The sequence below is a fragment of the Paracoccus sp. L-17 genome, assembly GCF_056857655.1.
Genome location: NZ_JBSXNM010000027.1, coordinates 1 through 51,721 on the forward strand (window position 1 = coordinate 1; position 51,721 = coordinate 51,721).

A 51,721-nucleotide genomic window follows, 5' to 3' on the forward strand; every position below is an offset into this window, starting at 1 on the left:
GCCACCGGTCGGCGTGAAGCCGATGCTGCCATCGGCCGGGGTATCGGCGGGATAGGACACGATCACCGAATCCGCGCCGTCATAGCTGAAGGCGATGGCCTCGAAGGTGACGGCCAGCGTCCAGGCCTCGTTGTCCGCGCCCTCGGCCCGGCCGGTCAGGGTCAGCGCGCCCGGCTGGATCGCGTCGCTGTTGAACGAGAGAACGCCGTCCGCGATGGTGATGGCGTTGGAACCATTGACCGTCCATCCGGTTGCCTTGGCCGCTCCGGGGATCTGCGCCGAAATGTCATAGGTCAGCGTCCCGAATCCGGTCGGATAGGCGCGCGATGTCAGGACGGCCGGCGGGGCGGCCGCGGCCTGGGTCGTGGACAGGGGCCAGCGGCGTATCGTGCCGTCGCTGGCGGTGACGCGCAGCGTGACGACATCGCCCGGGCTCAGCGCGAAGGCGTCGTCGCGCGCGGTTCCGTTCACCTCGACCGCGACACTGCCGATCGTGGCGCCGTTGCTGGCGGCATAATTCGCGATGTCGCGGTAGATCGCGATCTCCGCGATGCCGCCGATCCTGTCGCCGCCGGCGGTCCGCGTTTCGGCAGGCGCGGCCAGGGCCGAAATGACGGTTTCGGCTTGCGGCGGCAGCCCGGGCGGGACCGCAAGGCCCGGCGAGACGGCGATGGCCGTCCTGCCCGGCTGATCGGCCGTCTCGCTGTAGCTTATGGTCCGGCCGGCATGATCCGGGCCCGGTTCCAGGCGCGCGCCGCCCTGATTGGCAATCTCCTGGCCGTCCAGCAGCCAGCGGGCGGTGATCGCCGCCTCGCCAAGTGCTGCATTGCAGGCCCAGAGCCCGCCTTCCGCCAGCAGGAGGGTGGCCGATCCGTCAGCATCGCGCAGGATCGGGGGGACCAGGCAAAGCGGGCCGCGGCTCAGCGCCGCCACCGCGACCGGGTAATCGCCGGCAAGGCGCGCCGGCGCCGTGACGTTCAGGATCAGGCTGTCGCCGTTCCTGCCCAGCCCCGAGGCCACCAGCCCCTCCTCGGCGGTCAGCAGGCGGATCTCGCAATCCTGCGGCAGGATTTTCCCGTGCCGGGGCCTTGCGCCGCTGCCCATCGAAAAATGGATCATCAGGCCAGCGCCACGATATCGGTTGCGGTGGTGCCGCTGGCCCAGATCCGGGTCGCGCGGATCGGGAAGGGGGCCCCGGCGATGACGAAGACCCGGCCGATCGTGCCCGACTTCGTCGTGACCTGCACGAAGCCATCCGCCCCGGCCGCGATGGCGCGGCTGGTAAAGTCCAGATCGGCCTCGTCGCTTGGCGTGACCGTCTGAAGATGGCTGGCGGGGCTTTCGAGGCTGGCGGCGTGGTAGTGGAAAAGATCGGTCATGTCGGGCTCCTCGGCCGTGCGCGCCGGTTGCTGGGGCCGGATCGGGACGGCATGTGAAAATCGGAACGACACATTCCGCTAAGGATGGTGGAGAATGCGTTACCGGGGCGTGCGCTGCTTGGCCCGATCAGGCAACGGGGCCCCGGCCGCGGCCCCTTGGGGCCGGTCGGATTTTTCGCGATGGCGCTGAAAAGGAACGGAAACGGCCATCGGCTTTTGAAATACGCGCATGGCCGCCTTGGCGGCTGCCTGGCCGGACATGCGCGCCGCGCAGGCGCGCGCCGGGACGCGAAGGGCAGAAGGGCCGCTATCGGCCAAAGGCCGATTCTGCCCGATCGCCCCTGCCGCAACCCTGCAATCCCGTCTTGACGGGGGCCGATGTCGCGACCAGACCCGTGCCGAGCCGCCCCGATCGCGCCTTCAGACGGATCCTGTCATGCCCCATCCCGCCCGCATCGCCTATCTGACCGGGGAATATCCGGCCATTTCGCATACCTTCATTTTGCGCGAGGTGCTGGCCCTGCGGGCAAGGGGCCTCGAGGTGCGGACCTGTTCGATCCGCCGCACCGCCGCCGCGCAGCACCGCGGCCCCGACGAGAAACAGGCCGCCGCCAGCACGTTCCATGTTCTCGACGCGGCGAAACGGCCCGGCACGCTGCTGGCCGCCCTGGGCTGGGCGCTGGCGCGGCCGGGACGGTTCGGACGCATGATCCGGCTGGCGCTGAAGACCCGGCCCGCCGGGATCAAGGCCACGATCTGGCAGATCTTCTACCTGATCGAGGCGATGGTGCTGGCCCGGCATCTGGACCGCGCGGGCATCACCCGGCTGCACAACCATTTTGCCATGGCCTCGTCGACCGTGGCCATGCTGGCCTCGGAATTGTCGGGCATTCCCTACAGTTTCACGCTGCACGGGCCGGCCGATTTCTGGGAAACCGGCCGCTGGCATCTGGGCGAAAAGATCGCCCGCGCCCGGTTCGTCGCCTGTATCAGCCATTTCTGCCGCAGCCAGGGGATGCTGTTTTCCGATCCCGCCCACTGGGAGCGGCTGCATATCGTTCATTGCGGCGTCGATCCGGACCGCTACGACCCGGCCCATATCCGGGATCCGGGGCGCGAGGCGGGCAGGAACGTGCTGTTCATCGGCCGCCTGGCCGCCGCCAAGGGCGTGCCGATCCTGCTGGACGCCTTTGCCCGGCTTCATGCCGCCCATCCCGATGCGCGCCTGACCCTGGTCGGCGACGGCCCGGCCCGGCCCGTTCTGGAGGCGCGGGCGCGCGATCTGGGCCTGGGCGGGGCGGTGCGCCTGACCGGCGCGCTGAGCCAGGACGAGGTCACGGCCGAACTGGCCCGCGCCGATCTGTTCGCGCTGCCCTCCTTCGCCGAGGGCGTGCCGGTCGTGCTGATGGAGGCGATGGCGGCGGGCCTGCCGGTCCTGGCCACGGCCATCGCCGGCATCCCCGAACTGGTCGAGGACGGCGTTTCCGGCCGCCTGGTGGCGCCGGGCGACACCTCCGGCTTCGCCGCGGCGATGGCGGATTTGCTGGCCGATCCGGCGCGGGCCCGGGCGATGGGCCGGGCCGGCCGGCAGAAGGTGGCGGCGGAATTCTCGATCGCCGGTGAGGCCGCGAAGCTCGACGGGCTGTTCGGGAACTGACCGGCTGCGCCTTGCGCGGGCGGCTAGCGGCCGGAATCCGGCGGCGGGGCCGCCACCGCGATCGCCGGGCGCCCGAACCGCAACAGCCGCAGCAGCAGATAGATCACCGCCGCGCTGCCGAAGATGGTGAGGATCTGCGCGATCTCGGCCGGAAGCCAGCGGATCAGGCTCCACATCAGGGCGATCGACACGATCAGGCCCAGCCCGTAGGCGGTGACGAATTTCGGCAGGTCGTGGCCATGCAGGGCCTCGCTGCGGAAGGTCCAGAGGCGATTGACCAGATAGCTGATGATCACGCCGGTCACATAGCAGATGCCGGTGGCCCACAGGGCCGGCAGGCCCAGATGGTAAAGCAGCAGGAACAGCCCGTAGGTCAGCGCGTTGCTGCTGATGCCGACCAGCCCGTAGCGCCCCAGCTGCCGGATCTCGGGGTGCAGGATCAGCGGCTTCATCATGGCCCCGACGGCTTTCGGCCCGCCGGCGCCGGGGCGGGATGGCGTGGCCCGGCATGGCGGCGCAGCGCCCCGGCGATGGCCAGCCCGGCCAGCAGCGTCATGAAGGGGGTGGCGGGCATGTGATAGCGGTCCTCGGCCACGATGATGGCGTGCACGGCGGTGAAATAGGCCCAGCCGCCGAAGACCGGGTGGAACAGGCCGGCCAGGCCGGCCTGCCTGACCGACAGCGCCACGCCGGCCAGCGCGGCGGCGAGAACCAGATACCAGTAGCCGGTCGCGACCAGCTTGGCGGCCGGCACGGCCTTCGCGCCGAACCGCGTCTCGATCGCCTGCCGGTTCCAGGCGACGCCGATGGTTTCGCGGCTGTGCAGCAACAGGACGCGCCGCCCCACATCGGCGGCAAAGCGCAGCGGATCGGACCGGATGTATTCGCGCGCCTGCGCGCCCAGATAGGCGTCGCGCCGGGCCTCGTCCATGCCGGAGACCTCGGCGGGCAGGGGGGTATAGCCGCCCTGGCTGTCGGGATTGTTGCCCATCCACAGATTGGCGTTGAAATTCGACGAGACGAGGAAGGGCTTGCCGATCTCACGGGCGTTGCGCAGCGTCCAGGGCGAGACGCTCAGCACGATCAGCGCGATGACCAGCGCCGCCCTGATTGTGCTGCGCAGGGTCGCGGCCATGCCCCGCGACAGCGCGGCGATGGCGAAGGCGGCCGGCAGCAGCAGGATCACCGGCCGGACATAGCAGGCCAGCCCCCAGATCAGCCCGGCCAGGACCAGGTTCACCCAGGGCCGCCCCGCGGGCCGGGCCCAGAAATACCAGCCCGTCACGACCAGGGCGATGAAATACAATTCGCTGGACAGGATCGAGGTGAAGAAGATCAGGTTCGGCCAGAAGGCCATGACCGCCAGCGCCGCGAAGGCCGCCCGTCCGCCGTAATAGATCTGCCCCAGCCGCCATGTCGCGATCATCGCGACCAGGGCCGCCAGAAGGTTCAGCGCGACGATGCCCGCATAGCTCTGGCCCAGCAGCAGGAAGGTCGCGGCGGCGATGGCCGATGTGCCGACGGCCCAATAGGCCGAGGGCTGGTCCGCGCTCCAGCCATAGACGCCGTCATTGACCAGGGTCCAGGCGAAGGTCTCGTAGGCGGCGCTGTCGGAGACCGGATCGACCGGGATCAGCAGCGCCCAGATCAGCCGCAGCGCCATGCCGGCCGCAAGGACGGCCAGGGCGCCGCGCGGCATGGCGCGCGCGGGATGGGCCGGGGCGGCCTCAGCCACGGGCGGCCGCCAGCAGCAGGATCAGCACCACCAGCCCGGTGATCTGGCTGACCCGGTCGCGCGCGGCGAAGACGATGGGATCATCCTCCATATGGCCGCGATGGGTCAGGATGGCGATGCGGCTGAGCCAGTACAGCAGGATCGGGCAGATCAGCCACAGGATCTGGGGCCGGGCATAAAGCGCGGTCGCCGTCTGGCTGTCCAGATACAGCGCGAAGACCATCACCGCCGCCTGCCCGGAACTGATGGCCATGATCTGCATGACGGTCACGTCGCCGGACAGATAGGCCCGGCCGGGACTGTCGGGCCTGTCCCGCGCGATCTGGTCGATCAGCTCGGCCTGGCGCTTGATCGCGGCCAGCCCGAAGAACAGGAAGACCGAGAAGGCCAGAAGCCAGGGCGAGGGGGAAATCCCCGCCGCCGCCGCCCCGGCGATGATGCGCAGCGTATAGAGGATGGCCAGCGTGACCACATCGACGATCAGCTTGCGCTTGAGCGACAGCGAATAGGCCAGCGTCAGCAGGAAATAGCCCGCCATGACCCCCATGAAGGCGCCGGGCATGACGATCAGCCCCAGAAGCAGGCTGATCCCCAGCATGATCGCGGCCATGGCCATGCCCGTCGCCGCCGGCACCGCGCCCGAGGCGAAGGGGCGGCGGGATTTGCGCGGATGGATGCGATCGGCGGGCAGGTCCAGCAGATCGTTGATGATATAGACCGACGAGGCGATCAGGCAGAACAGCACGAAGGCCAGCAGCACCAGCGGCAGCGCGGAAAAATCCTGCGCGGCCAGCATCGGCAGGAAGACGAGGATGTTCTTGGACCATTGATGCGGCCGCAGGGCCCGGATCATCGCGCGCCGGCGCAGGGCCGGATCGGCCTGTCCGACCGGTTGCAGGCTGATGCCGCCCGCCTGGCCGGCCCGGATCAGCGCCGCATCGGGACGCACGGCCAGTGCCGTCCTGGCCTTTTGCCAGACCGGCAGATCCGCGCGGCAATCGCCGATATAGTCAAAGCCCCGGTCGCCGAAACGCCGCACCAGAAAATCGGCCTTCGCATGCCCCGACAGGTTCGGCCCGCGGCCGTCGGGATCGGTGCCGTGGACCTCGTCGAACAGGCCCAGATGCGCGGCCACCGCCTCGGCGACGCGCCGGTCCGAGGCCGAGACCAGCGCCGTGCGCCGCCCAGCCGCGCGGGCCCGTTCCAGCGCCTCGATCACCGCCGGATCATAGCCCAGCGTGGCCGGATCGATGACCATGCGGTCGGCGATCGCGTTCTTGAAGCGGACCTTGCCGCCGCGCAGCCCCAGGGCCATTCCCGGCATGGCCCGCGGATCGGCGGCCGCCAGCCTCAGCAGCGTCTCGTGCAGCGTGTCGGTGCGGCACAGCGTTCCATCCAGATCCACGACGAGAACGGCTTCGGCATCATCATCCGCATCCGCGGGTCGGGGGTCTGCAATCATCACGGCGGGATCCATGCTGGGCGTCCTGTCGGTCATAGGTCAAATACTTGCATGAGGAAAGAACGCGGCGATGCGGATATTCCGTCCCGGGCCGCCTGGGGGATGGTCAGATCGGGATCGGCCGCCAGCCCGGCGCGGGCATCGGCGATGGCCTGCCGGACCTCGTTTCCTTGAAAATCGGCGAATGCCGCGATGTCTTCGGATTGCCCGGTCGTGTCAGGAGCATTCGGTGACACGGGATCAGCTAGCTCGTGAGAAGACCGCAGCTGTCGGGCATTTCCATCACGCTTGCGATGGAGCTGCGTCACGCCTTTGGCCCTGATCTTGCGTCTGAAAACCGGCGCTTTGAAATCCGCTCACCGATCTCAGGGAAACCCACGACAGCAACGACCGCCTCGTCCGGTCCATAGAAGCCCTGATGACAACCGTGGTGACGATCCAACTTCTGACCGGTCCTTGGGAACCTCCATCCTTTCGACCCGTCCCCCGCCGCTCTCCGGCATGTGTGAGGTGCCGGAGAGCGGCTCCTGTATCGCACAGGAGCCGGGACCGATCTCAAGACAAGCGGTCCTTCAATCGCCGCACGAAGTTCATGCGCTCATGCAGAATCGCGATGATGATTGGGCGCTCGGCTTCGAGCCAGACGATGTAGTGACGCTTGCAACGGTGGATGCGAACATCATTCGGCAAGCCATCGAGCATCTTCCAGCAAGCGGTTCCTCTCCCCACAGCTTCGCAACACGCCTCGATCTGGCTGAAATATGTCTCGGCCTGATCGAAGCCCCACCGGTCGCAAGTGTAGCGCCAGATGCCGCGCAAATCCTTTTCGGCGGCAAGCGTGAGGCCATAGGACGGCACAGGGGCTAAAGACCCGCCTGCTCATGCGCCTCGCGCCGGATATCAGCCATCGACTTCGTGGAAAGCTCTCCGCGCCGCGCCTGGTCGATCCGAGGTTTCAAAAAATCGGCCAAGGCGGCGACCGCCTCGCCCTCGCTCATGTCATCGAGGGCAGGGGCATCGCCAAGGGTGCGTTTCAGCACATAGTCCTTGATGCTCTCGCCTTTCAGGGCAGCGATAGCCTTCAGCTTCTGGTGTTCTTCGGGTGTGATATCGATTGAGAGTCTGGGCATGATCCGAAGATAAGGCATCAGGGCGCACAAAACAACATTTGTTGTTGAGCTATACATATCCAAGCTTTTACCCAAAGTTCTTCTTTGGTTCTCACTCCTGCATGTGATAGATGATGTGTCAGAACCAGATAATAGCACAAAACATGGAGTTGAAATGGCGCGCTACTCCGTAAACAACAACACCCGGTTCAATGGCGATCACGAAGTCCAAGCCCCGTTGCGGGGCGAAGGTCTGTGCGAACGATTCGTGCTGAGCGCGACGGAATGCCTTGTCGCCGGACTGCGCTTTGACGCGGTCAGGACCGTCTAGGACGCGGATGCCTTGCGCCGGCGGTCCATCCGCCCGGCTGCGGGGCCGCGGCGCTTTCTGCGCTGGCTGCCCAGGGCGGCCAGGCCCAGCGGCAACAGCAGGACCGAAGCCGGCAGCGGCACCGCAGAGACGGGCGGCAAGGACGGTTCCAGGACGGTGAAATTGCCCTGCCACAGGCGCCAGATCGCCAGATCGCCGCTTGTGGTCGTCTGCGCGAAGGGTCCGGCCCCCAGGGGCAGGCTGTCCTCGCGGAAAAACACCGAACTGCCGGGCGTCAGATTGCCGCCCAGCACGGCGCTGACGCCGTAGAGCAGCGAGAAGCTCGAATCATCGGCCTGGACCTGCGTCGCCGACCGGCAATCGATCCCGCCGAGCTGGCAGGAATCGACCGATCCGGTTTCGGTCGTTCCGGGATCGGGAACGTTCAGCCTGGCCGTGAAGCTGACCCTCTGGCCCGGCGTGAAGGGCAGGATTCGCGGCAGACCCCAGACATCGTCGGCCTGGCTCAGAAAGGTATCGCTGCCGTCGAACAGGACCCGGCCGCAATCGCCCAGATCATCACTCGGCGTGCAGCCGGACACATCATAGACGCTGGCATCGAAATAGGTTGTGCCGAGAAAGCCGAGATCCAGCCTGATCTCCTTCACGGTCGCCGCGTTCACGGTCGTCGCGAACAGAATGGCGGTCAGAATGGCACCGATCCGGGTCCAGAACATGGCAAACTCTTTCCTGACAAGTCACACAGCCGGCGTCGCCGCCGGGTCGGGAAAAGTGTAAGCCAAGAGACGGTTCCGGCCAAACGGATTCTGCCGGATTCAGATGAATTAAACCTTTGCGTGCCATTGCCTGGCGGACTCTCCCTCAAGGTGCGGGTGCACGGGGGTGACGCCGGTCGCGGAACGGTCTATGCGGTCCCGGCAGGTCAATGGTCCCGCCAGCGGATGGTATAGAAGTTGCATCGACTGACATTTTTGTCCGGAGACGGTCTGCGGCACCGGGCGCTGCGCGGGACCGCCGTGACCCTGGGCGGGGTCGGGGGGCAGCAATTCCTGCGGCTGGCCTCGAACCTGATCCTGACCCGGCTGATGTTTCCCGAGGCATTCGGCCTCATGGCCCTGATCCAGACCTTCATGGTCGGGTTGCAGATGTTTTCCGATATCGGCATCGGACCGTCGATCATCCAGAACAGACGCGGCGAGGATCCCGATTTCCTGAACACGGCCTGGACGATCCAGATCATCCGCGGCACGATCCTGTGGCTTCTGTCCTGCGCGCTGGCCTGGCCGCTGGCGCGATTCTATGACGAGCCGCAGATTTTCTGGCTGATGCCGGTGGTCGGTCTCAGCGCCCTGATCACGGGGTTCAGATCAACCAAGAACGCCGTCGCCAACCGCAACATGCAGCTTGGCCTGCAGACCGCGATCGCCCTGGCGTCGCAGGCCGCAGGCCTGGTCGTGATGATCGTGCTGGCCTGGATGACGTCTTCGGTCTGGTCGCTGGTCATCGGCGGGCTGGTCAGCGGATTTCTGAGTGTCTGGGCCGGCCATCGCTTCCTGCCGGGGATGTCCAACACCTTCCGCTGGGAACGGGGTGCTGTGCGCGACCTGATCGGGTTCGGCAAGTTCATCTTCATCAGCACGCTGGCGGGGTTCTTCGTCAATCAGGGCGAGAAGGTCGTTCTGGGCAAGCTCGTCAGCCTGGCCGATCTGGGGATCTACAATATCGGCTTCTTCATGGCGTCCTTTCCGACCATGCTGGGCAGCATGATCGCGGGACGGATCCTGTTTCCGCTGTATCGCGAGATCCGGCCCTCCGAAAGCCTGCCCAATCGCAGGAAGATCCGGCGCGCGCGGAACCTGCTGACCGGCAGCATGATCGCGCTGTTCGGAACCCTCGCCATATCGGGGAATTTCCTGATCGGGTTTCTCTACGATCCCCGCTATGCCGCCGCCGGGCCGATGCTGATCATCATGGCGATCATGCAGATCCCCGCCGCCCTGACGATGGGCAATGCGCAGCTTCTTCTGGCCGAAGGCGATTCGCGGCGGTTTTCCCACCTGACCCTGATCCAGGCCGGGCTGAATTTCATCCTGCTCTTCGGCGGTTTCTGGCTGATCGGAATGGCCGGCGTGCTGCTGATCCGGGGGCTCAGCATTATCGGCATCTATCCCCTGCAGCAGATCTATCTCAGCCGCTATCACGGCACCGACCTGCGCCGGGACGCCGTCTTCCTCCTGATCGGGGCGCTGTTCTCGGCCATCGCCATCTGGGTCAACTGGGACGTCCTGGCGGAATTCGGCCGCGTGTCGGTATCGCTTGCACCGGCGGTGACGGGGAACTGGTATCCGAAGAACCTGTTCGGCGGCTGATCACTTGTATTCGATCAGCCGGGCCTTGCGCCGAAACAGGCGCGCGAAGAGATACTGGAACGCGCCAAGCGCCTCGGGGATCTTGGCGATGGTCAAAAGCGCGGCGCGCGGCCCGTCGCCGTCGCGCCGCCACAGGCGCAGGATCTGCGCGGGCCACAGCAGCAGCAGCGCCAGAAAGACCGGATGGATCGCAACGGCCCCCAGAAACGCCGCCGCCGGCAGGACCGCGCCCCACAGGATCGCCCGGCGCAAGGGCGCGGCGTAGTGGCGTTCGGGCGCGGCGCCATGCATGGCATAGCCCTGGGCGAAGGCAAAGCCCGCCCGGCGGGCGCGTTTCCAGAACTGGCCGAACCGGGTCATGGCGGCGTCATGCAGCACCATCTCGCCGTCGATGCGCCGGATCGTCCAGCCGCGCGCGCGCAGCCGGACGCATAATTCGGGCTCTTCCCCGGCGATCAGGGCGGGATCGAAACCGCCGACCTGGTCCAGCGCGGCCATGCGGAACATCGCATTGCCGCCCAAAGCGCGCGCCTCGCCCACCGGCGTGTCCCATTCCCGGTCGCAGAAACGGTTGTAGACCGAGGCCCCGGGAAACCGCTCGCGGCAGCGCCCGCCGGTTCCGGCAACCCCCGGATTGGCCTGCAGAAAGGCGCGGGCCCGGCCGATCCAGCCCGGATCCAGTTCGCAATCGCCGTCGATGAACTGGACCAGATCCGCCCGGACCCCGCCTTGCCGCCGCAGCCGGTCCAGCCCGGCATTGCGGGCCCGCGCGGCCGTGAAGGGAACCGACAGATCCAGCCGCAGAACCTCGACGCCCCGGCTTTCGGCCTCGGCGATACTGCCATCGGTCGACCCGGAATCGACATAGACGATCCGGCGCAGATCCGCCCTCTTCATGCTGTCGAGACAGCGAATCAGACGCACGCCCTCGTTGCGCCCGATCACGACGGCATCGACCAGGAAGGATGCGTTCTCCGCGGCTCGGTCGCATCCCGCGCCCTCCAGCCGCCGCCCCCGGTCCCCGCGCGGCATCATTGCGGCCCCGGCGGCGGGACCGCGGCCTGGCGCCGGGCCCGAAGGCCCGTCTGGCGGCTATACCTGTTTCGCCGGGGCGGGATCGCCTCTGCGGCGTCACCGGGCGCGGTCTCGCGGATCCGGCCCAGTTCCAGCCGGCCGGCCAGGGCGCCGGCCAGAAGCCATGTCACCGGCGTCAGCGTGGCATTCGGGATCAGGTCGATCAGGTTCGCCGTCAGGACCAGCGCCAGGCCGGCAGTGGCCGATGTCAGGGCCAGGCCGCGCCATCGCAGCGCCAGGAGGACCAGCGGAATGGCCAGCAACCCCATTTCGGCCAGATAGCCTGTCCAGCCCCGCACCCCCATGGCCTGAACCCAGTAGCCATCGGTCACGCTGATATCGACGCCGTTATCGTTGTAGACCCGGTTCCGGCCCCAGCCGCCCCAGCCGAAAAGCGGCCGTTCATTGGCCTTGGCCAGCAGGATATCCTCGTTCTCCAGCCGGAACGACAGGGACGCGGCCCGGGCCGGATCCAGATCCCGGGCGGTCGAGACGACGGTATCGACCGGGATCCACCCGGCGCCGCGCAGCATGGGATAGACCAGAACGATTACCGAGATCGACGCGGCCATCAGGATATGCAGGCGCACGGGCATCAGCAGGATCGTCGCGCCCAGAAGAATGCCGATCCCCAGGGCGCCCATGCCCTTGGCGAGGATCAGGGTCATCAGCAGCCACAGCGATGCCAGCAGCCAGCGCATCCTGAGCGGCCCGGAACTCAGCCGCCACAGGGTCAGCGCCGCCAGGAAACTGACGGACAAAAAGATCGCCAGCCACAATCCGTGATTCAGGAACACCACCGGCCGATAGCCGCCCGCGCGGATATGCTGAAGCCAGGCATGGGGAAAATATCCGTAGATCATCCTGCTCAGCTGCGGCGACATCCGGATCTCGTAAAGCGCCGGAAGCGTGTAGATCAGTCCGAACACCGCCAGCGAGACGAGAAGGGCTATATGGGCCTGCGGATGGGCGAGATATTTCCGGGCCAGCAGGAAGGGTATCAGGGAAAACAGCATGTTCCCCATGAACGAGAGCATGTCGTAGAAGCGCAGCCCCGGCAGCCAGCGCGGACCGTAACTGACCGGATCGCCATTGCTCACGACCGTCCCGGCCATGCCGATCAGAAGAACGGCCAGCAGGATGCGGACGGCCCGGCTGCCCGGGACGATCCCCGGCATGACCATTCCCTCGGGCAGATCGCGGATCGCCGGCCCTTTCAGGAAGATCGCGCTGGCCAGCACCGCGGCAAGCCCGGCGATCGAATTCTTGTCCAGCGACGGCACGGCGGGCAGATCGATCGCATAATTCTCGGGCAGGAAAAGATAGCCCCCCAGGATCGAGGCGGCCAGGGCCTGGGCCGGTTTCCGCGTGGCAAACAGCCAGAACACGACCACCGGCCAGAACAGCACCGCCAACATGCTGACCATGCTCGCTCCTTCCTATCGCCCCTGCGAAAGCGCCCGGGCGCCGGCCGCCTCCTCTGCTTGGAAGGCGATGTCGGGAAAGACGTCCTTCATGGAATGATCGTAGACGCCCCGGTTCTTTCCATAGGAATTGTCCCTCATGACAAGGTTCCGGCCCAGCACGGCGGACAGGACCGCGATATGCAGCCGGTTCGTCTCGACCAGGCTGGCGCGTTCGAGGATAAGTTGCAGGATCTTCGCGGTCGTCGCACAGGCGGCCGGAGACATGTGGGCATCGGAAACGCCATTCAGGTGCCCGCTCGAAAACATCGCCGACAGATCGAAATTCGCCGCCGGCAGATCGCCGCCGGGGGCCTCGCGGTCGCCGCGCATGGCATGAAGCCGGGAATCCCTGAACCTCAGATGCCAGAGGATCTTGGTCACCATCTTCAGCCAGGCGATCCTGATCCCGGGCCGCGACAGAAAGCCCGGATCGAGACGCCGCGACACCAGATCGTCGCGCGATATCATGAATGCCATGTCATGCCCGAGGCCGGTCCTGGCCGTGCCGCCCAGTCCGGACAGATAGGCATGGCTGTCCTTGTCCCGCGCAAACAGGGTGCAGCGATCATCCATCGCCGCAATGACGTCGCCGAAGGCGCGGATGGTATGGGGCAGCAGCACCAGCCTGCGGCAGACCGGGTGGTTGGACTTCAGGAAGTCGATGGCCCTGGGATAGAGTTCGATCAGGGATCCGCCGCCGCCATAGACGACGCTGCGATCCGGATAGACGCCATCGGAGCGGCCGATCTGCCAGGAAATGCCGAGTTTCTCGAACAGGATATAGGTGCCCAGGGCGATCAGCCCGTCTCCGGCATTGCCCGGATTGGGCACGTAGATGATGGGTTCGGGCCCGCATTCGCGCAGCGCCTGGGCAACGGGCCCGTAATCATGCCCGTGCGGTCCCTTCATGGTCTCGGCCGTGCTCACCCTGCCTCCCGTCCCGCAATGCGTGAATGCCGCGCTTTCTCAGGATCGCGCCGGATCAGCGCGATCATGTCCCGCGCCCAGGCATCCCATGTCAGATTGTTCCTGCAATATTCGTAGGATCCGGCTGCCAGCGCGTCGAAACCCGGCCTGTCCGACAGGATCCGGGCAATCTTGTCGGCATAGGCGGCCGCGTCGGATCCGGGATCCATGAGAAAGCCGTTCTCGCCCTCGCGGACCAGTGACGAAATTCCCCCGATCTCGTTGATGACGGCCGGAACGCCATGGGCATTGGCTTCCGCGACCACCATCGGCGTGCAATCGGCCTGCGTCGGCAGGACAAAGAGATGCGCCTGCGACAGCGATCGCGTCAGCAGCCGGTAATCCTTTGCCCGCCCCTTGTCGAGATAGCCCAGGAACCTGGCATTGCCATAGCGGGACGGATCGTCCGGCCGGCCGCCGATGACCGTCAGTTCAGAGGCGATCCCGCGCCGGTTGAGAATCTCGTTCGCCTCGGCCGCGATGATTCCGCCCTTGGTCTGCCAGTTCTTTCCGATGAAGATCAGCTTCAGCGGATCCGGGGGGGGCTTGGCTCCGGGCGGAGGCGGCAGGGCGTCGAGGTTGAGCCCGAAGCTGATGGCGTGGATCTTCGCCGCATCCGCGCCGCCGAATTCCGCCAGCGCGCGCCCGGCCATGTAACCCGAGGAATAGACGACCAGATCCGCGCGCTCCAGGGCCGTCTGCTCGACAAGATCGGCCTGCCGCGAGGTCGGCCGGGCATAGAAATCCCGGAGGAATTGCGGCGTGGCATCGGTCACATGCACGAATTTCGGCCCCGCCGCGCCGCGCCTTTCGGGGATGAAACGCGACGAGACCGGCACGATCACCCAGTCCAGTCCCTTCACCGCCCCGGCCTCGGGGCCGCGCAGGGGCGTTTTGCGCCACCTTCTCCAGGCCGACAGCAGCTTTCCGCGATAGCCGCGCCGATACGGGCCCAGGACGCGCAGCACGATGTCGTCGCGGCGCCCCAGGGCATCCAGCATGTAGGACGGCGTGCCCGAAAAGGACCGCCGGTCATAGGGATCATGGGCGCAGAAGAACCCTATTTTCAGCCTGTCATCCATGGCCACCGCCGATGACCGGGCGATGAACCGGTCTGCCGGATCCGGGTTTCATGGCCGCTTCATCCTGCGCGCCATGCGAAGGCCGTCCGATGCCGTCTCGCCGGGATGACCTCATTCCTGGAAATCGCTCAGGCCATTGCCGTGCCGAAAGCCGTTCAGCACCACCCCCAGCACATTCGTGTATTCGCCGACCTCGCGTTCGCAACTGTCGAAATCGCCGTAGCGGGTCTGGTCGGCGCGGGCGATCAGCAGGGCGCAATCGACATGCTGCAGGAAGGCCCGCGCATCGTCGCCGATCAGGATCGAGGGCAGATCGAAGATCATGATGTCGGGCTGATAGCGTTGCTCGATCTCGGCCAGGGTCTCGCTGGAGCGTTCGGCCATCAGCAGACGCGTCGGGTCGCTTTCGGCACTTCCCGACAGGGCGAGGGCCAGGTTCGGACCGACGCGGCAGGCGTGATCCGCGAAATCGCGCTCGCCGCGCAGCAGCGGCGCGATCGAGGGCGGGGTGGGCAGACCCAGCTTGTCGGCCACCATGGGCGCGCGCAGATCCAGGTCGAACAGGATCGAATGCAGTTCCGGCTGCCGGCCAAGCGCCAGGGCCAGGTTGACCGCATTCGTGGTCTTGCCCGATCGCGGCAAGGGCGAGGTGATCGCCAGCCGCCGCCAGCCGTTCTGGCGCATCTGATACAGCACCTTGGTGCGCAGCACGTCGAAAGGCGCCGAATCGAACGAGGCGTTCTGGGACAGGATCCGCGACCGGATCAGCGCGCCGCGATCCAGCGGGGCCTCGGGCAGCGCCTCCCACAGCGCGGTCAGGCCGCTGCCGGCGCGGGCCGCGACGGTGCCGGTGCCGGTGCCGGTGCGTATCCCGGCATCGACCGCGGCGGGCTGCGGCGCGGCGGCGGCCTCTGCACGCGGGGTTGCGGCGGCGGCGGCGGCGCCGCGCTTGCGGCGGGCGATCTCGATGGCGGCTTGCAGCTTTTCCATGCGGGCAAAATCCTTGGAAACCGGCCGGGCTCAGCCCAGCCCGAGGCGATTGACGACCTTCTGGGCCAGGATGTCCAGCGGCATGTATTGGGTATGGATGCCCCACAATCCCAGCGGAATGACGATCAGCACCGCCAGGATCAGCACCAGGGCCACGCCTTGCCGGTGGCGGCGTTCCTGGCGGGTCTCGATATAGGGGATCACCGCCAGCGGCGTGATCTGGAACCGCGCGCGCATCTCGGCCGGGCGGCGGATGGCGCGGTTCAGAAGCTCCATCAGCGCGAAGAAGCCGCCGGCCAGGCCCAGACCCAGCCCGACCCCCATCAAGGCCAGCTTCTTGCGGTTCGGACCCGAGGGCCGGCTGGGCACATTGGCCGATTCGATCACCGTGATGCGCTGCCCGCGGGCGGAGGATTCGATCCGCTCGGCGGTGCGGGCCGCGCCCAGATCGGCCACGGCCGCGTTATAGCGCGCCTGGATATTGGCCTGGTCGCGTTCCAGCGCGCCCAGAGCGATGGAATTGGTGGCGGTGGCGCTGATCGAGGCGGAGAGGTCCTGCAATTGCCGGTTGGCCTGCGCCAGATCCTTGCCGATCGTTTCGATGCGGGTGTCAAGCTGGGCCAGATTGATGTCCAGCAGCGAATTGCCGGTCTGGCCCGCCTCGTCGGCGGGGCTGGCGGCCTCGATCGCCTTCTGGGCGGCGGCGATGCGGGCGCGCAGCGCCTGCACCTTGGGGCTGCCCTCGGCATAGACGCCCAGCGTGTTGTTCAGTTCGGCCTGCAGGCTGGACAATTGCTGCTGTTCGGGCGTCTGGGGCGTATCGTTCTGGCGGATCGAGCCGGTCTGTTCGAACAGCCGCACCATGTCCTGCTTCTGCGCCTGCAGGGTCGAAAGATCGCTTTCCAGCCGCGATACCCGTTCCTGCAACAGCGATTGCCGATCCTGGCTGTAGCGCAGGTTCTCGGGCAGGGCATCGGCGTTCTTCTGCTTGAATTCCAGGATCTTCGCGTTCTGCTGATCCAGATCGTCGCCAAGCCGCTGCACCTCCTGCTGGTAGAATGCCAGCCGGTTCTCGGCCAGCCCGACCCGGTTGCGGGTGTTGGTGGACAAAACCAGCGTGGTGAATTCGTTGACCACCGCCGCCGCGATGCGCGGATCGGTCGAGGTGAAGCCCACCGTCATCATCGTCGCCTGATCGCGCCCCGCGATGCGCCGGATCGAGGTCCCGGCGCGCATCCTGGCGACCTTCTCGTCGACGCTGAGCGTGGCGTCGCCGCGGAACACGTTCAGCTTGTTGGCGATATCGATCAGATTGGCCCGCGTCATCAATTGCTGCTCGATCACGTCGAGCGATTCCGAGGGCGAGGGCGAATTGTCGCTTTCGGCGATCTGGGGTTCCTCGACCAGCAGCCGGGCCGCGGTGGAATAGATCGGCGGCGCCTTGACGGCCCAGACCAGCCCGAAGGCCGAACAGGTGATCAGCAGCGCCAGCATGACCGGCAGCCGCCGCATCAGAAGCGACCGGTAGAATTGCAGATCGATCATGGCAGGTCGCGCCTCGCATCCTTTTCATGCGCCAGGACCAGCCGCGCCGGCCTGTCGGGCGCGGTCCCGGTTTCGGCCGGGATGTCGGGCGCCGACAGGACCAGGCCGTCGCGCAGCACTTCCTCGACCAGGTCGGCCGTCACCACCGTCCCGCCCGAGGCGGCGCCATAGACCAGCGCCAGATCGGCGATCTTGTTGATCATCCGCGGCACGCCGCGCGCCTCGCGCTGGATCAGCGCCGCCGCCGCCTCGTCGATCTCGTGGCCCGAACCGCCGGCCTTGACCAGCCGGTGCCGGATATAATCGCGCGCGGTGGCCGGATCGAAACTGCCCAGATGGAAGGTCGCGCTGACCCGCTGGGCGAATTGCCGCAATTCGGGCCGCTGGATCGTCGCGCGCAGTTCCGGCTGGCCCAGCAGGATCAGCTGCAGCAGCTCGTCGGCGCCGGAATTGATGTTGGTCAGCATCCGCAGCTCTTCCAGCGTCTCGGGGCCCAGGTTCTGGGCCTCGTCGAAGATCAGCACGACCAGCTTTCCCGCGGCATATTCGGTCAGCACGAAATCCTGGAAGCTCTGGAACAGATCGACGTAATCGGCATCCTTCGGGGTCGCGATGTCGAAGGCGTTCAGCACCCAACGCAAGAGATCGCCGCGATCGCCGCGCGCATTCGAGATCAGCCCGATGCGCAGGTCGTCATCGACCTGCCGCAGCAGCGCCTGGATCAGGGTGGTCTTGCCGGCGCCGACCTCGCCCGTGACCACGGTCAGCGGCGCGCGCGTCATCAGCCCGTATTCCAGCACCGCGAATGCCTTGCGATGCCTGTCGGACCAGAACAGCATGTCCGGATCGGGCAGGATCGAGAACGGACGTACCGAAAAGCCGTAATGATCAAGATAGAACTGGCTCACACCGATACACGCTCCACAGACATTTGTACCATATAGACGTTGCCCCGGACCTTGGCCAGCGTGACACCGGGTCCGAACGCCGGACCTGCCTAAAAGTGAGGCTTTCGCCCCCCGGCCGCGTCGGCGCCCGGTCCTTCCGCTCCGGGTTCCGCCCCGCCCCGCGCCACGATCCGATGGCCGGTCCGATGGCCGGTCCGATGGCGGGCCGGATCCCGCGCCAGCCATAACCCGGAACGGCCGTCCCGGCCCACTCTTGTTGTCACAACATTTCTTGAGTTTTGACTAAATTGGAAATCTCTCTGTTCATTCCGGCCGCCCCGCGTGATAGGAATCGCGGGTCGCGGCATCGCGCTGACGCAACCGTGTCCGCGCCTGTCGGACCCTTCCGGCCTGCGAGGTGTTGGCTGCCGGAGCCGACAAGGTTTTGAGTGATCTCCCCGGGGGAGGATTTGATGATCAACATGGGCCCGGACAGCTTCCGCGCCGCGCAACCGGCGACGGCCCGGTCCGGTCGCGGGCTGTGGCGCAACGGCGCCAAGCGGGCTTTCGAGACGCTGCTGATCCTGCTGACCGCGCCGGTCACGCTGCCGCTGATGCTGCTGATGGCGGGGCTGGTGGCGCTGGACGGGCATAATCCCTTTTTCGCGCAGAAGCGCATCGGCCGGAACGGCCGCGTCTTTCGCATCTGGAAGCTGCGCAGCATGGTCGTGGACGCCGAATCCCGGCTTCAGGCGCATCTGGACGACCATCCCGGCGACCGCGCGCAATGGGCCCGCACCCAGAAGCTGAAACACGATCCGCGCATCACCCCGGTCGGCCGGCTGCTGCGCAAGACCTCGCTGGACGAATTGCCGCAATTGCTGAACGTGCTGGCGGGCAGCATGGCGCTGGTCGGTCCGCGGCCGATGATGGTGGGCCAGCGTCATCTGTATCGCGGCAAAAGCTATTACCGGCTGCGCCCGGGAATCACGGGTTTATGGCAAATTTCAGCAAGAAATGAATCGGAATTCGCGGCCCGCGTGCGCTATGATGCGGCCTATGAGCGCCACCTGTCGGGCCGCCTGGATCTGTGGATCCTGGTCCGGACGGTCGGTGTCGTTCTGCGCGGCACCGGCTATTGACGCGCCCCAACCTGCACCCGGCCGGCGGATCGCCCGGAAAACCGGGCTTCCATAAACGATGAGATGTTCATGATTGCCAAAGACCTTTCCCGTTCCGACCGCACCGGCCGCAGGACGTGGCGCCTGATCCTGCCCGCCGCCCTGGCGATGGGCCTGGCCCTGCCGCTGGCCGGATGCAAATCCCCCGCCGAGAAGGCGGCCGAATATTACCAGTCCGGTCTCGACCTGGTGGCCGCAGGCGATCTGGACCGCGCCATCGTGCAGTTCCGCAACGTCTTCGACATCGAGGGCAATCACTACGAGGCCCGCAAGGCCCTGGCCGAAGCCCTGGCAAGCAAGGGCGATGCCAGCGGCGCCTACAGCCAGTATCTGCGCCTGGCCGAACAATATCCCGACGATCTGCCGACCCGGATCACGCTGGCGCGGATGGCCTTCGAGGGCCGCAACCTGGATGAATTCAGCCGCCATGCGACCCGCGCCGTCGAACTGGCCCCCGACGATCCCGATGCCCGTGTCCTCGGCCTGGCGATGCGTTACCAGAAGGCCGACGAGACCGGGGACGAGACCGCCCGCAAGGCCCTGGCCGACGAGGCCGACAGCCTGCTGAAGGATCGTCCGGAGGATGTGCTGCTGCTTGGCATCGCGCTGGATCAGGCCGGACGGACCAATGACATGGACCGGGCCGGGACGCTGGTCCGGAAGCTGCTGGAATTGCAGCCCGACAACCGTCTGCGCTATCGCCAGCAGCTGGCGCTGCTGATGGAAAAGGGCGACATGGCGGGCGTCGAGGCCCAGCTTCGCGCCACGATCGAGAATTTCCCCGACGATCCCGAGGCCAAGACCGATCTGATCCGCTTCTACCTGTCGCGAAACCAGCCCGACCGGGCCGAGGATTTCCTGCGCGGGCTGGCCGATGCGGCGCCGGCCGGCGATCCGGTGCCGCGGACCGACCTGATCCGCTTCGTCCAGCTTCAGCGCGGCGAAGAGGCCGCGCGGGCCGAGGCGGACAAGGCCCTGGCGGCGGGCGGCGATCCGCTGATCTTCGGTGTGCTGAAGGCCGGCTTCGACTTCAATGCCGGTCAGCGCGAGGCGGCGATCTCGCAGATCCGCGCGCTGCTGGAAGGTGTCGAGCCCAGCGACCGGACCCGCGATGTCAGGACGCAGCTGGCGCGGATGCTGATCCAGACCGGCGATGTGGAAACCGCGAAAACCGAGGTCGATGCGGTCCTGGCCCAGAATCCCGGCCATCCCGACGCGCTGAAGCTGAAGGCCGGCTGGCAGATCACGGCCGACCAGACCGACGCGGCGCTGCTGGCCCTGCGCAACGTGCTGGACCAGAAGCCCGAGGATGCCGAGGCGATGGGGCTGATGGCCGATGCCTATCTGCGCGTGGGCGAGACCGATCTGGCGCGCGATTACCTGGCCCAGGCGGCCGACGCCTCGGGCAATGCGCCGGCGCAGACCTTGCGGCTGGCGCAGATGCTGGCCAATGAGGGTCGCTGGCGCCCGGCCGAGGATGCGATCCTGCCGGCGCTGAAGCTGGATCCGCAGAATCTGCCCCTGCTTGCCCTGCTGGGCCGGGTCTATCTGGAAATGCCCGACCTGCCGCGCGCCGGCGGCGTGATCGAACAATTGCGCGGGATCGACAGCCCCGAGGCCCGCGTGGCCGCCGACGAGCTGGACCTGAACCGGATCGCCGCCACCGATGGCCGGGAGGCCGCCGTGACCTATCTCGAGGGGCTGGCCCGGAACAGCGATGCCGGGCTGGGGGCGAAGCTGGGCCTGCTGCGGGCGCGTCTGGCCGCGGGCGATGCGGGGGCCGCGCGCGAACTGGCCACCGAACTGGTGGCCGCCAATCCGGACGATGCCGGCATGCGCATGGTCCAGGCCATGACCGAGGCCGCCGCGGGCGATCCCGAAACCGCCCGTGCCGGGCTGGACGCATTGATCGCCGACAATCCGCAGGATCCGCGCCCCTATCTGGCGCTGATGCGGCTTGTCAGCCAGCAGGGCGATGCCCAGGCCGCCCGCGCAGTGATGGATCGCGGCCTCTCGGCCCTGCCCGACAATCCCGACCTCCTGTGGGCCAAGGCGGGCGTTCTGGAACGCGCGGGCGATATCGACGGCGCCATCGCCATCTACGAGGGGCTCTACCGGCAGAATTCGGATTCCATCGTGACGGCCAACAACCTGGCCAGCCTGCTGGCGACCTGGAAGCCCGACGATGCCGAGGCGGTCGCCCGCGCCTCGGTCGTGTCGCGGCGGCTGAAGGATACCGATGTGCCGCCCTTCATGGATACCTATGGCTGGGTCCAGCATCTGAACGGCGACAGTGAAGGCGCCCTGCCCTATCTGGAAGGCGCCAGCGCGGGCCTGCCGGACGATCCGATGGTGCAGATCCATCTGGGCCTGGTGCAGGAGGCGCTTGGCCGGACCGAAGAGGCCAGGGCACAGCTGCGCAAGGGCCTGGACATGCTGCCGCCCGACCGCAGCGACAAGGCCATCGCCGATGCCCGCGCCGTGCTGGCCCGGCTGGAAGCCGCGCCGGCCGCCGATGCGGCCCGGGGGACCGGGCAATCCGCCGGGACCCCGGCCGCGACCGGGGACACGGCCGGGGATACCGCCGGGGACGCTGCCGGAGAAGTGACGGGGGATGCGGGCGGGTCCGTCTCGGGACAGAATCCCTGACCCGCTTGCGGGCGCCCCGCCATGGCCACCACCGCGCCGAAAATGGTGGCCATGGCCGCGCCGGAGGCGGCGCATATGTGGTCGGGGGGCGACACCTTGCCTCCCGAAAGGCGGCTTTTTGCCTTCCGGGCTTAACGGAATGGCAAGGGCCATGTCATAATCCTGAAACCGGCACGACGGATCGGATGGGCGCCGCGCCCGGATCCCTTCTTGTGCCGACATGAGTGAGGGACACAAGATGAAGACCCTGTTGCGCGTGATGCTGGCCCTTGTGCTGGCGGTGACCTTTGCGGCGCTGCGCCCGGATCTGTCCGGCCAGGCCCAGGCGCAGGAATACCGGATCCGCGCGGGCGACCGGCTGACGGTCGAGGTGCTGGAAGACAATTCCCTGAACCGCACCGTGGCGGTGCTGCCCGGCGGCACCATCAACTTTCCCTATGCCGGCAGCCTGAACGTCGCGGGATCGACCCCGTCCACCGTGGGCAATCGCATCGCCCAGGCCCTGTCGGGCGTGCTGGCCGCGCCGCCGACCGTCTTCGTGACCGCCGTGCCGCAGGAACCGCTGCCCATGGCCGAGGCCGAAAAGGAGGTCGTCAACATCTATGTCATGGGCGAGGCCTCGGCCCCCGGCGCCAAGGCGGTGCTGCCCGGCACGACCTTCCTGCAGGCGCTGTCGCAGGCCGGCGGGCTGTCGCCCTTTGCCGCCACCAAACGGATCCAGCTGCGCCGCGCCCGCACGCCCGGACAGGTGATCGTGGTCGATTACGACGCCATCATGCGCGGCGCGGTGATGAATTACGATCCGGTCCTGTCCGAAGGCGACGTGATCGTCGTGCCCGAAAGGCGGCTTTTCGAATGAAGCCACGGCACGGCACGGCACGACCCGGCCTGATCCGCAGCGCCGCGCCGCTGTTCCTGCTGGCGCTGCTGCCGACGGCGGCGGCCAATGCCCAGACCGACGATCAGCCGGCTGCCATCGCCCGGTTCAGCATCGGCCAGCAGCTGGCGCTGGACAATGGCGATGTGATCGGCGTCACGCCGCTGGATCTGACCTTCCGCCGCGCCACCCGGTCCCAGACCCTGGATCTGGGCTTGTCGCTGCCGCTGACCGAGGGCGACCCGAAGCAGACGAACTTCATCGGCTTCGGCGACCGGCAGGCACGCCTGTCCTATCGCCGCTTCGCCCGCAATGCCTCGCTGGAGGCGGGGCTGAACTATCGCGAGACCGATCTGGACCGCGAGATTTTCTTCGACCAGGATACCGGCACGCTGGTGACGCTGGATCCGGGAAGCGTCACCACGACCAGCGCCCGGCTGGGCTATGCCTTCGGCAGCCAGGCCAAGCTGGGCGGCGAATTCAGTCTTGAATACAGCCGCCGCGCCTATAGCGGCACCACCGATCCGGATCTGGTCGACAGCCGCACCGGCAGCCTCGCCGGCCGGATCTATCTGGAACCCACACCGCTGATCCGGGCCCGGATCGTCGCCGGGGCCGATCGCACCGACAGTGCCGGCGGCGGCACCGACAGCCGTATCTCGCAATTGGGGGCGGGGGCCTCGTTGCAGGTCAGCAAGGCCGCCAACCTGGATCTGGAGACGACCTGGACCGATATCCGCCGCGTCGAGCGCGATACCGGCCTGTCCAGGCGCGCCCGGGGCGTGGCGCTGCGGCTGAACGGCAGCCTGGCGCGGCCGGCCGGCGAATATACCCTGGCCTTTTCATCCGAACCCGACACCGCCGGCCGGCGCGAGGATCTGCTGCTGGGCCGCAGCATCCGGACGCCGCGATACGATCTGTCCTTCGCCCTGGGCGCGACGCGGTTTGCCGGCAGCATCGACCCGATCTTCCAGGCCGGATATGCGCGCGATCTGGGGCCGGTCTCCGACATCACGGCCTCGCTCAGCCGCGTGCCGGTGGTGGACAATGACGGCAACGAGGCGATCAACACGAATTTCGAGGCCGCCTATTCCCGCCAGTTCGACGAGATTTCCAGCCTGTCCGGGTCGATCCGCTATCGCGAAAGCCAGGTGCAGTCGGGCGATGCCCTGAATGCCAAAACCTTCGCCATCAGCATCGATTACAGCCGCGCGCTGACCGCGGATCTGTCGCTGAATGCCGGCTATACCATGGTCCGCGGCAAAAGCGGGGATGGCAGCCGCAACGACGATGAACGCCTGTTTCTGGGCATCAACCGCAGTTTCGATTTCCTGCCCTGACCCGGCCCATGCCATCCCGGCCTGACACCCACGTGAAAAGGTCGCGGCCGCGGCCAAAACAACTTTAAGTTGTTTGTCGTCTTGTCCTATGCTGTGGCGCATGAGCGGCCGACGGGATCAGCATCGTGAGACAATCGAAGGCGGCGGCAGAATCGTCGTGATGATGGCGCTGATCATCGCGAGCGCGATCGCAACCGCCCTGGTTCTGGGCCTGACGGGGGCCTCCTGGGGAATGATCGTGCTTGGCTATGTGCTGGGCGGCTGGGTCGGCCTGATCCTGGGCGTTCCGGTCCTGCTTCTGGCCGGGCGCTGCGGCAAGCGGACGGCGCGGAGGGGTGCAGGGACCACCCGCAAGCCCCTGCGCGACGGGGCGGAATGACATGCCGGGCGCCGTTTCGCCCGGCCGGCGCGGGCCGCCCCCACGCGGTCCCCGGTCCCTGAAAGCCCGCGCTGCCGGCCCGCTTCGCCGCCCAAGGCCCCGGTTCCGGACCCGATCGGGAACATTTCGATTAAAATGCTGCGCAAAGCGCGCTTCGGGCCGCGGCTCGGGCCGCCTATGATCGGCGGGTTCCCTGTTCCGACCGCGACCGATGCCATGCTCCCTGCCCTGCTTCTGCTGATCCTGACCGGCTCTTTCGTCACCGCCACGGCGATGGCGGTGCAGGGCGCGTCCTGGGCGATGATCGGGATGGGTTACGTCCTGGGCGGCTGGGCCGGGCTGTTTCTGGGCCTGCCGCTGGCGATGCTGGCGGCGGGCCGGCTGCAAACCGCCGATCCCGACTGAGGCTGCGGCCGTGGCGCGCATCCCGGCCGTTGCGCCCCCCCTTGTCTTGCCCGTGCGGGCGCCGCTAATCAGGCCCCGCAGGATTGTGGGGAACGGATGGACATTCTTCTGGTGGGGGCGGGCCTGTCGGGCGCCGTGATCGGGCGCAGGCTGGCCGAGGCGGGACATGCCTGCCGCATCATCGACGCGCGCGGCCATATCGGCGGCAATTGCCATACCGCGCGCGATCCCGGAACCGGGGTGATGATGCATGTCTACGGGCCGCATATCTTCCACACCGACGACGAAGAGGTCTGGGATTACGTCAACGGCTTTTCCGATTTCGTGCCGTTCCGGAACCGGGTGAAATCCACCACCCGCGGCGCGGTCTATTCGCTGCCGGTGAACCTGCTGACCATCAACCAGTTCTTCGGCCGCACCATGCGCCCCGACGAGGCCCGCGCCTTCATCGGGGACCTGGCCGAGACCGGCATTTCCGAGCCGCGGAATTTCGAGGAACAGGCGCTGCGCCTCATCGGGCGCGATCTCTACGAGGCCTTCTTCAAGGGCTATACCGAAAAGCAATGGGGCTGTTCGCCCACCGAATTGCCCGCCTCGATCCTGAAACGCCTGCCCCTGCGCTTCAACTACGACGACAATTACTTCTTCCACCGGTTCCAGGGAATGCCGCGCGACGGCTATACGGCGATGATCGCCGCGATTCTCGACCATCCGAACATCCGCGTCGATCTGGACACCCCCCATGCGCCGGACATGACGGCCGATCACGTCTTCTGGTCCGGGCCGCTGGACGGCTATTTCGACTATGACCTGGGGCGGCTGGGCTATCGCACGCTGGATTTCGAACGCTTCACCTACCGGGGCGATTACCAGGGCTGCGCGGTGATGAATTACGGCGATGCCGAGGTGCCCTGGACGCGGATCACCGAACACAAGCATTTCAGCCCCTGGGAGACGCATGAGGGCAGCATCTGCTATCGCGAATATTCGCGCGCCTGCGGACCGGACGACATCCCCTATTATCCGATCCGCCTGGTCGAGGAAAAGGCGCTGCTGGAGGAATATGTCGCCCGCGCCGAGACCCTGTCGGGTGTCACCTTCGTCGGGCGGCTGGGCACCTATCGCTATCTCGACATGGACGTGACCATCCGCGAGGCGCTGGACACGGCCACGGCCTTCCTGGCCTGCGGCGCGGCGGAACGGCCGGCACCGGCCTTTCTGCGCCGGCCGCTGTGAGGGACTTGCCGCGCGGCACGGCGCGCGCGCCGGTCCGGGTGGCCTGTTCGGCGCGGCGCGGAAGGTCTATACCCGCCCCGGCGCGGCGCGGACCGCGGCACGAGAAGGATGTCCGATGGTAAACGACGCGCAACAAGCCGGCGATTTCGATCTCAGCGTCATCGTCCCGGTCCACAATGCCGAACGGCATCTGGAAAAGCTGGCCGGGACCGTCTTCGGGCTTGGCCGGAAGGGGCTGCGCTGCCAGATGATCTGCGTCGACGACGCCTCGAGCGATGCCAGCCCGGCCATCCTGCGCGACCTGGCCGCCACCCATCCGGACCTGATCGCGATCCTCGGCGACGACAATCGCGGCGCGGGCATCGCGCGCAACGAGGGCTGGCCCCTGGCGAGCGGACGCTATGCGCTGTTCTTCGACGCCGACGACATCCTGCATGGCGAGGTTCTGGCCGATGCGATCCGCGACATGGATGCGGCGCCGGACATCGATCTGGCGATGTTCGCCTATCGCTACGAACGCGAGGAAACGGCCAGTTTCACCGACATGAACTACGACGACCGCAAGACCCTGGATCTGCTGCTGAAGGGGCAGGCGGTCGAAACCGGCCGGATCGAGGACATGGCCGGGCTGCTGACCTTCACCAATTACCCCTGGAACAAGCTTCTGCGCACCGCCCATTACCGCGACCGGGGGATGCGCTTCGGCCGCACCAGGGTCAACAACGACATCCTGGGCCACTGGCACGGCCTGCTTCTGGCGCGCGCCATCATGCTGCGCGACGCGGTCCTGTGCACCCATGTCGTCCATCCCGCCGGCACCAACCTGACCAATGCCTTCGGCGCCGAACGTCTGGCCATGTTCGAGGCGCTCGAGGAAACCTATGATTTCCTCGAGGCGCGCCCGGTCCTGCGCCGCCGCTTCGCGCATCATTTCTGGGCGCTCTGCGACCGTCTGGCGGGCTGGGCCCGGCCGCGGCTGGACCCGGCCCTGCGCATCGATTTCGAGGCCCGCTACGCCGCCCTGCTGGGGCGGCTGGATCTGGGCGATCTGGCGCGGATGCGGACCCGGCATTCGCCCCGCCTGGCCGGATCGCTCGTCAATCACCTGATCCGCTGAGGACATTGCCTTGCCCAGATTGTCGATCATCGTCACCGCCTACAATATCGAACCCTATATCCGCGAAAGCCTGGATTGCGTCCTGGCCCAGACGCTGCGGGATATCGAGATCATCGTCGTCGATGACGGCTCCAGCGACGGAACGCCGGCAATCATCCGCGAATACGCCGAACGCGACGCCCGGATCCGCCCGATCCTGTTTCAGACGAACACGATCGGCGGCGTCGCCACCGCCGCCAATGCCGGCATCGAGGCCGCGACCGGCGATTTCATCGGCTTCGCGGATGGCGACGACCTTTACGATCCGACCATGTTCGCCCGGCTCCACGAGGCCGCGATCGCCCATTCCGCCGATCTGGCCATGTGCGATTATCAGCTTCTGGACGCCCGCACCGGCGAGACCCGCGATCCCGCCGATGCCGGGCGCTGGCGCGATTATCCGGCCGAGACCGCGCTGGATCTGGACGAGGTCACCCGGCGCGAGATGCTGCGCTTCATCTCGGTGCCCTGGCGCAAGATCTATCGCCGCGACCTGGTCGAGCGGATCAACCTGCGCTTTCCGGTCGGCGATTACTTCTACGAGGACAATCCCTTCCACTGGGCCGCGATCCTGGGCGGGCGGCGCATCGTGCTGGTCCCGGAAAAGCTGTGCCGGCACCGGGTGGCGCGGGTCGGACAGACCATGGCGACGGTGGACAGCAGGCTGCTGCGCATCTTCCACCACCATGACAACATCCGCGACTGGCTGCGGCTGCACGGGATGGATGCCGAATACGGCCCCGATCTGCTGGGCTGGACCGCGAACCAGCTGTCCTGGGTCAGCCAGCGCACCGAGGGCCCGCTGCAACGCGAGCTTTTCGACCGGCTGCGTCCGGTGATCGACCAGTATGACGATCAGATGCTGGAGGATTTCGGCCAGCGCAACGGCCGCGGCCGCACCTTTCGGATGCTCAAGGCGCTGAAGGCGGGCGATTTCGCCGATTTCGACAAGGCGGCGCTGTCGGGCCGCCCGGCCCCGTCCGGGACGCTGCCCGATAACGGGCGCGCGGCGCGCGGCAATACCGTGCTGGCCCGCGGTCTCTATCACCTGCGCCAGTCCGGCCTGCGCGAGACGGCGCGGATGACGGCGCGCTATGTCAAGGACCGCACCGGGCTCGACCTGCCCCGGCACCGGTCCTGGCAGCGGCTGGGCCGGAATCCGCAGGCGGTGACGAACGAGGATCTGATGGCGGCGCTGACCATCCTGCAAAAGGATATCCGCCTTCTGCGCGCCGACATGATGCGGATGGGCCGGGACCTGCCCGCCGCCCCCGAGCGGGGCGGCGGCGACGACCGGCAGGACTGACGGGAACGGGGGAACAGGGACGGGGATGACGACGGTCCATCTGCATGTGGGGATGCCCAAATGCGCCTCTTCGGCGCTGCAATCGCTGCTGCACCGCAACGACCGGCGCCACCGCGCCGAGGGGCTGTGCTATCCCGAAAGCTTCCGCGAGAGCGGCGGCTATTTCAGCCACCGCCCGCTGCACCGCCTGGCCCCGGAGGCGATTCCCGCCGCCATCGACACGATCGCCCGCGAGGCCGAGGCGGCGGGCTGCGCCCGGCTGCTGATCTCGTCCGAGGAATTCACCAATTCGCAATGGGACCGGCCGATCACCGGCACCGTCGTCGATGCGCTGAATGCCCGTTTCGGGACCGACAATGTCCGCATCCTGATGCTGTTCCGCAACCATTTCCCCTTCGTGGAATCGGTCTATGCCCAGTTCCTGAAGGGCGGCCTGTTCCGCACCCCCCAGGATGTCTTCGCCGGGCCGGACCGGGGCGGCATCACCACCTTTGCCGCCAGTTTCCGCCAGCGCAACGGCTTCGATTTCTTCAGCTATGGCGATTTCATCGAACGGATGCGCTTTCACGCGCCCTTCAATCCCTTCGACCTTCTGTCCATCGAACGGGCGGATTGGGGCGGGCAGGACGTGCTGGACGTGCTGTGCGCGCGGCTGGGCGTCAGCCGCGGCGACGAGGCCGTCGCGGCCAATACCCGCTATTCGGAAACGGCGCTGGCGCTGCTGCATCATGCACGCAGGGTGCATGGCCTCGACCGGACACGGGAACGGCGCGACATGATCGCGGCCCTGTTTCCGCCCGGCAAACGGGCCTTCTCGCGGCTTCTGCATGTCAGCGGCCGCCTGTTCGACCGGATCGCCGAGGCCGCGGAACGCGACCGCCGCTATTTCCTGCGCCACACATCCGAACCCTGCGCGGCGCTTTTCGCCATCCCCGAATCCTTCGCCGGCCGCCGCGACCGGCCCGAGGATCTGCGCCTGCCCCGCTGGGGCACCGAACTGGTCGACCGGATCATGCAGCCCGACCGGATCTCCTTCGCCGAGGCGAAACGGATCCGGAATGCCCTGATGAAATCCGCATCCTCCACGCCCGGGACCGAAGAAGGCCGCGGCAACCCGGCGTAAGAAAGCCGTCGCCCGCCTCAGTCCGGCTGCAGGACGATCTCGTCGCCCGCAAGGGTGACGCGGGCGGGGGTGAGATCGGCGGCCTCGCCCCGCGCGCGCAGGGCGGCGAGGCCGTCGCAGAAGGCGTCGATATCGGTCATGTCCAGCCCGCGCAGGCATTTCGGATCGACCTGCCACCAGGCGCTGTCCAGCAGCCGGGCGGCCTGTTCCGGATCGAAGCGGGGGCGGATGACCCGGGCCGGATTGCCGCCGACGATGGTATAGGGATCGACATCCCTGACCACCACGCTGCCGGCGGCGACGACCGCGCCGGTGCCGATGCGGATGCCGCCCTTCAGCACGCAATAGCCGCCGATCCAGACATCGTCGCCCACCCGGACCCCGCCCAGGTCGCGGGTGAAATCGGGCTTTCCGACCGCGTTCACCACCTCGGGCAGGTGCCGGGCATGGTAATGGCCATAGAAGAACGGGCTGGTCGAGACCGCCGCGACCGGGTGATTGCCCGAGACCACGTTGACCCCGCGCGCGATGCTGCAAAAGCGCCCGGCCCGCAGCTTCAGCATGTCCCTGGTGGCCCCCGAGACATAGCTGAACGCCCCCAGCGACATCAAGAATCCGGGCGGATGGCGCGAAAACGCCTCGCATTGCAGGTTCCTTGCGACCTGCAGGTCGGCCATGGCCCGGAACCGGCGGCGGGTGGGACCGTCGAAAGGCTCGATCCGGCAATCGTCGAGAAGTTTCGCGGCCTTGAAGGACAGTTTCATCGCATCCGCATCCGGCTGAAGAGGGGGCGAGACTGCCCCAGCGGCCGGCCCCGTTCAAGACCCGTCCAGGCCCCGGCCGGCGCTTTCAGGCAGGCCCCGCCAGGCCCGCCATGCATCCGTCGGCGCGATGCGGCGCTGCAGGCAGAACCGGGCCAGCCGCAGCGCGCCAGCCCGGCGCGCAATGCCCGCGTCGATATTCACGATTCCGCGGAAATCCGGCCGCAGCCCCGGAAAGGCCCGGCGCAGGTGATCGCCCAGCACATAGGCGGTCATGATCCTTTCGCCCAGAAAGCCCAGCCAGCGGCGCTGATAGCCCCCCCCCGCCTGCCCGCCCGCCTGCCCGGCCGGACGCCCGCCCCGCCGGCGGCGCGTCTCGGCCAGGATGTCGAACAGCAGCGCGCTGTAATGATCCAGGACCGGCCGCGACATGACGAACATGTTGCCCATGACAAAGCGGTTGCCGCGCAATGCGCGGGCCAGATCGGGGGCGAATCCGGGATGCCGCTCGGCCGCCACGGCGCGCAGCACCGCCAGATCGGCGGCGTGGTGAAAGACCCGGTAATGCAATCCCAGCGGCAGCGACAGCCGTGCCGGACGGGGCACGATCAGCAGGGGTTCGGCCGGGCGGGCCAGGCGCGCGGCGACATCCTCGTGCCAGGCGGATGGGTCGAAATCGGGGACATGCCGTTCGGCATGGAAATGCCCGTTCAGCCGGCCTGCAAGGTCGAACAGGCGGCGATAATGCATCAGCCCGACAGGCCCGTCGCCGGGCAGGTTGCGCCAGGCCCAGTAATGCGCCGTCAATTCGCAATATTCGGGGTTCAGCGCCGAGATGCTGTCCCCCGTATCATCGCCGATCATGCCGGGCAGCGCCGCCCCGGCCAGCGCCCGGCCGACATGGATCGGCAGCAGATACGGCCCCGCCGGCACCGCCGCCGCCGCCGCCGCGTGGCAGGCGATCAGGATCCGCGCGCGCCCTGCCGTTCCGGTCGCAGCCTCGGCCCCCGCCACTGTTCCTGGCCCTGTTTTTGGCCCGCTATCGCTGTCCATGGCCTCATCCTTCGCGTAACAACGGGCGCGCGCTCAGCGTTAGCAAGCGCGGGCGGGGAAAGGAACAGGGCCATGGCGGACGGGCGGCGGACGGTGATGTTCCTGGGCGGCAGCCCGATGCCCTTCTGCCGCTTTCGCCGCGCCCTGATCGAAAGGCTGGTCGCCGATCACGATTGCCGCGTCCTCTGCGCCTATTGGGGCGATGACAGGGACGGCTTCTTCGCCCCCTTCCCGGCGACGGGGGTCAGCTGGCACGATCTGGGCGGCGATCATGCCAGCCCCCCCGGCGCCGGCGATCTGGCCCCGATGGCGCGGCTGTTCCGCCTGATCCGCCGCCATCGCCCGGAGGTGATCTGCTGCTTCAACGCCAAGCCCATCGTGCTGGGCCCGGCCGTGGCCCGCCTGGCCCGGCGCCGTGCCCGGATCGTGGCGCTGATGGAGGGGCTGGGCAGCGCGCTGGCCTTCCTGCGGGCCGAATCCGGCGCCCGGCGCCGCCTGTTCCGCGCCCTCACCGGCCCCGTGGATCGCTGGGTTCTGCTGAACGAGCGTGACGCGGGGCTGATCGCGCGGCTGCATCCGGCCCGCGCGGCGCAAGACATCGCGACCCTGCCCGGCATCGGCATCGATCCGGATCATTTCCGCCCCGCCGCCGATCCGCTGGCCGCGCGGCGGCTGATCTTCGTCGGCCGCCTGGTGCCGGAAAAGGGACTCGACACCTTCCTGTCGCTGGCCCGGCACCTGGAGGGCGGCGGCTGGCGTTTCGCGGCGGCGGGCCTGCCCACGCCCCGCGGCATCCCGGAAGACCGGATCCGCGGCTGGCTGGACCAGGGATTGCTGGAATCCTGCGCCCCGGTCCGCGACATGGCGGCGTTCTATCGCCGCGCCTCGGTGCTGGTCTTTCCCTCGCGCTACGAAGAGGGGCTGCCGGCCGTGATCATGGAGGCGCAGGCCAGCGGCCTGCCCTGCCTGGTCCGCGACGCCGCATCCCTGCGCGACGCGATCGGCGATGGCGAGACGGGGTTTTTCGTCCCCGGCGACGATCCGGCCGACTGGGCCGCCGCGCTGCGGCGACTGGAGGATCCCGCGACTTTCGCGGCGCTGTCGGCCGCGGCGCGGGACCGGGCGGTGACGCGGTTCGGCCAGGACCGCATCAATGCCCGGCTGACCCGGCTGCTGCTGGAAGGCTAGATCAGCAGATCGTCGCGCCCGACATCGCCGCCATCGCGCAACAGGATATCCAGTTCGGCGCGGCCGTCCTGATCCAGATCGGCGCGCAGCACGACATCGGCGCCCCGCTCGACGATGCGCAACAGGCCCTCGTACAGCCCGCCCGTGCCATGGGCGATCCGCTCCAGCCCCAGCCAGCGCAGATCCAGCACGTCCTCGCCCGGGGTGAAATCGGCGATCCGGTCATGGCCGTTATCGCCCCGCAGGCGGAAGACGAAGCGATCCGCGCCGCCGCCGCCGATCAGCAGGTCGTCGCCCGCCTGGCCCGACAGCACGTCGTCGCCGGCATAGCCGTTCAGCGTGTCGTTGCCGGTCCCCGACAGCAGGGTATCGTCGCCATATCCGCCATGCAGCCGGTCACGGCCGCCGCCGCCGCGCAACTGGTCGTCGCCCTGATGGCCCCAGATCCGGTTCGCGGTGCCGTTGCCGATGACCCAGTCCGCGCCCCGACCGCCGCGCGCATCCTCGATCGCGGTGCCATAAGCGATGCCCAGCGTGCCCTTCCAGCCCAGCACGTCCGAAAAGGCGCCGGGGCGCAGATCGATGCGCTGGTCGTGGCTGTCGCGCGACAGGTTCAGCATGTCGCGCCCGCCGCCGTCCCAGATGGTCAGCAGGATCGGCACCGACATCTGGCCCCGGTCCAGCATCTCGCCGAAGCGGGCATAGATGCCGCCGGCGGTGCCGCCGAAGCCATAGACATCGGCGCCCCTGTCATCGGGGGCGCCGTAAAGGTCCTGGATGGCGATGATGTCGGCGGGCATCGGCGTCAGCACATAGCCGCGGCTGGCCGAGACGTTCGGATTCTCGGCCGGCGAGAAATAGGACATGACCGACATCTGCCAGCTGTCCAGCCCGAACCGCTGGTCGCCCCAGCTGGCCTGGCTGTCATAGGGCCCGGCATGGCCCAGCCCCAGGGCGTGGCCGATCTCGTGGATCCAGCTCTGGGTGTAATAGCTGACCGCCCCGCCGCCATAGGCATCCAGCCAGTCCTGGCCCATGTTCACCACCGCCGACAGCCTTTCGCCGTCCCGCGCATGGGTGCTGTAGGAATAGGCGCCCCGGCCGGCATCGGTGAAGCGCAGATCGTGATCGCCCGCCCGCCCGTCCAGCGCAAAGCGCAGCCCCGTGACCGTGCTCCAGGCGTCCAGCGCCAGTCGCACGATGCCGCGATCGGCCCGGTCCGACAGATCCATCCAGACCGTCAGCCCGTCGCCGGCCTGCCTGTCGAAGGGCGGCGCCGCATAGCCCATGTCGCGATAGAAACCCGTGGTCAGATAACCGGCGATCTGGGTGGCGGCGCTGCGAGTCATCGAACCATGCCCCATGCAAGACAGGCCCAGCCCTAGCCTTCCGGCCCCGGGCGATCAAATCACAAGCGTCGGGCCAGCGATCTTTTTCCCGCCCCGGCCCGGATCTTGCGCAAGATGGCCACACTTTCCGCGTGTGCTGCCTGCGAAGGATCTCGGCCAGCCAGGCCCGGACACAGCGCCAGAGACCGGCTGGCGCCGATGCAAAGCCGAAAGCGATACCGGGTTTTGCGATCTGAAAACCCCATGATCCGCAGCACGAAGCCGAATTGCGGATCACTGCGACAAAAGCCGGAACGCCCCGCCACCCCCGATAAGGTCGGCTTATCGAAGATGGCGGGGCGAAGCCTTGCCGTTCGGCGGCCGGTTCGGCCCGGCCCGGCCGTCACCGGATCGGGATCGGGGCGTGCAGGGCGCCATGCGCGGGGCGGTTCGCCTGCCTGCCGCGCTGGTGCGCGAACCGGACCCCGGGACGGCCGCCGCGGCGCGGGCTGGCGATCTCCCTGACGCAGGGTCATTTTTCCGGACCGCCTGACAATTGCTTGATTTGTCCTGGTTGCGCGGGTTTCAGCCGCCGGTTTTCAGCGGCAAGCCGCCGATCCTTTCGCGGCATCTCGCTTTTCCGGTCCGGTTCCGGGATGCTGGAATCCGTAAAGTAGAAAAAACTGTTTTGTGCAATTTCGCGGAAACCATCACCACAAACAAGGCTCAGCATGCTCATTCAAGACCTCCTCGTCACCCTGCCCGGATTGCTCGGCTCGGCGTCGAGGATCGATGGCATCGACGCGGCGCGGCAAAGCGGCGCGTCCAGCACCTCTCTGCTTGTCGCCCAGCCCGCGGCCAGTCAGACCCTGTCGCTTTCCGGATCGCCGGCCATCACGACAGCCCCCCTTGCCAGCTTCGATCAATCCCCCTTCGACCGGGCCAGCGCGACGACCGGACCGAATCTGCTGGATTTCTATCAGGCCCAGAAGATCGATTTCGACAATCCCGTGGCCCCCGACAGGACCAGCCCGCCCGTGGACCAGGGTGCGGGTGAAACGCCGGGGGATCCGGACGGAATTCCCGTCGATCCGGTCCCGGATCCGGGCGAAACCCCCATTGATCCGAATCCGGGCGAAACCCCCGTCGATCCGGATCCGGTCCCGGATCCGGGCGGAGCCCCCGACCTTTCGGTCGATCTGACCACCGAGGTGCAGGCCGAAGCCGGCCGCGTGCTGACGATCACGCCGCCGGACGCCGATGCCGCCATCGACAATATCCGCATCCTGTCGCAGTCCGATCACGGCCAGGTCAGCGTCAATCCCGACAACACCCTGGCTTTGGTCCTGTCCGAGGATCCGGGCAATACCGATCCGACCGATTTCAGCTATGAGATCACCTACCAGAATGGCGCCACCCGGACGGTGAGGACGGATGTCGCGATCACCGAGGGCACGCAGCAGAAGGGCTGGTCGCTTGGCGATTACTACATGCTGGAGGAAGGCCGCGACGGCAAGGCCGTGACCGAATATGGCGAGAATCACCGCAAGGTCTATGTCACGGCCAGCGATGACGGGCTGAACCGGGCCGAGATCGCCAGGGCGGAAGGCGTGTCCGAAAAGACCGTCACCGCCGCCTGGCTGGCACAGCGTCCCGAATACGGCGCGACGCCGGACAAGGCCCTGAACCCCGATATCGGCATGGAATTGTGGCAGGACCTGACGGCCGCCTCGAAGGGGCCGAGCTCGAACTGGCTGCTGTTCGAACGCGGTCAGGAATACGCCGATGTCACGCGCGTGGTGACGCGGGGATCCTCGGGGGAAAGCGCGCTCAATCCGCTGGTCATCGGCGCCTATGGCGAGGGCAGCGATCCGGTCATCGGCGGGTCGGTCGATGTCTTCCAGGATCCCAGTTCGAATGTCGTCGTCAGGGATATCGACATCGACGGCATGCTGGCCCTGTGGGGCAGCAACCTGCTGTTCGACAATGTCTCGTTCTATGGCAGCGGCGGCTCGGTCCAGGGCATCGACCGGATCACCATCCGCAACAGCGATTTCGTCGATATCGTTCGCGACGAACCCGTGGATGGCGGCGATACCTGGAATCCCCATATCAACCGCGCCGGCGGCATCTATGTCTCCGAAACCAACGGGCTTCTGCTTGAACAGAACCTCTTCGACCATAACGGCTGGGCCGATGGCTACGATTACAACCTCTCGGCGGATTCGCCGATGCCGCCCAGCATGTTCAGCCAGAACGCCTATCTCGACTACAACAACAGCGACGTGACCTTCCGCGACAACATCACCATGCGGGCGGCGTCGTTCGGTGCCCAGATCCGCTCTGGCGCCTTCATCGAGGATAACAGCTTCATCGACAACAACGCCGCGGTGAACTTTCTGGGCGGCGACAGCTACAACAAGGGGCCGCTGGGCCATTACACGCTGATGCTGGACAATCTCGTCACCTCGGCCGGCCACAAGCGGGCCGCCGCGATGGAGGGCGGCCTGTCGATCGGGATCGACAATGCCGGCTATCAGACCGCGCTGATCGGAAACATCGTCGCGCAACTGGCCGATCCCGGCAATCCGGCGGAAATCGCGGAGAAATCGGTCAACCACAATGCCCTGAAATCAAGCCAGGATCCCGCCTGGGACGATACCATCATCTACAACTGGGCCACGACGCCCGAGGGCGAGAGGCGCAATCCCGACGCCAATACCGCCGGGCTGGATCCCGCAATCCTCGACGCCACCACGATCCAGAACTTCGCCGCGAACCTGCTGGGCCGCGAGACGGCCAGCATCGCCGATCTGGGCGATTACCTGCGCGACCAGGCCGATGGCAGGCTGGATCGCGTCGTCGATGCCGATCTGATCAATGCCTTCTTCCGCGAAGGATTCGGCCTCTCGACCGAATTGCGCGGCGCCGAGGCCACGCTGCGCTTCATCCCCGATGATCGCGGCGAGGGGATGCGGTGGGACAACCGGCTGAACTGGGATACCGGCGACCTGCCCGGCACGCAGGACGGCGACAGCGTCGATCTGGGCGGCAACCGGGTGCTGTTCGGCGCCCAGACCGTCGCCGTGGACGATTTCGTCTTCGGCGATTACGGCTCGCTGAAGGCGACGTCCGGGCGGCTCGGCATCGAGGGCGGGGTTTCGGTCGCCGAAACCGGCGCGCGGCTGGAGATCGGCAATGCCGGGCAGGTCTGGATGGCGAATTATCTGGACAGCGACCGGCTGGAGATCGACCTCACCGGCGGCCGCTTCGCCAATACCGGCGCCTTCGCGGGGGCGACCGGAATCAGCCTGGGCGGCGACGGGCAGGCGCTGCTGGCCACCTCCGGGGCCAGCTTCGATCTGCGCGACGGCAGCAGCATCACGATCGCCGGCAGCGCGGCCAAGGCGGGCTTCGACGGCGGCGATGGCGGCAGCGCGGTGCTGCGCATGAACGAGGGCGCGGATCTGGCCTTCACCGCCGATGAAACGGGCTTCGGCAAGCTGGCCGAATTCCGGTCGGGGGCCTTTGACACCTCGAAGGTGACCTCGGGTATCCGGCTGGACGGCAATCTCAGCATCGATTTGTCCGAATGGAAGGCCGATCCCAAGGCGCAGAAATGGGTGCTGGTGGATGTCGACCAGATGATCGGCAAGTTCGACGATCTGACCATCACCGGCATGGCCAGGAACCGCGATGCGCTGGTCCGGGTCGATTATGTCTCGGATACCGTCACGCTGACGCTCAGCGATAACGGCCAGGGTTCGGGCCGGGTGCGCATGGTCGAGGCGGGCGAGGCCGATTTCATCGATTATTCCAACGATGCCGCCCTGACATCGCTGTGGGACGATCTGCACAAGGCCGCGCCCGAAATCAGCGATCTGCCGATCTGATCTTTCGCATGCGAAAGGCCGCCGGCCGAACCATCAAGGGCCGCCCCGACGGGGCGGCCCTTTTCGCATGCGAAAACCGGCGATCCGGATGCCGTTCCCGGCGGGCGGGATTTTCGCATGCGAAAGATCAGCCCCGCGCCGCCAGCCAGTCCTGCAGGTCGCGGGCCAGATCCGGGGTCACGCCCTGCCCGCTGAGGATGATCCGCCCCGGCCGCGCCGTCATCTGCACGCCTTCGGGCTGATCCGCGCCGGCATCCTGGGTGGCCTTCTGCGCGGCCTCTTTCGGCGCCGGCGCCAAAGCGCGGTCCAGCACCGCCCGTTCCCCGGCCGCATCGGTCGGCGCCCTCGATGCCAGCCTGCGCGCCAGGCCGGGCGCGAAATCCGGATCCGCGGCGGCGCGTTTCGCCAGCGCCAGGCCCAGATGTTCGGGAATCGCCTCGGGGAAACGCAGCGCCGCGCCAAGCGCCTGGTGCAGGGCCACGAAATTCAGGATCTTCGAGCGTTTCGAGGCCGAGACATGCACGAACAGCGCCTTCACCGCCGCGCCGGCATCGGGAAAGACGCCGATCCGCGCCGCCTCATGGGCCAGCCGGGCCCGTTCGTAGAAGGACAGATCGGCGCGGATCTCGTTTTCCTCGACCATCGCCAGATAGGCGTCGGGCGCGGCATCAAAGGGGCGCAGCAGCGCGCGCACCTGGCCGAAGCGGTCCTCGCCGGTCTCCTCGTGCAGCGCGCGCAGCGCGCTCAGCCGCCGCGCCCCCGAGATCAGGCCGAAACGGCCATCCCTCAGCGCCACCACCTCGATCGGGGTCTGCTGGCCGCGGGCGGCGATGCTGGCCTTCAGCGCCGCCATGTCCTCGGCGCCGAAGATCATCCGGTCGCGGGTCAGGTGCCCGGCCTCGATCCGGTCCAGCGGCAGATCCTGCACCATGCGCCCGCCCTCGCGGGCGCTGCGCATCTCGGCCGCCAGATCCTCCAGCGCCGCGCGCGTCGCCGCATCGCCCGCGATCCGCGCCACCGGCGGGGAATGGATGTCGCGCGTCGGCGCCACGCCCAGGGGATAGCCCATCTGATCCTCCGATCCTGTCTCGCCGCCGGATGGGGCGGCCGGTGTCAGGCGTCTGCGCTTGGCCATGATCGGTCCTCCTCGCGCGCCCGGCCCCAGGGATAGGGCGGGGCGGTTCATCAAATCCTAACGCGGCGCGCGCTCAGGCAACGCCCGCATCCTCCTGCGCCTTCTCCTCGCGCCGCCAGATGCCCAGAAGCAGCGACTTGAAGGCGGCATAGGTGCGGTCGAAGGTCTCGCGGCCGCGGGCATAGGTCTCGCGGTTGAAATCGCGGTAATCGGCCTCGTAGATGCCGTGGACCTGTTCGCCCGCCTGCCCGATCAGGGCGGTGAAATCCTGCCGGTGCGGCGACAGGGTCTGGCCCAGATAGGACTGGATCAGCCCCGCCATCTCGGCCTGCTGGCCGGCATCGTAGCGCGTCATCACCGCCCGGATCGCGTCCCATTCGAAATGCAGTTCCGGCCGGCCCAGGGCGCGGGCGGCGACATTCTCGCCCTCCTCGATGCTGGCAAAGGTCGAATGCAGCATGTCGAAGAACCGCCCCGTCGAATCGAATTCCAAAAACGAGGCGCCGAAGGGCACCAGCACGATATCGGCCGCGGCCAGCCCGTTGATGGTCAGATAGCCAAGCGCCGGCGGCGTATCGATGAAGATCAGGTCGTAATCTTCCAGCACGCCATCGGCCGCCAGCGTCTCGGTCAGCGCGTCCCACAGCTTCCAGCCGCGCGAGGCCATGCGCCAGACCGGGATCTGGAATTCCGCCCAATAGAGGTTCAGCTGCGCCCCGATCAGGTCGATATTGGGCCAATGCGTGGGCCGGATCAGGTCGGCGGCCTTCACCTTCAGCGCCTCGTTCAGCGCATCCTCGACCGCGATCGGCGGATCGCCCCGGTCGATGCGGCGCTGGTTGTCGATGCGCAATGTCTCGGCATAATGCCGCGCCAGCAGCGGAAAGACCGTCTGCCATTCATCCTCGATCTGCGCCCCGAAGATCGAGGACAGCGATCCCTGGCTGTCCAGGTCCACCATCAGCACCTTGTAGCCGTCCAGCGCCGCCGACATGGCCAGATGCGCGCAGGTCGAGGTCTTGCCGACCCCGCCCTTGAAATTCGCCACCGCGACGATCTTGGCGGGCAGGTCCTTCGGGCGATAGGGCAGGTATTCCTTCGACTTCGACCCCTCGGCGCCGAAATGCGCGCGCAGGCGCTGCACCTCGTCCAGGGTGAACCACTTGGCGCCGGCCCCGGTCTCGGACCGGCCCTGCGGCAGGTCGGGGCGGGCGCGCAGCACGCGGCGGAAATGCTGCGGCGCGACGGGGATCAGGTATTTGGTGATCTCCCAGGTGGAAAACATCCGCAGCCGGCGGTCGCCGTTCTCTTCCAGCCCGCGCCCGGTCAGGTCGGCCCGCCCGCGGCGGTAATTCTCGGCGATCCGTGCCAGCCCCCCGGTATCGGTCGGCTCGCCCAGCAGCGACAGCGCCCGGTCGGGCGAGATGTTGAAATAGGGAGGAAGGTCCTGTCCGCTCATCATGCCTCCGAAAGAGATGCCCGCGCCTTGATGTAACGCTTTTGACGCATCATACGCGAAAACGCGATACATGCCATGCAAATCGCAACATCGCCGCTGTTTTCTGGGCAAATCCGGGGCTTCGGTTCGCGCGACTGTGGCAATTCCGCCGATCCTGCCTTGTTAGAATCCAGTTAGTTATCTGTTACGGACCTGCCGGCCTTGCCAGGATTTACCGCAAGCTGCTGATCTTGCGGCCTTTCCGAATCCGGTGCGGGGGCTGGGGCGATTCCGATCCCACGATGATGCGACTCCGATCCCCCGACAAGGCGATTCCGATCCCCCGATCCGGGCCGCCGCTTTCGCGCCCCCGCGCTGGACGCATCGGCTGTGGACACGTAGGCTGGGTGTCAATGAAACGACGAATCCGGCCGGGACCGAAAAGGCCGCCGGCCCGGATCGCCAGAGGCAGCAGCAGCGTGGCCGCGACCGGGAAAACCCGGCCGGCCCAGGGGACGGGAAGGGCAGGGGCATGGCCGCATCCTTGCAACCGGGGACAGCCCCGCAGGCGGGCGCGCCCGCCGCCATGCAGGATTTCTTCGTCTGCGATTTCCTGGCCCCCGTGCCCAAGCACGACCTGGCCTCGATGGAACATCCGATCTTCTCGCTGTCCACGCGCCCCGACCGCCGGGTGGTCAGCTATGACCATAACGGCGCCACCCTGACCGTCACCCCCAGCGTCAAGGGCCGGGCGACGATCTTCGATGCCGATATCCTGATCTTCTGCATCAGCCAGCTGATGGCGGCGCTGAACGCGGGCCGGGCGGTGTCGCGCAAGCTGACCCTGACCGCGCATGACCTGTTGCAGGCCACCAACCGCGAGACCTCGGGCGATGGCTACAAGCGGCTGCGCGACGCCTTCGAACGCCTGGCCGGCACCCGCATCACCACCAATATCGTCACCGGCGAGCAGGAGATCACATCCGGCTTCGGCCTGATCGAGGCCTGGGAGATCGTGCGCAGGACCCGCGCCGGCCGGATGGTGGCGGTCAGCATCACCCTGTCGGACTGGCTGTTCCAGGCGGTCCTGTCGCGGTCGGTGCTGACGCTGAGCCGCGATTACTTTCGCATGCGAAAACCGCTGGAGCGGCGCATCTACGAACTGGCGCGCAAGCATTGCGGCCGCCAGCCGGAATGGCAGATCTCGGTCGCGGTGCTGGCCAAGAAGACCGGCTCGACCAGCCCGGTCCGGGTCTTCCGCGCCATGCTGCGCCAGATGATCCGCGAGAACCGGCTGCCCGATTACCTGCTGGCCGAGGCGCCGGGCGACATCCTGCGCGTCACCCCCCGCGCGCTGGTCCTGGAACCGGGCGCGGGCCCGCATCTGTCGCCCGAGACGCTGGAGCGCGCCCGCGCCCTGCGTCCCGGCGCCGATGTCCATGCCCTGGCCGCGCAATGGCGCGGCTGGTGGGCCTCCTCGGGGCGCAAGCGGCTGCGCGATGCCGACAAGGCGTTCCTGGGCTGGCTGGCCCGGACCCGGCAGCAATAGGCGCGGCGGGAAAAGAGCCCGAAGGCGGCGGGGGCGGCGGTTCAGAGCCCATGGGCGCTTGCCTTTTGGCGGATTCTGCCCGAACCAGCAGACTGGATCGCCAGGGGGCCCGTTTCGACCATGTCCAGCATCGCCGTCATCATCGTCAATTACGGCACGGCCGATCTGTCGATTGCCGGGGTCGACAGCGTGCTGGCGCGCGGCCATGGCGATCACCGGGTCGAGATTCACCTGCTGGACAATGCCTCGCCGGGCGGTGACGGGGCGCGGCTGGCCCAGGCGCATCGGGCCCGGGGCTGGGGCGGACGGGTCAGCCTGTGGCAGGAACGGACCAATCACGGCTTCGGCCGCGCCAACAACCTGGTCATCCGCGCCCTGGCCGGCCGCGACGAGGCGCCCGATTACATCTTCCTGCTCAATCCCGATGCGCGGCTGCAGAACGAGGCCCTGTCGATCCTGGCCGATCATCTGGACCGCCACCCGGCCGCGGCCGCGGCCGGGGCGGGCATCGCGCTGCCCTCGGGCGTGCCGGTGACGGCGGCCTTCCGCTTTCCCTCGATGCTGAGCGAATTCGTCCAGGCGGTGAATCTGGGGGCCCTGTCGCGGCTTTGCCGGTCCCGCCTGGTGCCGCTGCCGGCCGATCACCCCGAAGGCCCGGTCGATTGGGTCAGCGGGGCGGCGGTGATGATGCGCCTGCCGGCGATCGCGGCTCTGGGCGGGTTCGATCCGGATTTCTTCCTCTATTACGAAGAGGTCGAACTGATGCATCGCATCCGCCGCGCCGGCCACCGGATCGATTATGTCCCGGCCGCGCGCGTGATCCATGCCGAGGGGGCCGCGACCGATGTCAGAAGCAGCCGCCCCGACCGCGTCGCGCGCCCGGCCTATTGGTACGATTCATGGCGGCTGTATCATCTGAAGACCCGGGGCCGCGCGGGCGCCCTGGCGGCGGGGCTGGGCTGGCTGGGGGGGGCGTTGCTGAATGCGCTTCTGGCGCTGCCGCGGGGGCAGAGGCTGAAGGCGCCAAAGGGCTTTCTTCGCGATTTTCCCCGCCGCGTCCTGTGGCCGCTGATCCGCGGCGGGCAGGGGGCGCCGTGACCCCGGTGCCGTGACCCCGCGCGCCGCGACCGGCCGGACGATGGCCATGGCGTATCGCCGCGGCGCCGTGCTAGCGTGGCAGGCGGCCGGAACAGCCGGGCGGAAGGACGGAAAGGCCGAGAACAGAGCATGTCTTACAGCCGGGCCTTGGCCCTTGTTCTGCGCAGCATGAAGGACGTGGCGCCGGCCGATCGGCCCGGCCATCGCAGGCTGCGGCTGAAACTGTGCCTGGCCGCGGCCCGCCACGGGCCCGCCCTGGCGGCGCTGTCCGCGACGCCATCCCCCGCCCTGTCGCGGATCCTCGAGGAGCGTCCGCAAACGGTGGCGGGGCTGCTGGTCTGGCCCTATCTCTGCGCCGCCTGGGGCGTCGGGGAACGGCTGCGGCGGATCGGGGCGCATTACCGGATCGTGGACCGGCTGGGCGCGCCGCTGCCCTTCGCCGCCGATCAGCGCCTGGTCCTGGCCGATCTGTCCGATCTCTGGCCCGGCCTTGCGGTGGTGCTGGACCAGCCGCCCTGGTTCATGCGCGAGGGCGGGCTGACGATCAGCCTGTTCGTCGCCGATTTCCGGGCCTATTCGCTGGCCTTCTCGTTCACCGAGGCGGCCGGGGACGGCGGGATCGATTGCCTGATCGGCGCCCTCCAGGGGCGCCAGGATGACGCGGCCGCCGATCTCTACCGCGATCTGACCAAGGCCGCCCACGGGCTGCGGCCGCGCGATCTGCTGATCGAGATCGGCCGGATCCTGTGCCGGCACTGGCAGGTGCGCGCCCTGTTCGCGGTGGCCGATGATTATCGCCATCACCGCCATCCGTTCTTCGGCACCAAGACCCAGGCCATGCAGGATTACGACGCCATCTGGCGCGACCGGGGCGGGGTGCGCGAGAACGCGCATTTCTTTCGCCTGGCCCTGCAATCGGAACGCCGCGCGGATGAGGCGATCAAGCCGAACAAGCGGTCGCTGTATCGGCGGCGCTACCGGTTCCTGGACCGGCTGGAAGACGAAATCCGCGCGAACCTGCCGGCGCTGGCGCCGCAGCCCTGCGCCGACCGGCAGGAGACGGGATGCTGATCGAGGATCGCGACAGGAAGCTGCTTGGGGCCATCGCCCTCTATCAGCGCCACCGGGACCGCAAGTCGCCGCTGTCGCGGCTGAAATGCGCCTGGGGCAAGCTGGGCCATGTCCTCTATTCGCTGCTGGGCGCCTGCGACATCAGCCGCGAGGCACGGATCGACCCCGGCACGCGCTTTCCCCATCCGACGGGGATCGTCATTCACCGCGATGCGGTGATCGGACCCGATTGCCTGATCATGCAGCAGGTGACGCTGGGCCAGCTGGCCCAGGGCGGCGCGCCCCGGATCGGGCGCGGGGTCTATCTGGGCGCGGGCGCGCGCATCCTGGGGCCGGTCCATGTCGGCGACGGGGCGCGGGTGGGCGCCAATGCCGTGGTGCTGGCGGACGTGCCGGCCGGCGCCACGGTCACAGGCATCCCGGCCCGGGTGGTGCGGCAGCGATGATCGGCTGGGGCATCTGCATCGCCACGCTCGACCGTCCCGACGTCCTGCGCCGGACCATCGCCCATGCCCTGTCGCAGACCGTTCCGCCCGCGCAGATCGTCATCGTGGATGCCAGCGACGGCTGGCAGGCCAGCCGCGATGCGATCGCCGCGATGCTGCAATCCCGGCCCGCGATCCGGCTGGATTACGTCCACAGCGAGATCCGGTCCTCGACGACGCAGCGCAATACCGGCATCGCGCTGTGCGACACCGAGGTGATCTTCATCATCGACGACGATTCCTTCATGTATCCCGATTGCGCCGAGGCCGTTCTGGCGCTCTACGAGGCCGATCCCGATGGCCGCCTCGCCGGGGTCCGGACCGCGCTGGTCGAGACCGCGCCCGCGCCGCCGCCCGAGGCCACCGCCACCGCCGCCGAGGCCGAGGCCGCAACCGGCGACCTGCCGGCCGCCGCGCCGCTGCGGCGCAAGGCATCGGGCAATCGCGGCCGGCTGCAAGTCCTGCAGCGGCTGGTACTTGGCAGCCGGGCGGGGCGCTGGTTTCACCGCAAGGTGCTGATGCAGAACATGCAAGAGACATTCCTGCGCTATGACGGCCCGCGGCAATCGCCGCTGCCCGAGGCCCTGGCGGCGCGTGGCGCGGGCTCGGTCTCCTTCATGCCGGGCTGCGCGATGAGCGTGCGCCGCGATATCGCCCTGGCCGAGCCTTTCGATCCGGCCCTGCGCTATTACGCGGCCTACGAGGATGTCGATGTCAGCTATCGCTATGCCCGGCACGGCCACCTGGTTCATGCGCCGGCCGCGCGGCTGCATCATTTCGAGGCGGCCTCGGGCCGGATCCGGCGCAAGAAGGTCATCGTCTTCCAGTTGCTGAACATGGTCGTCTATCTGCGGCGCCATGCCGAACGGCCGGAAGACTGGCGGCGGGCCTATCGGGTGATGCTGTATCGCAGGCTGCTGGGGGAAAGTCTCAAGGATCTGCTGAGCGGGCGGTGGAACTTTCCCCAGATGCGCGGCGTGCTGATCGCGCGGCGGCACTGGCGGCGGGTCTGGGAATGCCCGATCGCGCGCCTGGACGATTGGTATCCCGCCCTGCAAAAGCGGATCCTGGACGGGCTGTGAAGGGGGCGGCGCAGGGCCGCGCGCCCCGCCCGTATCCCAGGCCCGCATGCATCCTAGTCGACCGGGAAGAAGCGCGGCAGCGGATCAAGCAGGTTCCGGGTCATGTCCATCAGCCGGGCTTCGGCCGCGTCGTCGGATTCGTTGCCCCGGATCGGCGTGGTCAGGCGCACGATGCCGCCATCCGTCTGGCCGCGGCCGATCCCGTCCATCAGAAGATAGAATTTCGCCGCCAGATCCCAGGCCACCCGCCGTTCGCCCTGCTGGAACCAGTAATAGACCATCATCCGCGAATTGCCGTTCTGGATGACCGCGCGATTGATCGGGAAGGCCTCGTTCACCCCCAGCCGCGGGGCGATGTCGATCCGGTTCAGTTCGGCGATTTCCCAGCCCGAGCTGGGCAGGCAGATCTCGGGCGAATGGACGCCGCCCTTGGATTGATCGTTGTAGAAGGCCATGAACAGGCCGACGGGCGGGACATCGGCGCCGCTGAGCATCGTGACCTGGCGGTAATCATCGGCCGCCAGCGTCTTGGCGATATCGGCCGACAGGCGCTCTTCGGGGCCCGACTGGCGCCAATCGCCCAGTTGCTGGGGGAACATCGCGAAGGGCGTGCGGACGGTCTGCACCCCCCGCGCTTCGGGGATCAGCTGCCAGGAGGCCAGGGCCAAAAACCCGATCGCGGCGGCCGAGATCATGGCCGCGGAGGGTTGCGTCAGGCGGATCCGGCCAAGCTGGGCGAACATGCCGGTGGTTTCCAGATCCAGCGCATCGGCCAGGCTGGGACGGCCCGGATGGAACAGCAGCATCAGTTTCGCCAGGCCGAACAGGATCACGATGCAGATGACGAAGATCACCCAGCCCTCGAAGAAATGGGTAAAGCCTTCCAGGGTCTCGACGCCGTATTCGTTCGCGATGACGCCGGCCAGCGCGATGCGCACGGAATTCATCACCACGGTGATCGGCACCGCGGCCAGCAGCAGCACCGCCTTGTGCCAGCGCGGCCCGCGATAGAGAACCGCGAAGATGTAGGAAAAGGACATGATCGGGAACAGGTAGCGCAGCCCGGAACAGGCCTCGGCCACAAGCAGGCGCATGACCCCCAGATCGATGATGTTGCCTTCCAGGAAGACCGGGACCGACAGCATTTTCAGGAACGACACGCCCAGTTCGGACGACACCATCTGCAGGAAGATCGACACCTTGTAATACAGCGTCGCGGGCAGCGGCAGCATGAAGACCAGGTGCAGCACGGCGGGCCAGAAAAGCCGGCCGCGCGACCAGCCGAAGGAGACCAGGATGATGCCCCCGACCCAGATGATCGTCGCATAGGCCACGATGTCGTCGATTTCGGCCAGCTTGCCGAGCGTGCCGGCCAGGAAGGCCAGCACGATCACGACCACGCCGGGCCAGCGATCGGGAATCGGGCCGGGCTGCGGCGGATATTGCCGCAATTCCTTCAGGAAGATCAGTCCGGACAGGACCGGGATCAGCGGGCCATGGCTGTATTCGGGCGTCTGCCAGGCCACCAGAAGCGCATCCAGCCCGTCGATGAAGAACCAGCCCGCCGCGATCGTGGCCAGGGCCAGGGCGATTATCCCCGCCACGGAAACGGGATAGGATGAAGCAGGATGGGAAACGCCAGTCTGTCTTGCGGCGATCTCTGACGTCATGACCATGATACGAACTTTCACTGGGAACCCGGGGCAGAATAGCCGTTTTGCCACCGTCGCGCTACAGGCGCCTTGTCAAAAAGGTAAAGACATTCCGGAATGTGAAGGGGCCCATCATCGCTGACGGACCCCTGCTTTTCTTGCGAATTCGGCGATGGCGCCGGTCAGGCTTTCTTCTGACGGCGGCGCATCACGCCAAAGCCGCCCAGCCCGGCCAGCAGCATCAGGCCCGCCGCGGGCAGCGGAACCGGAGCGACCGAAACGGAATCCACGTCGAAGCCGTCGAAGCTGGTGGTGCCGCTGCGGCCGAATTCATTCAGCGTGGCGTCGACCAGCTTGATGTATTCGAAGCCCATGCCGGCCAGCACCTTGCCGCCGCCATTGAGGTTGGTCAGACGGCCCAGCAGGGTTTCGACGCCGCCCATGATCGCATAGACGTCGACGGCTTCCCGGTGCCGGCTGGTGGGGCTGATGTTGTAGGTCACTTCCCAGACGCTGACATCCTGCTGGGTCGGGAAGGTGGTGCCGAAGCCCAGCGTGATGCTGCCTTCGTCGTCCACGCTGCCGTCGTCGTTATAGGTCGTCAGGCCCAGCGAATAGAAGCGGCCGTCCGGGGCGCCCTTCGCATTGTTCGGGTTGTAGCGCGAGGGCTTGCTGCACGCCCCGCCATCGCGGGTCGTATCGCAAAAGCCCGGATCGGACGCGATGACATCCGTCGCGTAATAGGTCGCCGCGTTCGCCGCGCCGACCGACAGCGCCAGAACGCCGCCTGCAGAAAGAACTTTCAGAATATTCATGTCCTCACCTCTGTACTTGTTACGTGCTCACCGGCCGCGTTCATCGACGGCGCGGTTGTCTGTTAAAACTTTAACCTTTCGGCAAGGGGCACACAAGCATCGGCAAGGGGCGGACGGGCGCTTTATTGGCCCCGCGGGGGGAATATCAGACAAAACCGGCCGCGCCTTGCTGCCATAGGTTGTATTACGATAATTTTCTGAAATCACTGGCTGCAAAACGGCCGCGCCGCGGCCGGTCCCGCCGGATCGGGGCCCGGGCGGCGCGAATCGGAACGCGGGCCGCTTGCGCTTTCGCCCGTGCCGCGCCACAAAGCCGGAACCCCCCTAGCAGCCTGTGCGAGTCCTCGCGATGCCCCGTTCTGATCCCGCCCCGGACGATTACGTCCTGATCTCGCCCTGCCGGAACGAAGCCGCCCATATGCGCCGCACCCTGGACAGCGTTCTGGCGCAATCCGTCCCGCCCGCGAAATGGATCATCATCGATGACGGATCGACCGACCAGACGCCCGCCATCCTGGCCGATTACGCCCGCCGCCATGATGTCATCGAGGTTCTGACGGCGCCCGACCGCGGCCACCGAGCCGTGGGTCCGGGGGTGATCGAGGCCTTCTATCACGGGCTGGACCGGGTGGACCTGGCGGCCTTTCCCTATCTGTGCAAGCTGGATCTGGATCTGGATCTGCCGCCGCGCTACTTCGAGATCCTGATCGGGCGGATGCGGGACAATCCGCGCATCGGCACCTGTTCGGGCAAGCCCTGGTTCCGCAATGCCGCGGGGGGCTGGGTGTCGGAAAAATGCGGCGACGAGATGTCGGTCGGCATGACCAAGCTTTACCGCCGCGACTGCTTTCGCCAGATCGGCGGCTTTGTCCGCGAAGTGATGTGGGATGCGATCGATTGCCACAAGGCGCGGCAACTGGGCTGGATCGCGGTCAGCTGGAACGACCCGGATCTGCGGTTCGAACATCTGCGCCCGATGGGATCGTCGCAGAAAAGCGTCTTCACCGGCCGCCGCCGGCACGGGTTCGGGCAATATTACATGGGCTCGGATCCGGCCTATTTCATGGCCACCGGAATCTACCGGATGGCGCATCCGCCCTATGTGCTGGGCGGGCTGGCGACCATCCAGGGCTATCTGGGGGCCTGGCTGCGCGGCGCCCGGCGGCACGAGGATGCCGAACTGCGCCGCTTCATCCGGGCCTATCAGCGCCGCGCCCTGCGGGTCGGCAAGGCCCGGGCCACGGCCGAGACCGAGGCCGCGCGGGCGGCATCATGGCAGCCGCTCGCGGCTGCCGGCATGACGGGGGCCTGATCGGTGACGCAGGATGACGGGCGGCCCAGGGTTCTGCTGATGGCCGAGGCCGCCAATCCCGAAATGGTCAGCGTGCCGCTGGTCGGCTGGTCGCTGGCGCAGGCGCTGCGCGATGTGGCGGATGTGCATCTGGTCACGCAGATCCGCAACCGCGACGCCATCGCCCGCGCCGGATGGGTCGAGGGCCGCGACTTCACCGCCATCGACAGCGAAAGGGTCGCCCGCCCCTTGTGGAAATTCGCCAACCTGCTGGGCGTGGGCGGCAGGACCGGCCGCGGCTGGACCGTCGCGCAGGCGATCAGCCTGTTTTCGGACGCCTATTTCGAACGCCTCGTCTGGCGCGAATTCGGCCCGCGCATCCTGGCCGGGGAATGGGACCTGGTCCATCGCATCACCCCGCTGACGCCGGCCAAGCCCAGCCTGGTCGGCCGGCGCTGCGCGAAGGCCGGCATACCCTTCGTGCTGGGCCCGCTGAACGGCGGCGTGCCCTGGCCCAGGGGGTTCGAGCGCGAACGCAACCGCGAGGGCGAGCGTTTCGCCGCCCTGCGCGGGCTGATCCGGCTGATCCCGGGACGGCGGGCGACCTGGCGGGCGGCGCGCGCGATCCTGGTCGGATCGCGCCGGACACAGCAGCTGATCGCGGCGCCCGACCGGTCCCGGACCGTCTATATTCCCGAAAACGGCATCACCCCCGAACGCTTTCCCTGGGCCGAAAGGCCGCCCCGCCGCGCGGGGCCGCTGCGGGCCTGCTTCGTGGGCCGGCTGGTGCCCTGCAAGGGCACCGACATGCTGCTGGAGGCGGCCGCGCCCCTGCTGCGCGAGGGACGGCTGCATCTGGACATGATCGGCGACGGACCGATGCTGCCCGATCTGCGCGGGCTGGCGGAATCGCTGCGGATCGGGGATGCCGTCACCTTCCACGGCTGGGTGCGCCATGACGACGTGCCGGCCATCATGACGGCCTGCGATCTTCTGGCCTTCCCCTCGATCCGCGAATTCGGCGGCGGCGCGGTGCTGGAGGCGATGGCGCTTGGCCTGCCGCCGCTGGTCGTCGATTATGCCGGGCCGGGCGAGCTGGTCGAACCCGGCTGGGGCTTCAAGGTGCCGCTTGCCGATCGCGACACGGTGATCGCGGATCTGCGCGCGGTGCTGGACCGGATCGCGGCCGATCCCTCGGTCCTGGACGGGCTGGGCGCGGCCGCGAGGCAGCGGGTCGAGCGGAAATTCCTCTGGTCGCGCAAGGCGGGGCAGATCCGCGCGGTCTATGACTGGGTGCTGGGGCGGCGGTCCGAAAAACCCGCCCCCTTCGAAACCCGCACCTGACGGCGATATCGCGCCTGGCGGCGCGCTTCAATAAACTGATATCGCTGCGCTTTATATCCTTGATTGCATTGTCTGGCAGAATTGCAAGATTGCCGGGCAGTGGCGGATTTCTATTCTTCACGAATGCGAGAGGATTTTGCCGATTCGCGTCATTCGGAGGATGGTTTTCATGAGTATTGGAAAAATTCTGTTTTCGGCCTTTCTGGCGACCTTCGGATCCTCGGTCCAGGCCGCGACGATAGAAAGCGGCACCTATGCCGTCGAAATCGAAATGGTCAATCTGGAATGGTCTTGTTCGGCCAGCTATGGTTGCGCCGGGTCAGAGCCGTATTTCACGTCTCTCTACGGGCTTGATCCCGGCGATATTGTTCGGGGATGGATGATTCTGGAATTGGGAGATTACGGATCGCGCACGGCCATGTCGCTGTCCTGGCCCGGTCAGACGCTTCTGTGGAACAATCTCAGCCGTGTCGGCGCGTATTCCTATTATGATCCGAATAACGGTCAGAATCTGAAACTCGAAAAGCTGGGTTCGCTTCTTCAGGGTCGGTTCGAGCGTTACGACGAGGCGCCCTGGGGCTATATGGCCAGTTTCGATCTGAGGGAGCTTGCCCCCGTGCCGCTGCCGGCCTCGGCCGCTCTGCTGCCGGTGGGAATGGGCGCCATCGCCTGTCTGCGACGGCGCCGCAGGCGGCCTCACGCCACGGTCAGCCGCAGGACATTCCCGCCCATGATGCTGACCCCGGCGGGCAGGGTTGCGCCGTTGTCGGTGATGCTGTCCGCCACGATCAGGTCGTAGCTGCCGGGGGCAAGGCCCTGGCTGTCCACCGTGAC

Annotated in this window: 47 protein-coding genes; 23 read left to right on the plus strand and 24 right to left on the minus strand. The window is 67.4% G+C overall.

The features are described 5' to 3' along the window. Both AC13CR_RS03510 and AC13CR_RS03515 read right to left on the minus strand, forming a co-directional pair. A partial coding sequence (locus tag AC13CR_RS03510) for a hypothetical protein (RefSeq protein ID WP_446236110.1) occupies positions 1 to 1,119 on the minus strand: 1,119 nt, incomplete at its 3' end. Beyond that, positions 1,119 to 1,379, minus strand: coding sequence for a spike base protein, RCAP_Rcc01079 family (locus AC13CR_RS03515; protein WP_293014621.1), 261 nt, complete (start codon positions 1,377 to 1,379; stop codon positions 1,119 to 1,121). The genes AC13CR_RS03515 and AC13CR_RS03510, both read right to left, overlap by 1 nt. 436 nt (positions 1,380 to 1,815) lie before the next feature. On the opposite strand from AC13CR_RS03515, the gene AC13CR_RS03520 reads away from it, so the two are divergent. Continuing rightward, entirely contained in the window at positions 1,816 to 3,036 is a 1,221-nt protein-coding gene (locus AC13CR_RS03520) for a glycosyltransferase (protein WP_298857925.1), read from the plus strand. A 23-nt stretch (positions 3,037 to 3,059) separates the two neighbouring features. Here AC13CR_RS03520 and AC13CR_RS03525 read toward each other — a convergent pair whose 3' ends face one another. The 6 genes from AC13CR_RS03525 to AC13CR_RS03550 all read right to left on the minus strand — a co-directional run bounded on the left by AC13CR_RS03525 (position 3,060) and on the right by AC13CR_RS03550 (position 7,381). Further along, complete coding sequence (locus AC13CR_RS03525; protein WP_293014617.1) at positions 3,060 to 3,491, minus strand: GtrA family protein; 432 nt, start codon at positions 3,489 to 3,491, stop codon at positions 3,060 to 3,062. Next, positions 3,488 to 4,771: a glycosyltransferase family 39 protein gene (locus AC13CR_RS03530; protein WP_293014614.1), complete on the minus strand. Its 1,284-nt coding sequence runs from the start codon at positions 4,769 to 4,771 to the stop codon at positions 3,488 to 3,490. The genes AC13CR_RS03525 and AC13CR_RS03530 overlap by 4 nt, the downstream gene beginning before the upstream one ends. Continuing rightward, complete coding sequence (locus tag AC13CR_RS03535) at positions 4,764 to 6,248, minus strand: UbiA family prenyltransferase (RefSeq protein ID WP_446234552.1); 1,485 nt, start codon at positions 6,246 to 6,248, stop codon at positions 4,764 to 4,766. The genes AC13CR_RS03530 and AC13CR_RS03535 overlap by 8 nt, the downstream gene beginning before the upstream one ends. A gap of 17 nt (positions 6,249 to 6,265) precedes the next feature. Beyond that, positions 6,266 to 6,541 (minus strand): hypothetical protein, encoded by a 276-nt coding sequence (locus AC13CR_RS03540; protein WP_446232820.1) that lies wholly within the window; start codon positions 6,539 to 6,541, stop codon positions 6,266 to 6,268. 247 nt (positions 6,542 to 6,788) lie between these two features. Then, on the minus strand, positions 6,789 to 7,091 hold the full coding sequence (locus AC13CR_RS03545) for a type II toxin-antitoxin system RelE/ParE family toxin (RefSeq protein ID WP_335662342.1): 303 nt from the start codon (positions 7,089 to 7,091) through the stop codon (positions 6,789 to 6,791). Positions 7,092 to 7,096: 5 nt separating this feature from the next. Next, on the minus strand, positions 7,097 to 7,381 hold the full coding sequence (locus AC13CR_RS03550; protein WP_293014609.1) for an antitoxin: 285 nt from the start codon (positions 7,379 to 7,381) through the stop codon (positions 7,097 to 7,099). A 136-nt stretch (positions 7,382 to 7,517) separates the two neighbouring features. Between AC13CR_RS03550 and AC13CR_RS03555 the strand changes: the two genes are divergently transcribed. Then, on the plus strand, positions 7,518 to 7,673 hold the full coding sequence (locus AC13CR_RS03555) for a hypothetical protein (RefSeq protein ID WP_293014607.1): 156 nt from the start codon (positions 7,518 to 7,520) through the stop codon (positions 7,671 to 7,673). Here AC13CR_RS03555 and AC13CR_RS03560 read toward each other — a convergent pair. Beyond that, positions 7,670 to 8,389, minus strand: coding sequence for a VPLPA-CTERM sorting domain-containing protein (locus AC13CR_RS03560; RefSeq protein ID WP_335662343.1), 720 nt, complete (start codon positions 8,387 to 8,389; stop codon positions 7,670 to 7,672). The genes AC13CR_RS03555 and AC13CR_RS03560 overlap by 4 nt on opposite strands. 237 nt (positions 8,390 to 8,626) lie before the next feature. Between AC13CR_RS03560 and AC13CR_RS03565 the strand changes: the two genes are divergently transcribed. Next, positions 8,627 to 10,042: an oligosaccharide flippase family protein gene (locus AC13CR_RS03565; RefSeq protein WP_298857563.1), complete on the plus strand. Its 1,416-nt coding sequence runs from the start codon at positions 8,627 to 8,629 to the stop codon at positions 10,040 to 10,042. Here the strand turns inward: AC13CR_RS03565 and AC13CR_RS03570 are convergent, their stop codons facing one another. From AC13CR_RS03570 to AC13CR_RS03600, 7 genes are all read right to left on the minus strand, one after another. Next, a complete protein-coding gene (locus AC13CR_RS03570; protein WP_293014604.1) occupies positions 10,043 to 11,077 on the minus strand; it encodes a glycosyltransferase family 2 protein in 1,035 nt (344 codons plus the stop codon). Next, positions 11,074 to 12,543, minus strand: coding sequence for a hypothetical protein (locus AC13CR_RS03575; RefSeq protein WP_293014601.1), 1,470 nt, complete (start codon positions 12,541 to 12,543; stop codon positions 11,074 to 11,076). The genes AC13CR_RS03570 and AC13CR_RS03575 overlap by 4 nt, the downstream gene beginning before the upstream one ends. A 12-nt stretch (positions 12,544 to 12,555) precedes the next feature. Then, entirely contained in the window at positions 12,556 to 13,491 is a 936-nt protein-coding gene (locus tag AC13CR_RS03580) for a polysaccharide pyruvyl transferase family protein (protein WP_293014598.1), read from the minus strand. A 14-nt stretch (positions 13,492 to 13,505) separates the two neighbouring features. After that, the gene (locus AC13CR_RS03585) at positions 13,506 to 14,630 is read right to left on the minus strand and encodes a glycosyltransferase family 4 protein (RefSeq protein ID WP_446234550.1); all 1,125 of its coding nucleotides are present in this window, start codon (positions 14,628 to 14,630) and stop codon (positions 13,506 to 13,508) included. A gap of 111 nt (positions 14,631 to 14,741) precedes the next feature. After that, positions 14,742 to 15,620, minus strand: a complete 879-nt coding sequence (locus tag AC13CR_RS03590) for a CpsD/CapB family tyrosine-protein kinase (protein WP_482900452.1) — start codon at positions 15,618 to 15,620, stop codon at positions 14,742 to 14,744. A gap of 30 nt (positions 15,621 to 15,650) precedes the next feature. Then, positions 15,651 to 17,165, minus strand: a complete 1,515-nt coding sequence (locus AC13CR_RS03595; protein ID WP_293014590.1) for a GumC family protein — start codon at positions 17,163 to 17,165, stop codon at positions 15,651 to 15,653. Then, positions 17,162 to 18,073: an ExeA family protein gene (locus AC13CR_RS03600; RefSeq protein WP_298856458.1), complete on the minus strand. Its 912-nt coding sequence runs from the start codon at positions 18,071 to 18,073 to the stop codon at positions 17,162 to 17,164. The genes AC13CR_RS03595 and AC13CR_RS03600 overlap by 4 nt, the downstream gene beginning before the upstream one ends. A gap of 452 nt (positions 18,074 to 18,525) precedes the next feature. Between AC13CR_RS03600 and AC13CR_RS03605 the strand changes: the two genes are divergently transcribed. The 10 genes from AC13CR_RS03605 to AC13CR_RS03650 all read left to right on the plus strand — a co-directional run bounded on the left by AC13CR_RS03605 (position 18,526) and on the right by AC13CR_RS03650 (position 29,704). Then, positions 18,526 to 19,194 carry a sugar transferase gene (locus AC13CR_RS03605; protein WP_293014586.1) on the plus strand — a complete coding sequence of 223 codons (669 nt, stop codon included), beginning with the start codon at positions 18,526 to 18,528 and terminating at the stop codon, positions 19,192 to 19,194. A 69-nt stretch (positions 19,195 to 19,263) separates the two neighbouring features. Next, on the plus strand, positions 19,264 to 21,882 hold the full coding sequence (locus AC13CR_RS03610; RefSeq protein ID WP_298856460.1) for a tetratricopeptide repeat protein: 2,619 nt from the start codon (positions 19,264 to 19,266) through the stop codon (positions 21,880 to 21,882). A 220-nt stretch (positions 21,883 to 22,102) separates the two neighbouring features. Then, positions 22,103 to 22,741 carry a polysaccharide biosynthesis/export family protein gene (locus AC13CR_RS03615; RefSeq protein ID WP_293014582.1) on the plus strand — a complete coding sequence of 213 codons (639 nt, stop codon included), beginning with the start codon at positions 22,103 to 22,105 and terminating at the stop codon, positions 22,739 to 22,741. Then, positions 22,738 to 24,099: a hypothetical protein gene (locus AC13CR_RS03620; protein WP_293014580.1), complete on the plus strand. Its 1,362-nt coding sequence runs from the start codon at positions 22,738 to 22,740 to the stop codon at positions 24,097 to 24,099. Before AC13CR_RS03615 ends, AC13CR_RS03620 begins: the two co-directional genes overlap by 4 nt. Positions 24,100 to 24,199: 100 nt before the next feature. Continuing rightward, the gene (locus AC13CR_RS03625; RefSeq protein ID WP_348671016.1) at positions 24,200 to 24,478 is read left to right on the plus strand and encodes a hypothetical protein; all 279 of its coding nucleotides are present in this window, start codon (positions 24,200 to 24,202) and stop codon (positions 24,476 to 24,478) included. Positions 24,479 to 24,694: 216 nt separating this feature from the next. Then, positions 24,695 to 24,883 (plus strand): hypothetical protein, encoded by a 189-nt coding sequence (locus AC13CR_RS03630; protein ID WP_293014578.1) that lies wholly within the window; start codon positions 24,695 to 24,697, stop codon positions 24,881 to 24,883. A gap of 96 nt (positions 24,884 to 24,979) precedes the next feature. Continuing rightward, complete coding sequence (locus AC13CR_RS03635) at positions 24,980 to 26,119, plus strand: UDP-galactopyranose/dTDP-fucopyranose mutase family protein (RefSeq protein ID WP_335662347.1); 1,140 nt, start codon at positions 24,980 to 24,982, stop codon at positions 26,117 to 26,119. Between the two features lie 115 nt (positions 26,120 to 26,234). Then, on the plus strand, positions 26,235 to 27,236 hold the full coding sequence (locus AC13CR_RS03640; protein WP_298856472.1) for a glycosyltransferase family 2 protein: 1,002 nt from the start codon (positions 26,235 to 26,237) through the stop codon (positions 27,234 to 27,236). A gap of 10 nt (positions 27,237 to 27,246) precedes the next feature. Further along, positions 27,247 to 28,581, plus strand: a complete 1,335-nt coding sequence (locus tag AC13CR_RS03645; protein ID WP_298856474.1) for a glycosyltransferase family 2 protein — start codon at positions 27,247 to 27,249, stop codon at positions 28,579 to 28,581. Between the two features lie 25 nt (positions 28,582 to 28,606). Continuing rightward, entirely contained in the window at positions 28,607 to 29,704 is a 1,098-nt protein-coding gene (locus AC13CR_RS03650) for a hypothetical protein (protein WP_293014571.1), read from the plus strand. Positions 29,705 to 29,721: 17 nt separating this feature from the next. Here the strand turns inward: AC13CR_RS03650 and AC13CR_RS03655 are convergent, their stop codons facing one another. Next, on the minus strand, positions 29,722 to 30,468 hold the full coding sequence (locus AC13CR_RS03655) for a CatB-related O-acetyltransferase (RefSeq protein WP_298856477.1): 747 nt from the start codon (positions 30,466 to 30,468) through the stop codon (positions 29,722 to 29,724). Between the two features lie 54 nt (positions 30,469 to 30,522). Beyond that, complete coding sequence (locus AC13CR_RS03660) at positions 30,523 to 31,518, minus strand: DUF4422 domain-containing protein (protein WP_446236437.1); 996 nt, start codon at positions 31,516 to 31,518, stop codon at positions 30,523 to 30,525. Positions 31,519 to 31,590: 72 nt separating this feature from the next. Between AC13CR_RS03660 and AC13CR_RS03665 the strand changes: the two genes are divergently transcribed. Continuing rightward, on the plus strand, positions 31,591 to 32,706 hold the full coding sequence (locus tag AC13CR_RS03665; protein ID WP_298856481.1) for a glycosyltransferase: 1,116 nt from the start codon (positions 31,591 to 31,593) through the stop codon (positions 32,704 to 32,706). Here the strand turns inward: AC13CR_RS03665 and AC13CR_RS03670 are convergent. Both AC13CR_RS03670 and AC13CR_RS03675 read right to left on the minus strand, forming a co-directional pair. Then, entirely contained in the window at positions 32,703 to 34,055 is a 1,353-nt protein-coding gene (locus AC13CR_RS03670) for a M10 family metallopeptidase (protein WP_293014564.1), read from the minus strand. The genes AC13CR_RS03665 and AC13CR_RS03670 overlap by 4 nt on opposite strands. Positions 34,056 to 34,566: 511 nt before the next feature. Further along, positions 34,567 to 34,773, minus strand: coding sequence for a hypothetical protein (locus AC13CR_RS03675; protein ID WP_293013142.1), 207 nt, complete (start codon positions 34,771 to 34,773; stop codon positions 34,567 to 34,569). Between AC13CR_RS03675 and AC13CR_RS03680 the strand changes: the two genes are divergently transcribed. Continuing rightward, a complete protein-coding gene (locus AC13CR_RS03680) occupies positions 34,766 to 37,927 on the plus strand; it encodes a right-handed parallel beta-helix repeat-containing protein (RefSeq protein WP_293015504.1) in 3,162 nt (1,053 codons plus the stop codon). The two genes, AC13CR_RS03675 and AC13CR_RS03680, sit on opposite strands and share 8 nt — an antisense overlap. Before the next feature lie 127 nt (positions 37,928 to 38,054). Here AC13CR_RS03680 and AC13CR_RS03685 read toward each other — a convergent pair whose 3' ends face one another. After that, positions 38,055 to 39,062, minus strand: coding sequence for a ParB/RepB/Spo0J family partition protein (locus AC13CR_RS03685; protein ID WP_293013145.1), 1,008 nt, complete (start codon positions 39,060 to 39,062; stop codon positions 38,055 to 38,057). A 73-nt stretch (positions 39,063 to 39,135) separates the two neighbouring features. Next, positions 39,136 to 40,521 carry an AAA family ATPase gene (locus tag AC13CR_RS03690; RefSeq protein WP_293013225.1) on the minus strand — a complete coding sequence of 462 codons (1,386 nt, stop codon included), beginning with the start codon at positions 40,519 to 40,521 and terminating at the stop codon, positions 39,136 to 39,138. 511 nt (positions 40,522 to 41,032) lie between these two features. On the opposite strand from AC13CR_RS03690, the gene AC13CR_RS03695 reads away from it, so the two are divergent. The 5 genes from AC13CR_RS03695 to AC13CR_RS03715 all read left to right on the plus strand — a co-directional run bounded on the left by AC13CR_RS03695 (position 41,033) and on the right by AC13CR_RS03715 (position 45,785). After that, entirely contained in the window at positions 41,033 to 42,049 is a 1,017-nt protein-coding gene (locus tag AC13CR_RS03695) for a replication initiator protein A (protein WP_293013147.1), read from the plus strand. Between the two features lie 120 nt (positions 42,050 to 42,169). Continuing rightward, entirely contained in the window at positions 42,170 to 43,147 is a 978-nt protein-coding gene (locus tag AC13CR_RS03700; protein ID WP_446236131.1) for a glycosyltransferase, read from the plus strand. 129 nt (positions 43,148 to 43,276) lie between these two features. Next, positions 43,277 to 44,218, plus strand: a complete 942-nt coding sequence (locus AC13CR_RS03705) for a VirK/YbjX family protein (protein ID WP_298855426.1) — start codon at positions 43,277 to 43,279, stop codon at positions 44,216 to 44,218. Then, complete coding sequence (locus AC13CR_RS03710; protein WP_482900451.1) at positions 44,212 to 44,664, plus strand: serine O-acetyltransferase; 453 nt, start codon at positions 44,212 to 44,214, stop codon at positions 44,662 to 44,664. The genes AC13CR_RS03705 and AC13CR_RS03710 overlap by 7 nt, the downstream gene beginning before the upstream one ends. Beyond that, positions 44,661 to 45,785, plus strand: coding sequence for a glycosyltransferase family 2 protein (locus AC13CR_RS03715; protein WP_298855428.1), 1,125 nt, complete (start codon positions 44,661 to 44,663; stop codon positions 45,783 to 45,785). Before AC13CR_RS03710 ends, AC13CR_RS03715 begins: the two co-directional genes overlap by 4 nt. A gap of 53 nt (positions 45,786 to 45,838) precedes the next feature. Here AC13CR_RS03715 and xrtD read toward each other — a convergent pair whose 3' ends face one another. Continuing rightward, positions 45,839 to 47,389, minus strand: coding sequence for a VPLPA-CTERM-specific exosortase XrtD (gene xrtD / locus AC13CR_RS03720; RefSeq protein WP_293013159.1), 1,551 nt, complete (start codon positions 47,387 to 47,389; stop codon positions 45,839 to 45,841). Between the two features lie 230 nt (positions 47,390 to 47,619). Further along, a complete protein-coding gene (locus AC13CR_RS03725) occupies positions 47,620 to 48,252 on the minus strand; it encodes a VPLPA-CTERM sorting domain-containing protein (protein WP_293015494.1) in 633 nt (210 codons plus the stop codon). 349 nt (positions 48,253 to 48,601) lie between these two features. On the opposite strand from AC13CR_RS03725, the gene AC13CR_RS03730 reads away from it, so the two are divergent. The 3 genes from AC13CR_RS03730 (at position 48,602) to AC13CR_RS03740 (ending at position 51,686) form a co-directional block, all read left to right on the plus strand. Next, on the plus strand, positions 48,602 to 49,564 hold the full coding sequence (locus tag AC13CR_RS03730; protein ID WP_446233091.1) for a glycosyltransferase family 2 protein: 963 nt from the start codon (positions 48,602 to 48,604) through the stop codon (positions 49,562 to 49,564). Between the two features lie 39 nt (positions 49,565 to 49,603). Beyond that, the gene (locus AC13CR_RS03735; protein ID WP_293014643.1) at positions 49,604 to 50,887 is read left to right on the plus strand and encodes a glycosyltransferase family 4 protein; all 1,284 of its coding nucleotides are present in this window, start codon (positions 49,604 to 49,606) and stop codon (positions 50,885 to 50,887) included. 169 nt (positions 50,888 to 51,056) lie between these two features. Beyond that, complete coding sequence (locus AC13CR_RS03740; protein ID WP_293014635.1) at positions 51,057 to 51,686, plus strand: hypothetical protein; 630 nt, start codon at positions 51,057 to 51,059, stop codon at positions 51,684 to 51,686. Positions 51,687 to 51,721 lie beyond the last annotated feature (35 nt).

What these genes read in the sequence shown, in the direction of transcription:
- AC13CR_RS03515 (WP_293014621.1), bottom strand. Translation starts at nt 1,379, where the DNA reads ATGACCGATCTTTTCCACTACCACGCCGCCAGCCTCGAAAGCCCCGCC.
- AC13CR_RS03520 (WP_298857925.1), top strand. Translation starts at nt 1,816, where the DNA reads ATGCCCCATCCCGCCCGCATCGCCTATCTGACCGGGGAATATCCGGCC.
- AC13CR_RS03525 (WP_293014617.1), bottom strand. Translation starts at nt 3,491, where the DNA reads ATGATGAAGCCGCTGATCCTGCACCCCGAGATCCGGCAGCTGGGGCGC.
- AC13CR_RS03535 (WP_446234552.1), bottom strand. Translation starts at nt 6,248, where the DNA reads ATGGATCCCGCCGTGATGATTGCAGACCCCCGACCCGCGGATGCGGAT.
- AC13CR_RS03550 (WP_293014609.1), bottom strand. Translation starts at nt 7,381, where the DNA reads ATGCCTTATCTTCGGATCATGCCCAGACTCTCAATCGATATCACACCC.
- AC13CR_RS03555 (WP_293014607.1), top strand. Translation starts at nt 7,518, where the DNA reads ATGGCGCGCTACTCCGTAAACAACAACACCCGGTTCAATGGCGATCAC.
- AC13CR_RS03560 (WP_335662343.1), bottom strand. Translation starts at nt 8,389, where the DNA reads ATGTTCTGGACCCGGATCGGTGCCATTCTGACCGCCATTCTGTTCGCG.
- AC13CR_RS03570 (WP_293014604.1), bottom strand. Translation starts at nt 11,077, where the DNA reads ATGATGCCGCGCGGGGACCGGGGGCGGCGGCTGGAGGGCGCGGGATGC.
- AC13CR_RS03575 (WP_293014601.1), bottom strand. Translation starts at nt 12,543, where the DNA reads ATGGTCAGCATGTTGGCGGTGCTGTTCTGGCCGGTGGTCGTGTTCTGG.
- AC13CR_RS03580 (WP_293014598.1), bottom strand. Translation starts at nt 13,491, where the DNA reads ATGAAGGGACCGCACGGGCATGATTACGGGCCCGTTGCCCAGGCGCTG.
- AC13CR_RS03585 (WP_446234550.1), bottom strand. Translation starts at nt 14,630, where the DNA reads ATGGATGACAGGCTGAAAATAGGGTTCTTCTGCGCCCATGATCCCTAT.
- AC13CR_RS03590 (WP_482900452.1), bottom strand. Translation starts at nt 15,620, where the DNA reads ATGGAAAAGCTGCAAGCCGCCATCGAGATCGCCCGCCGCAAGCGCGGC.
- AC13CR_RS03595 (WP_293014590.1), bottom strand. Translation starts at nt 17,165, where the DNA reads ATGATCGATCTGCAATTCTACCGGTCGCTTCTGATGCGGCGGCTGCCG.
- AC13CR_RS03605 (WP_293014586.1), top strand. Translation starts at nt 18,526, where the DNA reads ATGATCAACATGGGCCCGGACAGCTTCCGCGCCGCGCAACCGGCGACG.
- AC13CR_RS03610 (WP_298856460.1), top strand. Translation starts at nt 19,264, where the DNA reads ATGATTGCCAAAGACCTTTCCCGTTCCGACCGCACCGGCCGCAGGACG.
- AC13CR_RS03615 (WP_293014582.1), top strand. Translation starts at nt 22,103, where the DNA reads ATGAGTGAGGGACACAAGATGAAGACCCTGTTGCGCGTGATGCTGGCC.
- AC13CR_RS03620 (WP_293014580.1), top strand. Translation starts at nt 22,738, where the DNA reads ATGAAGCCACGGCACGGCACGGCACGACCCGGCCTGATCCGCAGCGCC.
- AC13CR_RS03625 (WP_348671016.1), top strand. Translation starts at nt 24,200, where the DNA reads ATGAGCGGCCGACGGGATCAGCATCGTGAGACAATCGAAGGCGGCGGC.
- AC13CR_RS03630 (WP_293014578.1), top strand. Translation starts at nt 24,695, where the DNA reads ATGCTCCCTGCCCTGCTTCTGCTGATCCTGACCGGCTCTTTCGTCACC.
- AC13CR_RS03635 (WP_335662347.1), top strand. Translation starts at nt 24,980, where the DNA reads ATGGACATTCTTCTGGTGGGGGCGGGCCTGTCGGGCGCCGTGATCGGG.
- AC13CR_RS03640 (WP_298856472.1), top strand. Translation starts at nt 26,235, where the DNA reads ATGGTAAACGACGCGCAACAAGCCGGCGATTTCGATCTCAGCGTCATC.
- AC13CR_RS03650 (WP_293014571.1), top strand. Translation starts at nt 28,607, where the DNA reads ATGACGACGGTCCATCTGCATGTGGGGATGCCCAAATGCGCCTCTTCG.
- AC13CR_RS03655 (WP_298856477.1), bottom strand. Translation starts at nt 30,468, where the DNA reads ATGAAACTGTCCTTCAAGGCCGCGAAACTTCTCGACGATTGCCGGATC.
- AC13CR_RS03660 (WP_446236437.1), bottom strand. Translation starts at nt 31,518, where the DNA reads ATGGACAGCGATAGCGGGCCAAAAACAGGGCCAGGAACAGTGGCGGGG.
- AC13CR_RS03665 (WP_298856481.1), top strand. Translation starts at nt 31,591, where the DNA reads ATGGCGGACGGGCGGCGGACGGTGATGTTCCTGGGCGGCAGCCCGATG.
- AC13CR_RS03670 (WP_293014564.1), bottom strand. Translation starts at nt 34,055, where the DNA reads ATGACTCGCAGCGCCGCCACCCAGATCGCCGGTTATCTGACCACGGGT.
- AC13CR_RS03680 (WP_293015504.1), top strand. Translation starts at nt 34,766, where the DNA reads ATGCTCATTCAAGACCTCCTCGTCACCCTGCCCGGATTGCTCGGCTCG.
- AC13CR_RS03675 (WP_293013142.1), bottom strand. Translation starts at nt 34,773, where the DNA reads ATGAGCATGCTGAGCCTTGTTTGTGGTGATGGTTTCCGCGAAATTGCA.
- AC13CR_RS03685 (WP_293013145.1), bottom strand. Translation starts at nt 39,062, where the DNA reads ATGGCCAAGCGCAGACGCCTGACACCGGCCGCCCCATCCGGCGGCGAG.
- AC13CR_RS03690 (WP_293013225.1), bottom strand. Translation starts at nt 40,521, where the DNA reads ATGAGCGGACAGGACCTTCCTCCCTATTTCAACATCTCGCCCGACCGG.
- AC13CR_RS03695 (WP_293013147.1), top strand. Translation starts at nt 41,033, where the DNA reads ATGGCCGCATCCTTGCAACCGGGGACAGCCCCGCAGGCGGGCGCGCCC.
- AC13CR_RS03700 (WP_446236131.1), top strand. Translation starts at nt 42,170, where the DNA reads ATGTCCAGCATCGCCGTCATCATCGTCAATTACGGCACGGCCGATCTG.
- AC13CR_RS03705 (WP_298855426.1), top strand. Translation starts at nt 43,277, where the DNA reads ATGTCTTACAGCCGGGCCTTGGCCCTTGTTCTGCGCAGCATGAAGGAC.
- AC13CR_RS03710 (WP_482900451.1), top strand. Translation starts at nt 44,212, where the DNA reads ATGCTGATCGAGGATCGCGACAGGAAGCTGCTTGGGGCCATCGCCCTC.
- AC13CR_RS03715 (WP_298855428.1), top strand. Translation starts at nt 44,661, where the DNA reads ATGATCGGCTGGGGCATCTGCATCGCCACGCTCGACCGTCCCGACGTC.
- AC13CR_RS03725 (WP_293015494.1), bottom strand. Translation starts at nt 48,252, where the DNA reads ATGAATATTCTGAAAGTTCTTTCTGCAGGCGGCGTTCTGGCGCTGTCG.
- AC13CR_RS03730 (WP_446233091.1), top strand. Translation starts at nt 48,602, where the DNA reads ATGCCCCGTTCTGATCCCGCCCCGGACGATTACGTCCTGATCTCGCCC.
- AC13CR_RS03735 (WP_293014643.1), top strand. Translation starts at nt 49,604, where the DNA reads ATGGCCGAGGCCGCCAATCCCGAAATGGTCAGCGTGCCGCTGGTCGGC.
- AC13CR_RS03740 (WP_293014635.1), top strand. Translation starts at nt 51,057, where the DNA reads ATGAGTATTGGAAAAATTCTGTTTTCGGCCTTTCTGGCGACCTTCGGA.